At 42.7% G+C, this 57671-nt stretch carries 51 protein-coding genes, 14 tRNA genes, 3 rRNA genes and 2 pseudogenes (2 of these 70 running past the window's edge); 62 read left to right on the forward strand and 8 right to left on the reverse strand.

Features of this window, described 5'->3' with window-relative positions; all coding sequences use genetic code 11:
- The 5 genes from ACYX4O_RS01310 to ACYX4O_RS01330 form a co-directional block, all read left to right on the forward strand.
- Nucleotides 1-60, forward strand: the final stretch of a protein-coding gene (locus ACYX4O_RS01310) for a MarR family winged helix-turn-helix transcriptional regulator (protein WP_476353921.1). Its footprint begins 399 nt before the window's first position; the window shows 60 of its 459 coding nt (coding positions 400-459); its start codon lies off the left edge, out of view; the stop codon is at nucleotides 58-60.
- A 387-nt stretch (nucleotides 61-447) separates the two neighbouring features.
- Nucleotides 448-1074 carry an SDR family oxidoreductase gene (locus ACYX4O_RS01315; RefSeq protein ID WP_476353923.1) on the forward strand — a complete coding sequence of 209 codons (627 nt, stop codon included), beginning with the start codon at nucleotides 448-450 and terminating at the stop codon, nucleotides 1072-1074.
- A gap of 246 nt (nucleotides 1075-1320) precedes the next feature.
- Nucleotides 1321-1605, forward strand: a complete 285-nt coding sequence (locus ACYX4O_RS01320) for a glutaredoxin family protein (protein WP_476353925.1) — start codon at nucleotides 1321-1323, stop codon at nucleotides 1603-1605.
- 133 nt (nucleotides 1606-1738) lie between these two features.
- A complete protein-coding gene (locus ACYX4O_RS01325) occupies nucleotides 1739-2143 on the forward strand; it encodes a YppG family protein (RefSeq protein WP_476353927.1) in 405 nt (134 codons plus the stop codon).
- A 126-nt stretch (nucleotides 2144-2269) separates the two neighbouring features.
- A complete protein-coding gene (locus tag ACYX4O_RS01330) occupies nucleotides 2270-3547 on the forward strand; it encodes an MFS transporter (protein ID WP_476353928.1) in 1278 nt (425 codons plus the stop codon).
- Nucleotides 3548-3652: 105 nt separating this feature from the next.
- Here ACYX4O_RS01330 and ACYX4O_RS01335 read toward each other — a convergent pair whose 3' ends face one another.
- Both ACYX4O_RS01335 and ACYX4O_RS01340 read right to left on the reverse strand, forming a co-directional pair.
- Nucleotides 3653-4507 (reverse strand): DegV family protein, encoded by an 855-nt coding sequence (locus tag ACYX4O_RS01335; protein ID WP_476353930.1) that lies wholly within the window; start codon nucleotides 4505-4507, stop codon nucleotides 3653-3655.
- Nucleotides 4508-4566: 59 nt separating this feature from the next.
- The gene (locus ACYX4O_RS01340; RefSeq protein WP_476353932.1) at nucleotides 4567-5475 is read right to left on the reverse strand and encodes a DMT family transporter; all 909 of its coding nucleotides are present in this window, start codon (nucleotides 5473-5475) and stop codon (nucleotides 4567-4569) included.
- A 226-nt stretch (nucleotides 5476-5701) separates the two neighbouring features.
- Here ACYX4O_RS01340 and cshA point away from each other — a divergent pair, with 226 nt between their 5' ends.
- The 4 genes from cshA (at nucleotide 5702) to ACYX4O_RS01360 (ending at nucleotide 10812) form a co-directional block, all read left to right on the forward strand.
- Nucleotides 5702-7222 (forward strand): degradosome RNA helicase CshA, encoded by a 1521-nt coding sequence (gene cshA / locus ACYX4O_RS01345; RefSeq protein ID WP_036786637.1) that lies wholly within the window; start codon nucleotides 5702-5704, stop codon nucleotides 7220-7222.
- Between the two features lie 221 nt (nucleotides 7223-7443).
- Nucleotides 7444-8394: an AAA family ATPase gene (locus ACYX4O_RS01350; protein WP_476353934.1), complete on the forward strand. Its 951-nt coding sequence runs from the start codon at nucleotides 7444-7446 to the stop codon at nucleotides 8392-8394.
- Entirely contained in the window at nucleotides 8394-9614 is a 1221-nt protein-coding gene (locus ACYX4O_RS01355; protein ID WP_476353936.1) for a DUF58 domain-containing protein, read from the forward strand. Before ACYX4O_RS01350 ends, ACYX4O_RS01355 begins: the two co-directional genes overlap by 1 nt.
- Entirely contained in the window at nucleotides 9601-10812 is a 1212-nt protein-coding gene (locus ACYX4O_RS01360) for a DUF4129 domain-containing protein (protein WP_476353938.1), read from the forward strand. Before ACYX4O_RS01355 ends, ACYX4O_RS01360 begins: the two co-directional genes overlap by 14 nt.
- Before the next feature lie 77 nt (nucleotides 10813-10889).
- Here the strand turns inward: ACYX4O_RS01360 and ACYX4O_RS01365 are convergent, their stop codons facing one another.
- Nucleotides 10890-11654 (reverse strand): rhomboid family intramembrane serine protease, encoded by a 765-nt coding sequence (locus ACYX4O_RS01365; RefSeq protein WP_476353940.1) that lies wholly within the window; start codon nucleotides 11652-11654, stop codon nucleotides 10890-10892.
- A 138-nt stretch (nucleotides 11655-11792) separates the two neighbouring features.
- Between ACYX4O_RS01365 and acpS the strand changes: the two genes are divergently transcribed.
- From acpS to ACYX4O_RS01440, 15 genes are all read left to right on the forward strand, one after another.
- Nucleotides 11793-12149 carry a holo-ACP synthase gene (acpS, locus tag ACYX4O_RS01370; RefSeq protein WP_476353942.1) on the forward strand — a complete coding sequence of 119 codons (357 nt, stop codon included), beginning with the start codon at nucleotides 11793-11795 and terminating at the stop codon, nucleotides 12147-12149.
- A gap of 75 nt (nucleotides 12150-12224) precedes the next feature.
- The gene (locus tag ACYX4O_RS01375; RefSeq protein ID WP_476353944.1) at nucleotides 12225-13748 is read left to right on the forward strand and encodes an NAD(P)H-hydrate dehydratase; all 1524 of its coding nucleotides are present in this window, start codon (nucleotides 12225-12227) and stop codon (nucleotides 13746-13748) included.
- Nucleotides 13749-13798: 50 nt separating this feature from the next.
- On the forward strand, nucleotides 13799-14824 hold the full coding sequence (locus tag ACYX4O_RS01380; protein ID WP_476353945.1) for a LolA family protein: 1026 nt from the start codon (nucleotides 13799-13801) through the stop codon (nucleotides 14822-14824).
- A gap of 155 nt (nucleotides 14825-14979) precedes the next feature.
- The gene (alr, locus tag ACYX4O_RS01385) at nucleotides 14980-16161 is read left to right on the forward strand and encodes an alanine racemase (protein ID WP_476353947.1); all 1182 of its coding nucleotides are present in this window, start codon (nucleotides 14980-14982) and stop codon (nucleotides 16159-16161) included.
- A 216-nt stretch (nucleotides 16162-16377) separates the two neighbouring features.
- Nucleotides 16378-16587, forward strand: coding sequence for an antitoxin (locus ACYX4O_RS01390; RefSeq protein ID WP_255688859.1), 210 nt, complete (start codon nucleotides 16378-16380; stop codon nucleotides 16585-16587).
- A 4-nt stretch (nucleotides 16588-16591) separates the two neighbouring features.
- Nucleotides 16592-16942: a type II toxin-antitoxin system PemK/MazF family toxin gene (locus ACYX4O_RS01395; RefSeq protein ID WP_476353949.1), complete on the forward strand. Its 351-nt coding sequence runs from the start codon at nucleotides 16592-16594 to the stop codon at nucleotides 16940-16942.
- 232 nt (nucleotides 16943-17174) lie between these two features.
- A complete protein-coding gene (locus ACYX4O_RS01400) occupies nucleotides 17175-18044 on the forward strand; it encodes an RsbT co-antagonist protein RsbRA (protein WP_188655954.1) in 870 nt (289 codons plus the stop codon).
- 5 nt (nucleotides 18045-18049) lie between these two features.
- Nucleotides 18050-18406 carry an STAS domain-containing protein gene (locus ACYX4O_RS01405; protein ID WP_255688851.1) on the forward strand — a complete coding sequence of 119 codons (357 nt, stop codon included), beginning with the start codon at nucleotides 18050-18052 and terminating at the stop codon, nucleotides 18404-18406.
- Nucleotides 18407-18410: 4 nt separating this feature from the next.
- On the forward strand, nucleotides 18411-18812 hold the full coding sequence (locus tag ACYX4O_RS01410; RefSeq protein ID WP_036786615.1) for an anti-sigma regulatory factor: 402 nt from the start codon (nucleotides 18411-18413) through the stop codon (nucleotides 18810-18812).
- 14 nt (nucleotides 18813-18826) lie between these two features.
- A complete protein-coding gene (locus ACYX4O_RS01415) occupies nucleotides 18827-19837 on the forward strand; it encodes a PP2C family protein-serine/threonine phosphatase (protein WP_476353952.1) in 1011 nt (336 codons plus the stop codon).
- A 66-nt stretch (nucleotides 19838-19903) separates the two neighbouring features.
- The gene (locus ACYX4O_RS01420) at nucleotides 19904-20239 is read left to right on the forward strand and encodes an STAS domain-containing protein (RefSeq protein ID WP_476353954.1); all 336 of its coding nucleotides are present in this window, start codon (nucleotides 19904-19906) and stop codon (nucleotides 20237-20239) included.
- Nucleotides 20239-20718 (forward strand): anti-sigma B factor RsbW, encoded by a 480-nt coding sequence (rsbW, locus tag ACYX4O_RS01425; RefSeq protein WP_476353955.1) that lies wholly within the window; start codon nucleotides 20239-20241, stop codon nucleotides 20716-20718. Before ACYX4O_RS01420 ends, rsbW begins: the two co-directional genes overlap by 1 nt.
- Entirely contained in the window at nucleotides 20690-21481 is a 792-nt protein-coding gene (gene sigB, locus ACYX4O_RS01430; RefSeq protein WP_476353957.1) for an RNA polymerase sigma factor SigB, read from the forward strand. Before rsbW ends, sigB begins: the two co-directional genes overlap by 29 nt.
- Nucleotides 21478-22071 carry a SpoIIE family protein phosphatase gene (locus ACYX4O_RS01435; protein ID WP_476353959.1) on the forward strand — a complete coding sequence of 198 codons (594 nt, stop codon included), beginning with the start codon at nucleotides 21478-21480 and terminating at the stop codon, nucleotides 22069-22071. Before sigB ends, ACYX4O_RS01435 begins: the two co-directional genes overlap by 4 nt.
- Before the next feature lie 135 nt (nucleotides 22072-22206).
- Nucleotides 22207-24369, forward strand: a complete 2163-nt coding sequence (locus tag ACYX4O_RS01440; RefSeq protein ID WP_476353961.1) for a Tex family protein — start codon at nucleotides 22207-22209, stop codon at nucleotides 24367-24369.
- A gap of 16 nt (nucleotides 24370-24385) precedes the next feature.
- Here ACYX4O_RS01440 and cmpA read toward each other — a convergent pair whose 3' ends face one another.
- Nucleotides 24386-24499 (reverse strand): cortex morphogenetic protein CmpA, encoded by a 114-nt coding sequence (gene cmpA / locus ACYX4O_RS01445; protein ID WP_231419656.1) that lies wholly within the window; start codon nucleotides 24497-24499, stop codon nucleotides 24386-24388.
- Between the two features lie 117 nt (nucleotides 24500-24616).
- On the opposite strand from cmpA, the gene ACYX4O_RS01450 reads away from it, so the two are divergent.
- The 22 genes from ACYX4O_RS01450 to tsaD all read left to right on the forward strand — a co-directional run bounded on the left by ACYX4O_RS01450 (nucleotide 24617) and on the right by tsaD (nucleotide 35030).
- Nucleotides 24617-25063 carry a SprT family protein gene (locus ACYX4O_RS01450; protein WP_476353963.1) on the forward strand — a complete coding sequence of 149 codons (447 nt, stop codon included), beginning with the start codon at nucleotides 24617-24619 and terminating at the stop codon, nucleotides 25061-25063.
- A gap of 280 nt (nucleotides 25064-25343) precedes the next feature.
- Nucleotides 25344-25418, forward strand: a tRNA-Asn gene (locus tag ACYX4O_RS01455).
- A 2-nt stretch (nucleotides 25419-25420) separates the two neighbouring features.
- Nucleotides 25421-25511: transfer RNA gene (locus tag ACYX4O_RS01460), tRNA-Ser, on the forward strand.
- 10 nt (nucleotides 25512-25521) lie between these two features.
- A tRNA-Glu gene (locus ACYX4O_RS01465) sits at nucleotides 25522-25596 on the forward strand.
- Nucleotides 25597-25606: 10 nt separating this feature from the next.
- Nucleotides 25607-25683, forward strand: a tRNA-Asp gene (locus ACYX4O_RS01470).
- 7 nt (nucleotides 25684-25690) lie between these two features.
- Nucleotides 25691-25765: transfer RNA gene (locus ACYX4O_RS01475), tRNA-Gln, on the forward strand.
- A 10-nt stretch (nucleotides 25766-25775) separates the two neighbouring features.
- Nucleotides 25776-25851: transfer RNA gene (locus tag ACYX4O_RS01480), tRNA-Lys, on the forward strand.
- A gap of 17 nt (nucleotides 25852-25868) precedes the next feature.
- A tRNA-Leu gene (locus tag ACYX4O_RS01485) sits at nucleotides 25869-25953 on the forward strand.
- Between the two features lie 53 nt (nucleotides 25954-26006).
- Nucleotides 26007-26093 (forward strand) — tRNA-Leu (locus tag ACYX4O_RS01490).
- A gap of 88 nt (nucleotides 26094-26181) precedes the next feature.
- Nucleotides 26182-26258: transfer RNA gene (locus ACYX4O_RS01495), tRNA-Arg, on the forward strand.
- 11 nt (nucleotides 26259-26269) lie between these two features.
- Nucleotides 26270-26346, forward strand: a tRNA-Pro gene (locus ACYX4O_RS01500).
- A 16-nt stretch (nucleotides 26347-26362) separates the two neighbouring features.
- Nucleotides 26363-26436, forward strand: a tRNA-Gly gene (locus ACYX4O_RS01505).
- 10 nt (nucleotides 26437-26446) lie between these two features.
- Nucleotides 26447-26523, forward strand: a tRNA-Ile gene (locus ACYX4O_RS01510).
- A gap of 110 nt (nucleotides 26524-26633) precedes the next feature.
- Nucleotides 26634-28196: ribosomal RNA gene (locus ACYX4O_RS01515) — 16S ribosomal RNA — on the forward strand.
- Nucleotides 28197-28477: 281 nt separating this feature from the next.
- A 23S ribosomal RNA gene (locus tag ACYX4O_RS01520) occupies nucleotides 28478-31392 on the forward strand.
- A gap of 197 nt (nucleotides 31393-31589) precedes the next feature.
- Nucleotides 31590-31705, forward strand: a 5S ribosomal RNA gene (gene rrf, locus ACYX4O_RS01525).
- The 16S, 23S and 5S rRNA genes sit together here with 14 tRNA genes alongside, the layout of an rRNA operon.
- Nucleotides 31706-31869: 164 nt before the next feature.
- A tRNA-Met gene (locus ACYX4O_RS01530) sits at nucleotides 31870-31946 on the forward strand.
- Between the two features lie 146 nt (nucleotides 31947-32092).
- Nucleotides 32093-32169: transfer RNA gene (locus ACYX4O_RS01535), tRNA-Asp, on the forward strand.
- 222 nt (nucleotides 32170-32391) lie between these two features.
- Complete coding sequence (tsaE, locus tag ACYX4O_RS01540; protein WP_476353965.1) at nucleotides 32392-32850, forward strand: tRNA (adenosine(37)-N6)-threonylcarbamoyltransferase complex ATPase subunit type 1 TsaE; 459 nt, start codon at nucleotides 32392-32394, stop codon at nucleotides 32848-32850.
- A complete protein-coding gene (tsaB, locus tag ACYX4O_RS01545) occupies nucleotides 32847-33557 on the forward strand; it encodes a tRNA (adenosine(37)-N6)-threonylcarbamoyltransferase complex dimerization subunit type 1 TsaB (RefSeq protein ID WP_476353967.1) in 711 nt (236 codons plus the stop codon). The genes tsaE and tsaB overlap by 4 nt, the downstream gene beginning before the upstream one ends.
- 16 nt (nucleotides 33558-33573) lie before the next feature.
- A complete protein-coding gene (rimI, locus tag ACYX4O_RS01550; RefSeq protein WP_476356973.1) occupies nucleotides 33574-33996 on the forward strand; it encodes a ribosomal protein S18-alanine N-acetyltransferase in 423 nt (140 codons plus the stop codon).
- Nucleotides 33996-35030 carry a tRNA (adenosine(37)-N6)-threonylcarbamoyltransferase complex transferase subunit TsaD gene (tsaD, locus tag ACYX4O_RS01555; protein ID WP_476353969.1) on the forward strand — a complete coding sequence of 345 codons (1035 nt, stop codon included), beginning with the start codon at nucleotides 33996-33998 and terminating at the stop codon, nucleotides 35028-35030. The genes rimI and tsaD overlap by 1 nt, the downstream gene beginning before the upstream one ends.
- Nucleotides 35031-35365: 335 nt before the next feature.
- Here the strand turns inward: tsaD and ACYX4O_RS01560 are convergent, their stop codons facing one another.
- The gene (locus ACYX4O_RS01560; protein WP_476353971.1) at nucleotides 35366-37300 is read right to left on the reverse strand and encodes an ABC transporter ATP-binding protein; all 1935 of its coding nucleotides are present in this window, start codon (nucleotides 37298-37300) and stop codon (nucleotides 35366-35368) included.
- Between the two features lie 326 nt (nucleotides 37301-37626).
- Here ACYX4O_RS01560 and ACYX4O_RS01565 point away from each other — a divergent pair, with 326 nt between their 5' ends.
- Both ACYX4O_RS01565 and ACYX4O_RS01570 read left to right on the forward strand, forming a co-directional pair.
- Nucleotides 37627-38304, forward strand: a complete 678-nt coding sequence (locus ACYX4O_RS01565) for a redox-sensing transcriptional repressor Rex (protein WP_476353973.1) — start codon at nucleotides 37627-37629, stop codon at nucleotides 38302-38304.
- 105 nt (nucleotides 38305-38409) lie between these two features.
- The gene (locus ACYX4O_RS01570) at nucleotides 38410-39822 is read left to right on the forward strand and encodes an MDR family MFS transporter (RefSeq protein ID WP_476353974.1); all 1413 of its coding nucleotides are present in this window, start codon (nucleotides 38410-38412) and stop codon (nucleotides 39820-39822) included.
- Nucleotides 39823-39871: 49 nt separating this feature from the next.
- Here ACYX4O_RS01570 and ACYX4O_RS01575 read toward each other — a convergent pair whose 3' ends face one another.
- Complete coding sequence (locus tag ACYX4O_RS01575) at nucleotides 39872-40072, reverse strand: YdiK family protein (protein ID WP_198135881.1); 201 nt, start codon at nucleotides 40070-40072, stop codon at nucleotides 39872-39874.
- Between the two features lie 7 nt (nucleotides 40073-40079).
- On the reverse strand, nucleotides 40080-40778 hold the full coding sequence (locus tag ACYX4O_RS01580) for a lysostaphin resistance A-like protein (RefSeq protein WP_476353976.1): 699 nt from the start codon (nucleotides 40776-40778) through the stop codon (nucleotides 40080-40082).
- Nucleotides 40779-41058: 280 nt separating this feature from the next.
- Between ACYX4O_RS01580 and groES the strand changes: the two genes are divergently transcribed.
- The 11 genes and pseudogenes from groES to ACYX4O_RS01635 all read left to right on the forward strand — a co-directional run.
- Entirely contained in the window at nucleotides 41059-41343 is a 285-nt protein-coding gene (groES, locus tag ACYX4O_RS01585) for a co-chaperone GroES (RefSeq protein ID WP_188655510.1), read from the forward strand.
- 60 nt (nucleotides 41344-41403) lie between these two features.
- Nucleotides 41404-43038 carry a chaperonin GroEL gene (gene groL / locus ACYX4O_RS01590; RefSeq protein WP_476353978.1) on the forward strand — a complete coding sequence of 545 codons (1635 nt, stop codon included), beginning with the start codon at nucleotides 41404-41406 and terminating at the stop codon, nucleotides 43036-43038.
- A gap of 253 nt (nucleotides 43039-43291) precedes the next feature.
- Nucleotides 43292-43756: pseudogene (locus tag ACYX4O_RS01595) on the forward strand (RHS repeat-associated core domain-containing protein); the annotation flags it as partial.
- 138 nt (nucleotides 43757-43894) lie between these two features.
- Nucleotides 43895-44404 (forward strand): NucA/NucB deoxyribonuclease domain-containing protein, encoded by a 510-nt coding sequence (locus tag ACYX4O_RS01600; protein WP_476356975.1) that lies wholly within the window; start codon nucleotides 43895-43897, stop codon nucleotides 44402-44404.
- A 14-nt stretch (nucleotides 44405-44418) separates the two neighbouring features.
- Complete coding sequence (comJ, locus tag ACYX4O_RS01605) at nucleotides 44419-44892, forward strand: competence protein ComJ (protein WP_207528926.1); 474 nt, start codon at nucleotides 44419-44421, stop codon at nucleotides 44890-44892.
- Between the two features lie 1158 nt (nucleotides 44893-46050).
- Nucleotides 46051-47265: a Bcr/CflA family efflux MFS transporter gene (locus ACYX4O_RS01610; protein ID WP_476356977.1), complete on the forward strand. Its 1215-nt coding sequence runs from the start codon at nucleotides 46051-46053 to the stop codon at nucleotides 47263-47265.
- A 297-nt stretch (nucleotides 47266-47562) separates the two neighbouring features.
- Nucleotides 47563-49308, forward strand: coding sequence for a PrpR N-terminal domain-containing protein (locus tag ACYX4O_RS01615; RefSeq protein WP_476353981.1), 1746 nt, complete (start codon nucleotides 47563-47565; stop codon nucleotides 49306-49308).
- Nucleotides 49309-49492: 184 nt separating this feature from the next.
- A complete protein-coding gene (locus ACYX4O_RS01620; protein ID WP_476353983.1) occupies nucleotides 49493-50494 on the forward strand; it encodes a 2-keto-3-deoxygluconate permease in 1002 nt (333 codons plus the stop codon).
- A gap of 27 nt (nucleotides 50495-50521) precedes the next feature.
- The gene (locus tag ACYX4O_RS01625) at nucleotides 50522-51829 is read left to right on the forward strand and encodes a four-carbon acid sugar kinase family protein (protein WP_476353984.1); all 1308 of its coding nucleotides are present in this window, start codon (nucleotides 50522-50524) and stop codon (nucleotides 51827-51829) included.
- Nucleotides 51819-52823, forward strand: a complete 1005-nt coding sequence (pdxA, locus tag ACYX4O_RS01630; protein ID WP_476353986.1) for a 4-hydroxythreonine-4-phosphate dehydrogenase PdxA — start codon at nucleotides 51819-51821, stop codon at nucleotides 52821-52823. Before ACYX4O_RS01625 ends, pdxA begins: the two co-directional genes overlap by 11 nt.
- A gap of 319 nt (nucleotides 52824-53142) precedes the next feature.
- A pseudogene (locus ACYX4O_RS01635) lies at nucleotides 53143-53436 on the forward strand (MFS transporter); the annotation flags it as partial.
- 293 nt (nucleotides 53437-53729) lie between these two features.
- On the opposite strand, the gene ACYX4O_RS01640 reads toward ACYX4O_RS01635, so the two are convergent.
- Nucleotides 53730-54029 (reverse strand): TIGR04104 family putative zinc finger protein, encoded by a 300-nt coding sequence (locus ACYX4O_RS01640; protein WP_476353988.1) that lies wholly within the window; start codon nucleotides 54027-54029, stop codon nucleotides 53730-53732.
- Nucleotides 54030-54308: 279 nt separating this feature from the next.
- Between ACYX4O_RS01640 and ACYX4O_RS01645 the strand changes: the two genes are divergently transcribed.
- From ACYX4O_RS01645 to ACYX4O_RS01655, 3 genes are all read left to right on the forward strand, one after another.
- Nucleotides 54309-56240 carry a fructose-1,6-bisphosphatase gene (locus ACYX4O_RS01645; RefSeq protein WP_476353990.1) on the forward strand — a complete coding sequence of 644 codons (1932 nt, stop codon included), beginning with the start codon at nucleotides 54309-54311 and terminating at the stop codon, nucleotides 56238-56240.
- 137 nt (nucleotides 56241-56377) lie between these two features.
- Nucleotides 56378-56731, forward strand: coding sequence for a DUF488 domain-containing protein (locus tag ACYX4O_RS01650; protein WP_476353992.1), 354 nt, complete (start codon nucleotides 56378-56380; stop codon nucleotides 56729-56731).
- Nucleotides 56732-57022: 291 nt separating this feature from the next.
- Nucleotides 57023-57671 carry the 5' portion of a MurR/RpiR family transcriptional regulator gene (locus ACYX4O_RS01655; protein WP_476353994.1) on the forward strand. The gene runs 218 nt beyond the window's last position, so only the first 649 of its 867 coding nucleotides appear in the window; its start codon is at nucleotides 57023-57025; the stop codon falls past the right edge of the window.

The raw sequence follows: 57671 nt of genomic DNA on the forward strand, positions 1-57671 counted from the left end.
GAAAAGAAACAACTGATCCCTATGCTGAAGCAATTAGGGAAATATGCTGATGAATTATAAGTATTTTATGAGAGCCTGTCCCCTCTGGGGATAGGCTTTTTTGTGTTTGGATGAGTGGATGGGGGCAGCTGAAAGTTGGGTTGCGGCTCGAGTTGATGGGGGAACGGCTCAAGTTCAGAGTGCGCGCCTCAAGTGAAGCAGCTAACGGCTCGAGTTGGGAGTGTGGCCAGGCCGAATGGCTCAAGTTGAGGTAGAACGGCTCAAAAGCAGGCTGAACCGGCTTAAGCTAGGCGGAATTCGGCTCAAGTTGGGAGCGGTGCCAGGCCGAGTGGCTCAAGTCCAGAGCACCGCCCCTGCCCCAAGCCCCTCCGAAAGCATCACCTTGTTTAGGATCTAGAAAGCATGGGAAATATGACTAAAGACTTTGCATAAGGAGGATGATCTTAAATGAAAGTACTTGTAATTGGAGCAAATGGTCAAGTTGGTAAACATGTCGTTGATAAATTGAATTACTATAACCATGAACCAGTTGCGATGGTTCGTGACAAAGATCAAGTTCCTTATTTTGAAGAGCGTAATGTCCAAACGGTTTTAGGGGACTTAGAGAAAGATTTCTCTCATGCATATGACGGAGTGGATGCTGTAATCTTTGCAGCAGGCTCAGGTCCTAATACGGGCGCTGATAAGACGATCATGATTGATCAGGAAGGTGCAATAAAGGCTATGAACCTTGCTGAAAGTAAGGGCGTTTCCAGATTTGTCATGTTGAGTTCGATCGCTGCGGACCGACCAGAAGTAGGTCCTGAAGAACTGAAACACTACTTGTATGCGAAAGGACGTGCAGATGAGTACATTCGTACAACTTCCTTGAATTACACAATTGTACGCCCAGGTGGGCTGACAAACGAACAAGGAACAGGAAAAGTTCAGATGAGCGAGCATTTAGAAATGGGATACATTCCTCGTGAAGATGTAGGGAACGTATTAGCCTATGTCCTAACAGAGGATAGCGTCATCGGAAAGAGCTTTGATTTACTAAGTGGCGAAACCGACATTAAACAATTATTTGCGTAGAGATGCGCGTATTCTAAAATAAAGTAGTCTATCTCTCCTAAAGATAGGCTACTTCTTTCTTTAGTATATGGGTACATAGAACCTTTATCGTCGCGAGTTGAAATAAAAAAATAATATTTTCGACATAAAGTTGCAAAAATGATGTTTATTCTCAATCTATACGGGTAAATTCAAATAGAATCTAACGGACGCCAAGTTTTTGGAAATATATGTTGTCTTTAAGGGACTAACGACAGGGGGCTCATCATGGCGAACCAACAAGTAGTAGTATATACAAGTGACGGATGCCATCATTGTGAGAATGTAAAGAGTTTTATGGAAGAGTGGGATATTCCGTATACGGAAAAGAATATCTCAGTCGATAAGGAACATTATAAACAAATGCGAGCGAAACGTGTATATGGAACACCGGCTACTTACGTTGGTGATGAATTGGTTTTAGGGTACCAAAAGCGAAAGTTGAAGAAATTATTGAACATTGATGAGGTTACTTCTTATTTTAGACAAGGGGCTGTAGGCCTTAATGAATAAACGATGAATGTAAAAGAAGGGGGGGACCTCTTCTTTTTTATATTGAAAAAAGAGTCCATTTCATATCACACTTCCTTCTCTTTAACATAGGCTATGAGTGGATAAAGAAGAATGTATAGGAGGTGTGCAGGTCATGAGGCGAGGACATCAACATCCTAATGATCAAAGATTCCCAAACGCTCCCCATGGTCCTTTTCCAATGGAAATGCCTTGGGAGCAGCAGTATTATCCAGGTCAACCTTCCGTCTCACAAGGCTCTCCATATCAGGCACCCCAAGGGTATCAAAATCCATATGAACAATTTGCTAAACCTCCTCAACCGAACCAGTGGGACCCATATTACTCCCTGCAACAACAATCCCCGTTATATGGGCAGCAACAGAAGCCGCCTGGTATGATGCAGTATTTTCAAGATAAGAACGGACAGCTTGATCTAGATAAGATGCTATCTACCATGGGGCAAATGGCGAATACGGCGAATCAGTTTAGCCCCCTTATGAAAGGGATCGGTTCATTCATTAAAGGTTTTAAAGTGTAAAAGGCCTCCAAGCCTATCGGGAGGCTTTTTTGTGTTGTTCTACAGAGGTTATGTTTTGCATCGCTTTATGGAAACCCTTACCATGAGGGTGGGTGTAAATGATTATGGATGGAAGGGTGAGGCATCATGAGTGCGCAAAATCAGACAGGACAAGCACCTGTAGAAACCCCGTTTTATTATGGTTGGGTCATTGTATTTATTGCAGGGTTAAGTGTCTTCTTTTCAGGTCCAGGACAGACTTATTCGGTTTCAATATTTATTGAGAGCTACATAGCTGATTTTGATTACTCTCGTTCATTTGTTTCTGGACTTTATTCTACTGCCACCTTGATCGCCGGATTAACGCTCTTCATGGTAGGGAGATTTGTGGATCGTGTGGGGCAACGCGTGATGATGACGGTGGTGGGTCTTCTTTTGGCGATCGCTTGTTTCTGGAACAGCGTGATGGTAGGGGCCATTATGATGTTCATTGGCTTCTTTATGCTCCGTTTGTTTGGGCAAGGGTCTATGACACTGATTCCGAATACACTTGTACCTCAGTGGTTTATTGGAAAAAGGGGAAGGGCATTGAGTTTTATGGCTATTGGTGGTTTCTTAAGTTCTGCCTTACTGCCACCACTAAACACATGGCTTATTAATGATTTTGGCTGGCGTACAACTTGGACGATTTGGGGCGTAGCTTTGGCGGTCATTTTTGTGCCTCTTGCGATTTTCTTAGTTAGGAATCAACCGAAGGATATAGGGGAGATTCCTGATGGCACACCAAAGCATAAAGACCTCGAGCAAAATCCGAACGTTGAGGTGAATGAGGAAAACTGGACTCTTAAAGAGGCGATGAAAACGAGGGCTTTCTGGCTCATTTTGTTCTGTGTGAGTGTCCCCGCGCTTGTGAATACGGGCGTTACGTTCCATTTAGTTTCGATTGTTCAAGGAAAAGGATTATCCGATGAGATTGCTGCAATCGTCCTTACGCTGATGGCTGTGATAGGCTTCCCGGTTACGTTTGTGGTCGGTTACCTAGTAGACCGGGTTTCCGTGCATTATGTGTTAGCGATCACGTTTGCTGGGCATATCATTGCTTTATTTATATTATTGCAGGTCAGTTCTACAACGGGAGTCATTCTTTACGGAATCATATGGGGATTTGTGAACGGTTTTGAGCGCATCGTGTTAAGTATTGTATGGCCGAACTATTTTGGTCGAGAGCATTTAGGTAGTATAAAGGGGTTAGCTCAAACGATTATGGTTTTAGGTTCTGCTTTTGGTCCTCTTCCATTTGGGCTTTATTTTGATTGGTTTGGGGGATATGAAGGAATCTTGTGGATCATGATTTTATTCCCACTGATTGCAATGATTTTCTCTTTGCTTTCTCCAAAACCAAGCTATCAGGCTTATCATGGGTAAGTAGCTGTATACGAAAGGCGCAGAGCTATAGGCTCTGCGCCTCTTTGTGGAGATGACAGTTCTCTTGTAACGGGGTCTTACTTTATTAAGGTTTCGATCGTTCATTTAATCTTTAAAGAAGGAGATCACAAAGCCGCCTTCACCTGCATGGGTTGCGATAAGAGGACCCATTTCTACAAGTACAGATTCTTTAAAGGAATAGCGATCCTTCATCTCTTGTAGTAGTTGCTTTGCCTTGTCTTCTGCAGTGCTGTAAGACATTGCGATGACTTTATCCTCAAAGTTTTTAGAGTACTCTCCGATTTGGTCAACAAAACGACGGACAGCTTTCTTGTTCCCTCTCACTTTTTCAGTCACTTCGATTGTTCCTTCAGGACTGCCATGCATTAAGATCTTAATATTAAGTGTCTTTGCAATCGCGCCTTTAAAACGACTTAAACGACCACTTTTCATCAAGTTCTCAACCGTGCGGAGTAAAATAAGAGTCGCTAACTTACTCACGCGTTCATGCATATGCTCTGTTAATTCTTCGATTGTGTAGCCCTCTTCAATTCGTTTTCCGGCTTCATCGACTAAAAGCGTCATACCTGAAGTTGCAGAACGTGAATTGAGTACTTCTATCTTGCGCTCTGGCTCTTCTTCTAAAAGCATCTCTTTTGCTAAGAGAGCATTCTCATACGTTGTACTTAACTCTTTTGATAATGAAATCATAAGAATTGGTTTATCTGGGTCTACAGCTTTATATGCTTCATAAAAAGCATAGGGGCTTGGTGCTGATGTACGAGGGAGCTCTTCAGCTTGTCTCATTTTGTTGTAGAATGTAGCAGTGTCGATGTCTACGCCGCCTAGGAACTCTTCGTCTCCAAAATGGATGTTAAGAGGGATAAAATGAACGTTATAACGATCCAGTAAGTCCTTTGGAAGATCTGCTCCTCCATCTGTCATGAGTTGAATATTCATGCGTTCACCTGCTTTTAAAAATTTTTCTGATGAGATTATTTTATATGATATATGGTTATTTATATGTCTTCCTTAATAGAAATCTGCTTGGATTTCCTAGAGGTACTATATATAAATAAGCTTAATCCAACGATGACGATCATGCCTCCTAGCCATTGCGTCCACGATATGGTCTCACCGAGAATGACGTAAGCTAGGATGGAGGCCCCTACGGGTTCAAATACGATACTCATTGAAATAGTTGATGTGCTTAACCATTTTAGTGACCAGTTAAATAAAGTATGGCCCAGAAATGTTGGGATGATCGCTAAGGCTAAGAAAATCATCCAATATTGACTTGGATACCCGAAAAATGGATTCTGTAAAATGACATTATAAAAAATTAATGTAATGGTACTGATTCCATAGACAACAAACGTGTAGGTCATTAGAGAAAGGCGCTTTCTTACGGTTTGTCCGAGTAAGAAGTATCCCGTGACCATAATTGCCCCGAGCAGTGCTAATATATCACCTAATAAGGCTAACCCACTAATCTGAAAGTCGCCCCAACTGATGACAACGCTACCTGTAATTGCAATTAGCATACTAAGGATAGCGCCAACTGTAAACCTTTCTTTAAAGAACAGAAAGGTGCCAATAAAAGCAAATATTGGTTGTAATGTCACCAATACGACAGAACTTGCAACAGAGGTATAGTTTAAAGATTCAAACCATAGGATAAAATGAAAAGCAAGGAAGACACCAGCTGCTATAGATAAGATCCAGTCTCGTTTGGTGATGGATTTAAATTCTTTGCGATGCTTGGTTAACACAAAGGGAGCCATAAGAAGTACGGCGAATAGTAAGCGATATTGAGCGATTATAGACGCTGGAGCTGTCGCAGCTAATTTAACAAAGACGGCGGCAGTAGATACGGAGAGGACTCCGATGACGATGGCGAGATAGGGGTTAAATGGTGGTTTGTTCAATTGTATCCCCCTCCATCCAAGTTCGTTAGCGTTTATCTTATTTTACCATTGATCAAAAGGTAAGGATACTTTAAACTTGCATGAATTGCCGGATTGAAAACAGTGTGGTAGAATAGAGTATAAATCAACTCGTACCGAAAGCCCTCTTCCAGCTGTGAGGATGGCTTTTTTTACGTGCTTCTCTTTGGCATAACTAGAGAGAACAAAAAAGGAGTAGAAAAACGAAGTGACAAATTTTTATTCATTAGGTTTATCCAAATCAGTTTTAAAATCCGTTCAAGAGATGGGTTTTGAGGAAGCTACACCAGTCCAAGAGCAGACAATTCCTCTTGCGATGGATGGAAGAGACGTGATCGGACAAGCGCAAACAGGTACTGGTAAGACTGCAGCCTTCGGTATTCCGATGATCGAGAAGATCGACGAGAATATGAAGAAGATTCAAGGTCTAGTTATTGCGCCTACTCGCGAGCTAGCTATGCAGGTAGCGACAGAGTTAAATAAGTACGGACAATATAAAGGTGTAAAAGTACTTCCTGTTTACGGTGGTACCGATATGGGACGTCAGATTCGTTCCCTTAAGCAACAACCTCAAATTGTTGTAGCAACACCAGGTCGCCTATTAGACCACATTCGTCGTAAAACAATTCAGCTATCCAATATTCACACAGCTGTATTAGACGAAGCAGACGAAATGCTTAACATGGGCTTCATTGAAGATATCAAAGATATTCTTAAAGCTGTTCCAATGCAGCGTCAAACATTACTGTTCTCAGCTACAATGCCAAAAGAGATTCATGAAATTGCAACGAGCATGATGAAGAAGCCTGAAACAGTTAAGCTTAAAGCGAAACAAATGACAGTTGAGAAGATCGATCAGTACTTCATCGAAGTAAACGATGGTAAGAAATTCGATACGTTAACACGTCTTCTTGATATTCACACGCCTGACTTAGCGATCGTATTCGCTCGTACGAAGAAGCGTGTTGATGAAGTTACAGAAGGATTAAGTGCTCGCGGTTTCCGTGCTGAAGGAATTCATGGTGACCTGACACAAGGTAAGCGTATGAGCGTTCTGAAGAAATTCAAACGTGGTGGAGTTGAAGTATTAGTAGCAACAGACGTTGCAGCTCGTGGCCTAGATATCTCAGGTGTTACACACGTATACAACTTCGATATCCCTCAAGATCCTGAAAGCTATGTACACCGTATTGGACGTACAGGTCGTGCTGGTAAGGAAGGGTACGCAGTTTCCTTCATCACACCAAGAGAAATGGCTCACCTTAACCTAATTGAGAAGACTACAGGTCGTAAGATTGATCGTCTTCCAATTCCATCAAATGATCAAGCTCTTAAAGGTCAACAGAACATCGCGATTGAGAAACTTGTTCAATCCATTGAATCTGATAACCTTGAGTCTTATGAGAGCACAGCAGCTGAATTACTAGAACAGCATGATTCTGTATCTGTAATTGCAGCAGCGCTTAAAATGCTAACGAAAGAGCGTAAAGACGTACCTGTACAATTAAGCTACCTTGCGCCAGTTAGTACGAAGCAAGCTCACAAAGATAAACAAAAACGTGGCGGTGGCGGTAAACGCTATAACCGTAACGGTGGCGGACCAAAAGGTAAAGGCGGATACAACCGTAATGGCAAATCTGGCGGTGGTTATAACAAATCCCGTTCACAAGGCCAGAACAAAGGCAACCGTAACCGTAAATACCAAAACTCAAACCGCAATAATTCCTAAGATCTCTAAAATCCCCGCTCATTTGAGCGGGGATTTTTTTGCATGTCTGCTTTAGTTAGATAAAGCGTGCCAGACACGCACCAGTGCTGTAAAGGATTGCAGGGTGTCAGACACGCTTCATTTCGCTAAAGGGGTGCAGAGGGGGCTTTGTTTGGTGGTTGGGTATTTTTGTTATAGTATAGTTATGAGAATTTTCATACTGTTTAGGGGAGAGTGTTATTGTGGTGGAGAGAAGGAAGGTTGATGTTGCGATCGAAGAAATTGGTCGTGTGATATATGGGAAACGTGAAGTTGTTGAGTTGTTGTTGATCGGTATGATTGCGCGCGGGCATGTTCTTTTAGAAAGTGTTCCGGGTTCTGGTAAGACTAAGCTTGCTAAGAGCTTCGCTAAAGTAATGGATGGAACATTTAGCCGGATTCAGTTCACGCCAGATGTCCTGCCTTCAGATGTGACGGGTATTCAATTCTTTAACCCTAAAACGCAAGAGTTTGAGTTGCGAAAGGGCCCGGTTATGACGAATGTGTTGTTAGCGGATGAGATTAACAGAGCGACCCCTAAAACTCAGTCCAGTTTACTAGAAGTAATGGAGGAGCACCAAACAACCATTGATGGGGAAACATTCGCGATTCAAAGTCCTTTTATTGTCATTGCAACCCAGAATCCAGTTGAAAGCAACCACGGAACGTTTCCATTGCCAGAGGCTCAGCTTGATCGATTCTTATTTAAAGTGGATATGGGGTATCCGAGTGAAGAAGAAGAGAGAGACATCATGAGAGCCTATTTGACTGAAGAGCCGCTCGATACACTCGAATCGGCTTTAACACCTGAAGATTTAGTCACTATGCAAGAAGAAGTGAAGGAAGTACATATTGCAGATGTGGTGAATGACTACTTGCTTCGTTTGATTCGTAGTTCCAGAGATCACGTGGATATTGAATTAGGCATTAGTACAAGAGGAGCGCTCGCTTTAATGAGGGCAAGTCAAGCACGGGCTTACCTCCGTGGTCGGTCGTATGTGAGTCCTGAAGATGTGAAGAGTTTAGTTCCATATGTGTTCGAACACCGACTCATCTTATCGATGCAAGCCTCTATTCAAAAGACACCAGCAGATGTAGTGAAAGACCTCTTGAACGCTATTGAGGTGCCGGTTGAATCAGGAGCACGTACATAATGCAGTGGAGGAAAGAACTCGGATCAAGTTTAACGCAAAGTTATGATAAAGTGCTCGCCGTTAGCCTTATCCTCCTGTTTACGAGTTTGGTATTGAACCGCTCAGCAGCTTTTATCATGATTGGAGCGGTTGTGGCTTTCGTTTCATTTAGTTTAATTTATGACCGTCTGATCGGAAAAGGGTTAACGTTTCATAATGAAAAGCACGCTTATAAGATGTTTCCTGGTGATCGGATAGAAGTACCTCTGTCATTCGAAAACCGATCACGCTTGCCGATTATAAATGGACGCTTTCAGTTTAAAGTAGGGCCTGAAGTGCACGGGGAGAAGTACGTTGTAAGTCAGGGGAATGATTGGACTAGATACGAAGTGCCTCTTACCGTTGTTGAGAGAGGTAAAACAGAATGGTATGTCCCATTTGAGGCCAAGCGCCGGGGGGTAACGATACTAAGAGATATTCATTATAGCTTTCCGCATCTCTTAAACTTTCACGAAATCTTCCTGTACTATTTACCCTTTCACCGGCTTGAGTTCATTGTTTATCCGGAACCTTTGCCTGTTTACGGGATGGAGGAGCGTAATCATATGACGCTTGGATCTCAACAAGCGCGGTTATCTCCATTTGAAGATCCGGTTAGCCCAATGGGGACAAGGGATTATACAACTTCGGACCCTTTTCATCGCATTCATTGGAAGGCATCAGCGAGGAAACAAACGTTGCAGACGAAAGTCCTTGAGAAGAATTGGGACCATACGTGGAGTATCGTCATTAATTTAACGGATCCTTCACCAGGTGGGCACTTGAATGTGGCCTCTAATGTTGAAGCGCTTCTTTCTTACGCTGCTTATATGTGTCAGTTGGCCACGAAGAAAGGGTATCCTTTTGAACTTTATATAAATGCTCGAAAAATAGGAACGCCGCCTTTTTATTACTTACCTGAGGGGGATGGAAAGGAACACTTGCAAAAAGCGCTAGAATTCATTGCGCGTATTAAAGCCAGAGAGCTCGTGATACCGTTCTCTGTTGTTCTTCACCGGTTTGATCACCAACTATATAAGCCGAAAACCATCTTTTTAATAGGCAGTCAAACTGAAGAAGTGAAGCGATATGCGCATAAGTGGAGTAGGCAAAAATTTCGGGTGTATGCGGTTCAGGATCAGGGAGACTTTGCAACGCTTCAGGATCCGCTAGAGAAGGAGGGTGTCTATGGCCAATCGTAGAACCTCTGTTGCGAAAACCTATTTATGGATGGGCGAAGCGATGGTATTTTACCTATTGTTAGGGCCCGTTTATTTTCTGTTTTACCCTAGTGAACCACTGCCGTTTTGGAGCTTCTTGCTCGTAGTTGTGGTGTCTAAACTACTGTTATCTGTTGGAATGAAGATCACCACGAGTTCAATCATCATTATTTTCTACGTCCCGCTGACTGCACTTGTAGCATCCTACTTCAGTCCATTTGATCTTATCCTTTCCATTCTGTTAAGTAGTTACTTGGCATGGCGTTTTATCGTTCATGAACGGGACCCTGAGCTTGGCAATGAACAAGCTTTACTCATGGCGTCGCTCATCTTCCTTATTTTAAACGTTCTCTTCTTCAATCAGACGTCTGTTTATTTTATGGCAGCCCTCCAATTAGTGGTTCTTGTTTTCGGGTATCTATTGAGTCATGTCTTGAGTGTTGATGCTCAAGCTAATAAGACTTCGGTATATAGCCGAACCACGACAGTAATGGGGCTGTTTGTAGGAGTAACGTTTGGAATATTTCTCATCTATGATCTTTTCCGAGCCGCATTCACCGGTGGGGGTGCTCTCATTGCGCAAGGTTTAGCTGTGATCGTAAGGGGTATTCTCTTCTTGTTTAGCTGGACTGGTATAGGCGACGAATGGAACGTAAGGGTCAATGAAATCGAACCCGCGGATATGGGGCTAGAGGAAAATGAAATAGGGGAAGAGCAACCTGCTCCTGGCGTCGCTCCGGACCTATCAGATTTGTTGTATTGGGGAGCGCTATTAATTATTGCGGTAATCGGAATTGTTGTGGCTAAACGATTGAGGAATAAAAGGATTGAGCCTGACGAGGATGCCTTTAAAGAGGAGCATGCTGTTAGTTATTCAAATCTGTCGACAGAAAGAAAATCTTCTTGGTCTTCCTCTATTAAACGCTTATTCCGAAGTGCCCCAAATGATGAAGCCAGGAAGCTATTCTATAACTTTGAAGCCTTCGCTACCAAAACTGGAAACGGACGAGCTCCATCTGAAACGATTGAGGAATGGTTTGATCGGCTTGGCGTTCAAGGCGCTGATGCTGATCTTTATCAGAAAGTCCGTTATGGAGACAGGCCACTTACAGAAAAAGAATTAGAGGTTTTTAAAGGAACGATTGACTCTTTAAGGACCAACATTTCGAAAAATAAATAAAAGCACTTGTAACCCTTCGTAACTAAAAAAGGCTCAGAGCCAAATAAGCTCTGAGCCTTTTTAAATAGGGTGAACTTTTAGAAGAATCGTCCGAACAAACCTGCGATAATGAGGATAACAAGCAACCCCCAAATGAATTTAGGCAGAAATCTTCGCCAAGGAATGCGTCTTTTATTCCACCGATTTGGGTCGAATCCAATATCAGAGTCTGATCCTCTTCGTTTAGAACGAGAAAAGCTCATCGTAAACCTCTGAGCCCCAGCAGTTACAATCGGTCCGAGGGCTAACCCCCCAATCAAACCGAAGATGTGCCCGTAAATGTTAATGTTCGGGCGAATGAATGTCATCACGAGTCCAATTACCGTAATGGTTAAAACAATCTGAGCATTGGCTTGGTCGATGAGGTGCTTTTTGGCATAAATCATATAAAGGTAGACGCCAAAGAGTCCAAATATGGCTCCTGATGCTCCGACATGTAGATAGTAGTCGGGGCCAAGTAAAAAGGTACCCACATTTCCGGCAAAGCCAGCCCCAAGGTAGGCTAACAAGAACTTCCCTTTCCCGAGCATCTGTTCAAGGGCAGGACCGAATAACACGAGAGAGAATGAATTGAATATCATGTGCGCTAGTCCGGCATGGAAGAAGATCGGTGTAATAAGTCTCCAATATTCCCCGTCGGCCGTGGCTAAATTATTTCCGTTACCTAAACGCTCTAATTGAACGAAATAGGAGATTTGTAGAAGATCTCCGGTCAGCCAGAGGAAGATGTGAATACCGATTAAGGTAGCGACGATTGGATAGAAGCGAATGAAGTCTTGAAAGGATTCTGTTCGAAAAAACATAATCAGTTCTCCTTACTTTAAAATAAGTTGATATCAGCTTATTTCATTATACAATGAAACCAGTACATTCATGTTACAAACTGCATGAACAAATCCTAAAGGGTTATTATGAATACATATAAGAAAGTGGTGGTATGGATGATTAAAGGAATTGGTGTTGATTTAGTAGAGATCGGACGAATAGAACAAAGTCTTGAGTCCAATCAACGCTTTCTACAACGAATATTAACAGAAAAAGAACAAGAGTTGCTAAAAAATATAACCGCATCGAAAAGACAAGCTGAATTTGTAGCAGGGCGATTTGCAGCTAAGGAAGCTTTTGCTAAAGCAATGGGAACAGGGATTGGAAAGGAGTACTCTTTTTTAGATATATCGGTTCTACGAACGGATCAAGGTGCTCCTGAAATAGATGTGAAGAACTTTCCTTTCAAGATTTGGCTATCCATTGCACATAGCAAAAGCCATGCCATTGCTCAGGTTGTCATAGAAGAATAAAAAAGCTTGTCAGGCTAGTCTGCATAATCGCATACTTTGTCTCATATGATTTTAGTGCGGGTAGGAGGGAACGATTTGCACATTGTCACCGCAAAAGAAATGTACGATACGGACCGTTACGCTATGGAAGAATTGGGGCTTGAAGGTCACATTCTAATGGAGAATGCTGGCCGAGCTGTAGCTACAGAGGTTGAAAAGCAAGTGTCTTCAAAGGATCAGATCCTCATTCTCGTTGGGAGAGGCAATAACGGGGGAGATGGCTTCGTTATTGCTCGTACACTGCTTCAAAGAGGCTACAGTGTAGAGGTGTTGCAGATTCCGAATGATGAAGACATCGAGGGGGATGCGTTATCCCATCGGAAGATTTATGAAGCATTTGGGTATGGCTATCATGCGTTTGAAGATCTGAATTCATTGAGAACCTTTAGTGCTGGGAAAGACGTCATCATCGATGCCTTACTTGGAATCGGCGTAAAGGGACCCCTTCGTCCCCCGTATGACGAGATCGTTCCGTATGTGAATGGGCTGGATGCAAAAGTGATTTCAGTTGACCTTCCGAGCGGGATTCCAGCAGATGAAGGAATATCATTTGAAGAAGCGATTCAATCTGATTATACGATGGTTATTCAGTACCCGAAGATCTCAGCTTTTTTACAACACACGGCTCCTTTTTATGGGGAGTGGAAAGCTGTTGAGATCGGTCTTCCTGATCACCTTCTGCGAAGTCAGCCTGAATCATGTAGTGTATGGACAAAAGAGGATGTAGTAGCAAGTTTACCAGTACGAGAGCCTTTTGCTCATAAGGGCTCACATGGAAGAGGCCTCGTAATCGGTGGGGCTCTTCAAATGCCTGGGTCTGTTACCATGACTTCAAGAGCAGCACTTCGAGCGGGAGCGGGGCTTCTGACAGTAGCGACTGTAAAAGATGTTATTTCTATCCTTGCATCGTCTGTAACGGAAGCTACATTTATTGCACTGGAAGAACAAGCTGGGAAAATCAACTCTGTAGATGGAATTGAATTTGCCTACGACGGAATCGCCATTGGGATGGGGATGGGACGGCATCAAGAAGGGGAGAAGCTTTTAGAAGAAGTGCTCAAACAGGCAGATTCACCTGTCCTCATCGACGCAGATGGATTGTATGCCTTAAAAGCTTATTTGCCTTATCTAACAACCCGTTCGTACCCAACTATTCTCACTCCTCACCCGGGAGAGATGGCTCATTTACTAGGTGTTGAGGTTCCTGAGTTACTACAGAAGCCTTTTCAGTATTCCAGGCAGTTTGCATCTCGTTATGGCGTTTTCATTGTATTGAAAGGGGCTTTCACCCTTGTGACCACTCCAGAAGGAAATCAGTGGATCCATACAACAGGAAATGTTGGATTAGCAAAAGGTGGGAGCGGGGATGTTCTTGCTGGCATGCTGCTCGCAATGGTGATGCAACCGCAATCGATCGAAGAGGCGCTGAACAACGGAGTCTTTCTACATGGATCAACTGCTGACCTATTAACAGAAGACACCCATTCAACGTATGATCTGTTAGCTACGGATCTTATTGACGGTCTTTCAAAAACGTATCGTACCCATCTTTTTGAGTAAGGTGAGTGCGTTCCCTTTGTCCATTCAAATGAGACAAAGGAGTTGTAATTATGAAGAAAAGATATTGGCTCTGGATCGTCGCCTCACTTATGCTCGTGCTATCAGCTTGTGGGGAGAAGTCAAAAGAAGACGTTGTCCAGTCCTTACAGAAGAAGTTAGAAGAAATGAGTGGCTATAAAACAGAAGCGACGATGACATTGAAGACAGGCGAAGAAGAGCAAAAGTATAAAATTGATGTATCGCATAAGAAAAAGGACTATTACCGTGTATTGCTAAATAACGAACAAGATGAGAAAAACAGTCAAATCATATTGAAGAATGAAGACGGCGTGTACGTATTAACGCCTGCGCTAAATAAGAGCTTCAAGTTCCAAAGTGATTGGCCAAACAATAGCAGCCAGCCTTACCTGTATAACTCACTTGTAGCTGATGTAGTAAAAGATCAGGATGCTAGCTTTGAGACAACAGAAACGTATTATGTATTTGAAACGAAGACAAACTATCAAAATAGTAAAAATCTACCTTTCCAAGAAATCTATTTTGATAAGAAGAGTTTAACGCCTGTGATGGTGAAAGTGCTAGACAAAGATCGTAAACCACTCGTAGAAGTTGAATTCTCTTCCTTCGAATTGAATCCAAAGTTCAGTGATGATGCTTTCACGACGGAGAAGAACATGTCAAGCGGAGCTCTTGGAATCCCAGTAATGGCTGATGGAGTAGAAAACGAGCCAACCCCATTTACGGTTCTATATCCAGAAGCGAGCGTTGGAAATGCAGAGCTTGACCAGCAAAAAGAAGTTGAAACAGAAAATGGCAAACGAGTAATCCTGAGCTTTAAAGGAGATAAATCGTATACCCTGATTCAAGAATCATGGACCTCTTATCCAGCTAGTGCGACTGTCCCTGTTGAAGTTTCTGGTGAAATTGTAGACTTAGGATTCACCATGGGGGCACTTTCTGGATCAACACTAGAGTGGAGCCACGAAGGGATGAACTTCTACCTCGCTAGTGAAGATTTAACGAAAGAAGAAATGATTCAGGTTGCTCAATCCGTTCAAGGAAAAGTAGTGAAATAATGTCCCTATATCCACCAGCAGACTCAGATGCTCCATTATATGAGTCTGCTTTTGGTTTGTAAGGAGGTAGCGCCACAGGTCCTACTCCGATTTGACACGCGTAATGGAACATTCAATAATAAAGACTAAACACAAATGCGAGAGGGGCTTTCTTCGTGGCGCAGTATTATAGAGACTCTTGGATAGAGGTTCAGCTTGATGCCATTCAAGGCAATATCCAGAATTTAAAACAACAGTTGCCGAAAAAGACCGAAGTATATGCGGTTGTAAAAGCAAATGCATATGGACATGGGGATGTACAAGTAGCCAAAGCCGCTTTGGAAGGTGGCGCTAGTGGTTTGGCGGTTGCTTTATTAGATGAAGCGGTTCGATTAAGAGAGGTTGGTATCTCAGCCCCTATTCTAGTAATGGGGTGGACTAGGCCCGAAGATGTCACAGTCGCGGCTCGCTATGACATAACGCTTACAGTCTTCCAAGCAGACTGGCTACGTGAAATAAAAGCGATGAACATGGATCAAGTTGTATCTTTTCATATTAAGCTCGATACAGGGATGGGACGTATTGGCATTCGGGATACTCAAGAGTTAGAGGAAGTCCTACAGGAAAGTAAGGGAGATAACCTCTCATTAAAAGGTGTATTTACACACTTTGCAACAGCAGATGAAGAGGAAACGAGTTATGTAGAAGAGCAACAGCGCCGTTTCGACGCGTTAATGGAAACATTTACATCTCTTTGGGATGAGCCTATTGAAGTTCATACCGGTAATAGTGCGTTAAGTATGCGATTCCCAGAAAAGATGAATCACATCGTCCGATTCGGCATAAGTATGTATGGGTTATACCCCTCCAAAGAAGTGAAAGCCATAAGGCCAATTGAGCTGTCCTCATCTTTTTCTCTTCATAGCAAGCTTGTGCACACCAAAAAAGTGCCTGCGGGCGAGTCAATTAGTTACGGAGCAACCTATACCACACCTGAGGAGGAGTGGATCGGAACAATACCTATTGGGTATGCTGACGGCTGGATTCGAAAGCTCCAAGGTATAGAAGTGCTTATAAATGGGAAGCGTATGCCTATTATAGGTCGTATTTGCATGGATCAATGCATGGTGAAGCTAGATCAAGCTTATCCAGTGGGGACTCAGGTGACGCTAATCGGGAAGCAAGGGGAAGAAGAAATTGAGGTTGATGAAATAGCTGACTACCTAGACACAATTAATTATGAAGTTCCATGTATGATGAGTGAGCGTGTTCCAAGAGTCTTTTTGAAAGATAAAGAAATAATTGGTGTTTATAATGGGATAACGTTTTCAAATGAGAAAAGGTATGGACCTCTGTAAAGTCGACGCAGATGTGTGAAATTTGACAGAAAAAAGCGTAAATTAGGTAAAAATCGTCAATGAGCCTTTGCAATGCTTACGATCTGGTGGTATGATTGAGAAAGAAATGAACCGATTAAGGTGCTTAGTTGATGGTGGAGGTGCATTTTAGTGTCCGATAGTTCACAAGAAATTGTAGTGAAATTACCACAGCATTTATTAAAAGAGCTAGATGGTATGGTACAACTCGAAAATGGTGATCGGAGCGATTTTATTTACCAGGCAACGAAAATGTATTTGCGGGAGCGTAAAAAACGTCATATTCGTGAGTCGATGCGTCAGGGCTACATGGAAATGGCAAAGATCAATCTAAACATTGCTTCAGAAGCTTTTCAAGCTGAAGAGGAGGCAGAAACTACCTGCGAACGCTTAGTGAGCGGGGTGTAAAGATTTGATCGTAAAAAGAGGCGACGTTTACTTCGCTGACCTTTCCCCGGTCGTTGGCTCAGAACAAGGAGGCGTCCGCCTAGTCCTCATTCTTCAAAATGATATTGGTAATCGCTTCAGCCCCACTGTTATTGTGGCGGCTATTACTGCGCAAATACAAAAAGCAAAATTACCCACACATGTAGAAATTGATGCTGAACGATATGGATTTGAGCGGGATTCAGTCATATTGTTAGAGCAGATCCGAACAATTGATAAGCAAAGGCTTACAGACAAAATAACCCATTTAGATGAAGCTATGATGAGCAGGGTTGATGAAGCATTACAAATCAGTTTAGGGCTCATTGACTTTTAAAAATAAGCTACTCGAAATCGAGTAGCTTATTTTATTATCTGTAAAAAATCTTATTGAGGATAGAGCGTTCAGAGTAGCCCTATTCAACTGTTGGTGTTACAGTAATATGGATAAACGCTTTTTGAAAATAATGATGAACGACCAAGTATAGTTGTTTGCATAGCTTATACAAAAGTGTGACAATGGATGTAATTATGACTTAAATGGAACAGGAATCATAGGGGGTCCCGAGATGGAAGCGAATTTGAAGGAAATAGTACTTAACAATAGTAATGACATTGTTAAAATGTGGCTTGAAGAGGTAGAGAAGCATCGGAAACACGACTACACTTCCTCAATCTCAGATGAGTTGTTTGAGAGTACGAATCGAGAGTTTGTAAACGTTATCTTTACAAGCCTTGAGAAACAAGGGGCCACAAACGATATTGAAGGATTTGCAGAGCGGCTCATTAATCTAGGATGGCCGTTAAGTTATTTAACTGATGGAATGCAGGCCTTTAGGCGTGTAACCATTAACTATATTTTAGGACAATCCACTAAAGTTGATACACAGTACTTCTCTGAGGTATTGGGCAAAGTGGATGAGTGGGTCGACCCCGTTATTAACCAACTCGTTAACGAATACTCTGGTAGTTGGGAAAACATTGTCTCCCTACAAAAAGTTGCTCTTCAAGAATTATCAGCTCCGCTAATCCCCGTTATGGAAAACATCACAGTCATGCCTCTAATCGGGACGATTGATACAGAACGAGCTAAGTTAATTATGGAAAACTTATTAGACGGTGTCATTAAACACCATGCGGACGTCGTTTTGATTGATATTACGGGTGTTCCTGTTGTAGATACAATGGTTGCCCATCATATAATACAAGCGGCGGAAGCTGTTCGTTTAATTGGATCTACTTGTATATTAGTAGGAATTCGACCTGAGATTGCTCAAACGATTGTGAATCTGGGGATCGACCTGAGCAAGTTCCCGACAAAGAGCTCACTGAAAAAAGGGTTTGAATCAGCATTAGAGTTAACGAATAGACGAATTGAAGATATCCAAAGCAAGAACAATGAAATTGAAGAGTTAGTAGACTCTTTGGATAGGGAGTGATGAACATGAGAATACCCATCTTAAAACTTCACAATTATTTACTAATTTCTATCCAGATCGATTTAGATGATCAAACGGCTATACAGTTTCAAGAGGATCTTCTTAGTAAGATTCATGAAAGTGGTGCAACAGGGGTCGTCATTGATCTGACGTCTGTAGACATTATTGACTCGTTCATTGCAAAAGTGTTGGGCGACGTTGTATCTATGTCTGATTTAATGGGTGCAAAAGTTGTTCTGACAGGTATACAACCTGCAGTTGCAATGACCCTGATTGATTTAGGGATTCACTTGCAAGACGTCCCAACTGCTTTAGATCTTGAACAAGGGTTGATCAAACTTCGACAGGAATTGGAGGAGTGAGTGAATGGACTTTCAATCCTGTGTGAACATTAAAAAGGAATGGGACATTGTAGGTGCCCGGCAACTTGGGCGCGATATTGCCAAAAAGATTGGCTTTGGTACAGTGGATCAGGCTCGTATAGCAACGGCTATCTCTGAGCTTGCCCGTAACATTTATTTATATGCTGGAACAGGTAAGGTTTGTTTTGAAGCAATTGAAGATATTAATGAACGTGGCTTACGAATCGTAGCCATGGACGAAGGCCCTGGAATTCGTGATGTCAGCCAGGTTATGGAAGATGGTTTCTCTACTTCCGGAGGACTTGGTGCAGGGTTGCCAGGAGTTAAACGTTTAATGGATGATTTTGATGTAATATCAAGGCAGGGGGAAGGGACTGAAGTGAGAGTTGTGAAATGGCTCCGCTAAAGGAGGAAATCAAGATGAGTACCTTAAAAATGGATCTTAGTAGCTATAAGGACTTGTTGAAGCAATATATTGAGACTCAAAATGAGCAAGCTCTTTATCGTGCGGAACAATTCAGCAAGCATTCCATCCAACAGAATATATCACCTGATGAAATTGTAGATGTGCACGTACAAGCCTTATCGGAGCTATACCCTGATATCCCTGATAACATTATGAATTCAATGAACTTTCTTTTAGAAACGATGATTTCATATGGACTGGCTTATCAAGAGTATCAAGCATTACGGGAGAAACAGTATGAACTGCAATCAGAGATTTCAGTTGCTGCCAACATGCAAGATACCCTGTTATCTACAACGAAGCCAAACTTAGAGGGATTGGATATAGGCGTAACAAGTCATCCTGCTAAACAAATGAGCGGAGATTATTACCACTTTGTTCAAGATCAAAAAGGATCAGTTGGAATTGCTGTAGCGGATGTTATCGGAAAAGGAATTCCAGCGGCGTTGTGCATGTCCATGATTAAGTACTCAATGGATAGTTTTCCTGATGAACAGATGTACCCAAGCTCCATATTAGAAGGTATGAACCGGGTTGTTGAACGAAATGTGGATCCGAGTATGTTTATTACAATGTTTTATGGCTTATATGATCAAGCCACGAACCATTTTTATTACTCATCCGCAGGCCATGAACCTGGGTTTTACTATTCAGCCAAGGATGATGCATTCTCGGAGATAGAAGCAAAGGGTCTTGTGCTAGGTGTTGATCGTAGTGCAACGTACAAGCAATACGAAACGCTTGTGGAACAAGGGGATATGATTGTTCTATTAACAGATGGCGTGACGGAATGTCGGGCTGGTGAGCGTTTCATCGAAAGAGAAGAGATATCAGATGTTATACACCAATACAAGCATCTCCCCGCTCAGGAGATTACAGAGCAAGTGTATCAACATTTTGAAAGGTTGCAGGATTTCCAGTTAAGGGACGACTTTACAATGGTAATCATAAGACGTGACGTTTAGTTCAAAATAAGAACGGGTAAATTTTTATAGCGTGATATAGAAAAAAGAAACGGAGGCTTAGGAAATATGAATCTTAACATTAATGTAGATGATAATGAAAAATTAAAAACCGTAACTTTAAGCGGTGAAATTGATGCATATACAGCACCAAAATTAAAAGAAACATTGCTCCCTTTGACACAAGTTGAACAGGCTGTCGTGAAGGTAGACCTTGAAGGGGTTTCCTACATGGATAGTACGGGTCTTGGAGTATTTATCAGTGCTCTAAAATCAACAAAAGAGTATGATAGCCAGTTAACATTGGTGAAAATGAACGATCGTGTATACCGTCTATTTGAAATTACAGGGTTAACAGATATTATTGATATTGAAACAGATTCAACGGTACGAGGTGGAATGTAATGACAGAGACATTTGACTTTATTGAAATCAAGATACCTGCCAAAGCTGAATATGTTGGCGTTGTAAGACTAAGTATTTCGGGCATCGCCAATCGTATGGGATTTGCTTATGACGATATTGAAGATCTTAAAGTGGGGATCTCTGAAGCGATTACGAACGCAGTGAAGCATGCCTACCACGAAACGGGCGAAGGTGAGATTACGCTTGGTTTTGGAGTGTATGAGGACCGATTAGAAATTATGGTAGCGGATCATGGTGGTAGCTTTGATCTGAAGAAGGTTAAAGAAGATACAGGCCCTTACCAAGAAGACGACTCAATTGAAGAATTGAGAGAAGGCGGCTTTGGACTCTTCTTAATCGATGCACTAATGGATAAAGTGGAAATCAATAATAAATATGGCGTTATCGTTCTAATGACGAAATATCTTCATGAAAATGAGGTGGGGTTTAATGACGACCAAATCTCAACCACACAATAGACGTGATGGTGAGGTTTACGAATGGATCAAACACTTACAGGAAACCCCTGAAGATGAAGTTGTACAAGAGAAGATTGTACTTCAATATGAGGATCTCGTTCAATCCATCGCGAAAAAGTACTCTAAAAACAGTTCCATTCACGAAGATCTAGTTCAAGTCGGAATGTTAGGGCTCCTTGCTGCAATCCGCAGATATGACCCTTCGTTTGGAAAATCATTCGAATCATTCGCCATCCCAACGATTATTGGCGAGATTAAGCGATTCATCAGAGACAAGACGTGGAGTGTGCACGTCCCGCGTCGTATCAAGGAGCTTGGTCCTAAGATTAAAAAAGCCGCAGAAGAACTTACAACAGATCTCCAGCGTTCTCCTTCTGTAGTTGAAATTGCTGATTATATTGGCGTTTCAGAAGAAGAAGTACTTGAAACAATGGAGATGGGTAAGAGTTATAAGGCACTATCTGTGGATCGAAAAATTGAAGCAGATTCAGATGGTAGTACGGTTACAATTTTAGATCTGATTGGGAACTCTGAGAAAGGCTTTGACCAGATTGACCAACAAATGCTACTCGAAAAAGTACTTCCAATTCTGACGGAAAGAGAACAAGAAATTCTAAGGTGTACCTACTTTGATAATATGAGTCAAAAAGACACCGGAGAACAGTTAGGCATTTCGCAAATGCACGTATCAAGATTGCAGCGACGCGCTCTTCGTAAGTTGAAAGAAGCCTTGCAGACAGATGAGTCGGAGTCTTACTATTGACGAAAGAACCGAAAGTCGATTTAAAGGTATTTCAACAGCCTAAAAAAGGGAACTATTATTGCGGTGATAGTTACTTCTATCAGCAGACAGAGGATGGGTTCATTTGCGCATTAGCAGATGGGCTCGGTAGCGGTGAGTATGCTCGTGAATCGTCCAAAGCTGTTATGGAAGTCATCGAAGAAAATGTTAATGGGTCAATTGATTCCATTATTAAGAAGGCTAATGATACTTTAAGAGATAAGCGCGGTGCTGTACTTGGTATACTGAGAATGGATTTCTCGGAAGGGACTTATTCCTTTACCTCAATTGGAAATATAGGTATTGTCGTTGTCCCTGCCCATGGGAAGAAGCAACGGAATATACCTGTAGCAGGTTATTTGTCGGGCTATCCAAGGCCTTATAATGTTAAACGAGACTCGTTGCATGAGGGTATGCTTTTCTTTATGTTTTCTGATGGAGTAAATGAACGAACATTAACCTCAAACACATTCGTATCCAAGAACCTAGAACTAATTATGGATTCATTCAAACAACAACAACCAGTAAAATACGATGATGATACAACTTTTATTGCGATGAAATATGGTTGAAAACCTTGTCCTTACCAAATTGTAAGAGGGCAAGGTTTTTTTGTGCATAGAAAGCTCTTTCAGGGTGAAATAGGAAATAGCGATTGAGTTTGGTAAAATAGATGAATAGGGTCAAAAGGAATAGGAGGAACTTATATGAACGATGAAGCTCAAATTATACAGTGGGTGGCACAAGAAACCTCAATAAAATCTTCTTTAATACAAGAAGTCATCTCGCTTCTTAACGAAGGGAACACGGTCCCTTTCATTGCCAGGTATCGAAAAGAGCAAACGAACGGATTAGACGAAGTACAGATCAATACCATTCAAGAAAAGTGGGAATACGGACAGAATCTATCGAAAAGGAAAGAAGAGGTTGTTCGTTTAATTGAAGAGCAAGGGAAATTGACAGAGGAGCTTCGTTCAGAAATCCTTCAAGCTCAACAGTTACAGAAGGTGGAAGACCTTTATAGGCCATATAAGCAGAAGCGTCGAACAAAAGCGACTGTTGCAAAAGAAAAAGGGCTGGAGCCATTGGCGCTTGCAATCTGGAACCACGAGAACCTTCATTTATCAAATGAGGCAGAGCGATATTTTTCAGAAGAACACGAATTACATACGATTGATGATGTGCTTGCAGGAGTGAATGATATCATTGCTGAATGGATTTCAGATGAACCTTCCTACAGGGACTACATCAGAACCAAAACATTTGAAAAAGGTACAATTGCGTCTGTCGATAAGGATAAAGAATTGGATGAGAAAAGTATCTTTGAAATGTACTATGATTATTCAGAACCTGTACGATCCATCGCATCACACCGTGTTCTTGCTCTTAACCGTGGTGAGAAAGAGGGAGTGCTTAAAGTTGGGATTGAGCCTCCTGTAGAGCTCGTGTTGGATTACTTGCACAGGAAGCTCGTTCCGAAACAAGCGGATGAGATCAACCAATTGTGGAAGGATGCAATTGAAGATTCTTATAAAAGGTTGATTCAACCTTCTGTAGAAAGAGAAGTGCGCACATCTCTTTCTGAAAGAGCAGAAGAACAAGCGATTGATGTCTTTTCAAAGAACTTAAAGAACTTATTGCTTCAGCCTCCGTTAAAGGGGCGTGCGGTGCTTGGAGTTGATCCAGCGTATCGAACTGGTTGTAAACTATCGGTTGTAGATGAAACGGGGAAAGTACAAGCCATTAAAGTCGTCTACCCGACACCTCCTAAAAACGATAAAAAAGGCGCAGAGAAAGTCATTCTTCAGCTGATGAAGGAATACCCAATCGAGCTAGTTGCGATCGGCAATGGGACAGCTTCTAGAGAAACGGAACAAATTATCGCTGATATGATTCAGAACAATGAATTAGACATTGCATACATGATCGTAAATGAAGCAGGAGCAAGTGTATATTCAGCTTCCAAGTTAGCCCGTGAAGAGTTTCCTGATTTACAAGTAGAAGAGCGGAGTGCTGTATCTATTGCCCGCCGCGTGCAAGACCCACTAGCTGAATTAGTAAAGATTGATCCTAAGAGTATTGGTGTAGGGCAGTACCAACATGACGTAACGCAGAAGAAATTAAATCAATCATTAACGTTCGTTGTAGAGACAACGGTAAACCAGGTTGGTGTGAATGCCAATACGGCTTCTCCTTCTTTACTTCAATATGTATCAGGCCTTAGCAAAACGGTTGCAAATAATATTGTGAAGACAAGAGAAGAGCAAGGGAAGTTTACAAATCGCAATCAGCTAAAGAAAATCCCTCGCCTTGGAGCTAAAACATATGAACAGAGTATAGGTTTCTTAAGGTTACCTGATGGGGATGAACCGTTAGACCGTACACCTATTCACCCTGAGAGTTATAAAGCTACGAAAGAATTGCTGAAGAAGATGGGATGTTCTGTAGAAGACCTTGGAACAGATAAACTAAATGACCAGGTTAAGAACCTAAATGTAAACGAGGCTGCTAGTCAACTAGAGATTGGTGTTCCTACACTCCAAGATATACTAGAAGCTTTAGTTCAGCCTGGCCGTGACCCTCGTGATGACTTACCAACTCCTTTATTAAAGAAAGACGTTCTTTCAATGGAGGATTTAAGACAAGGCATGGAGCTACAAGGTACAGTGCGTAATGTCGTAGACTTTGGCGTATTTGTAGACATTGGAGTAAAACAAGATGGTTTGGTGCATATCTCTAAACTTGCTAAACGCTTTGTTAAACATCCATTAGATGTTGTGGCAGTTGGAGATGTCGTAACGGTTTGGGTTGAAGATGTAGATAAGAAAAAAGAACGGATTGCTCTATCTATGCTAGGACCAGCTGAATAATAGAAGGAAGCACTGCTTACGAGCAGTGTTTTTTTCTATAGAAATACCAACACTGATTAAGCATCTTGATTTGATAAGAATTCTTTTCCTGGTATGCTTTCATCAGTTGTCGCTGTAACCAACTAGGCATAAAGAGCACCACCTTTCTGTTAATATGTAAAAAGCGATGTTGTCATTGAGAAAGGTATAAAGCGTTACTTTCATGTTATGCATACAAACGCCTATATGTGATAAAGGAGGGGAAACTATGGAAAATAAAGCGTTATGGAGATGGGTAGATCAGATCTCAAGAGAATGGTTTGGGAAGCCATATGAAGATGAGGTAATGATGAACAACCGTCTACGTACAACAGGTGGCCGTTACTTACCAGCTCACAGGAGAATTGAGCTGAATCCTAAATACCTATCAGAGTTAGGTGAAGAAGAATTTAAAGGGATAATCAAACATGAGTTATGCCACTATCACCTTCATATAGAAGGGAAGGGTTATCAACATCGTGACCCAGAATTTAGAGCCTTATTAAAAAGAACGGGGTCTCCGCGATTTTGTAAGGCGTTGCCTTCCCAATATAGAGAGCCTAACCATATCTATCAATGCAAGGAGTGTGGGTATACTTATAAACGACTAAAAAGGGTGAATACAACGAAGTATAGGTGCGGGAAATGCAAAGGGAAGTTAAAAAAGATAGAATAATGTATTGACCTTGGACGAGCCACGTGTTAAATTATTATAGCCGTCATCGATACGGCACTTTAACCGAATAACTGATTTTAATTTTTTTCGGGAATGTTATTGACACTCATTAAAATGTGTTGTAACATATAAAAGTCGCAAAGGAAAACAAAAAAGAACTCATTCAAACCGAATGAAATTCTTTAAAAAAATCCTTGCAAACAAAAACAATATCTGATAAAGTATTTAATTGTCGGCGAAACAAAACAAGCCGAAAAACAAATGCTTCATTAATTCTTATTCCAACGTAGCTCAGTGGTAGAGCTATCGGCTGTTAACCGATCGGTCGCAGGTTCGAATCCTGCCGTTGGAGCCAGTGGAGAAGTACTCAAGTGGCTGAAGAGGCGCCCCTGCTAAGGGTGTAGGTCGCGTAAGCGGCGCGAGGGTTCAAATCCCTCCTTCTCCGCCATTTCTTACCTGGCCCGTTGGTCAAGTGGTTAAGACACCGCCCTTTCACGGCGGTAACACGGGTTCGAATCCCGTACGGGTCACCATTTAGTTTTTGGTCCGGTAGTTCAGTTGGTTAGAATGCCTGCCTGTCACGCAGGAGGTCGCGGGTTCGAGTCCCGTCCGGACCGCCACTTATATTGGCCCATAGCCAAGCGGTAAGGCAACGGTTTTTGGTACCGTCATGCGCTGGTTCGAATCCAGCTGGGCCAGCCATTATTACGAAGAGCCATTAGCTCAGTTGGTAGAGCATCTGACTTTTAATCAGAGGGTCGGAGGTTCGAATCCTCCATGGCTCACCATTGTTTTTTCACACCGTGCGGGTGTGGCGGAATTGGCAGACGCGCTAGACTTAGGATCTAGTGTCTCTCGACGTGGGGGTTCAAGTCCCTCCACCCGCACCATTATTAATGCAAGCGATCTTCGCTAACAAGCGTGTAAAGCTCATAATTGATGAGCGGTCGTGGCGGAATGGCAGACGCGCTAGGTTGAGGGCCTAGTGGGGGTTCACCCCGTGGAGGTTCAAATCCTCTCGACCGCACCATTGAAGTCACAAAGAAATTTAAAAAAAGTTCTTGCATTGATAAAATAGACGTGATATAATAAATCTTGTCGCTTCAAAAAAACAACATGCGCCCGTAGCTCAATTGGATAGAGCGTTTGACTACGGATCAAGAGGTTAGGGGTTCGACTCCTCTCGGGCGCGCCATTTTCTTTCTGCGGGAAGTAGCTCAGCTTGGTAGAGCACATGGTTTGGGACCATGGGGTCGCAGGTTCGAATCCTGTCTTCCCGACCATCGGAAAACTTTATATGCGGGTGTAGTTTAGTGGTAAAACCTCAGCCTTCCAAGCTGATGTCGTGGGTTCGATTCCCATCACCCGCTCCATTATTAATATGGGCCTGTAGCTCAGTTGGTTAGAGCGCACGCCTGATAAGCGTGAGGTCGGTGGTTCAAGTCCACTCAGGCCCACCAGAAGAAACATTTGATCTTTGAAAACTGAACGAAACAACATGTAACGTCAATGTCTTTAAATTATTTTTTAAAGCCAGTAATCATTTATTTGATGCTAGGCAAACTCTAACTTTATGGAGAGTTTGATCTTGGCTCAGGACGAACGCTGGCGGCGTGCCTAATACATGCAAGTCGAGCGCGTGAATCAACATGATCCCTTCGGGGTGATTGTTGTGGATCGAGCGGCGGACGGGTGAGTAACACGTGGGCAACCTACCCATGAGATCGGGATAACTCCGGGAAACCGGAGCTAATACCGAATAACCCAGTGAACTGCATGGTTCACTGGTAAAAGGCGGTTTCGGCCGTCACTCATGGATGGGCCCGCGGCGCATTAGCTAGTTGGTAAGGTAACGGCTTACCAAGGCGACGATGCGTAGCCGACCTGAGAGGGTGATCGGCCACACTGGGACTGAGACACGGCCCAGACTCCTACGGGAGGCAGCAGTAGGGAATCTTCCGCAATGGACGAAAGTCTGACGGAGCAACGCCGCGTGAACGATGAAGGTCTTCGGATCGTAAAGTTCTGTTGTTAGGGAAGAACAAGTGCCAGAGGAAATGCTGGTACCTTGACGGTACCTAACCAGAAAGCCACGGCTAACTACGTGCCAGCAGCCGCGGTAATACGTAGGTGGCAAGCGTTGTCCGGAATTATTGGGCGTAAAGCGCGCGCAGGCGGTTTCTTAAGTCTGATGTGAAAGCCCACAGCTCAACTGTGGAGGGCCATTGGAAACTGGGGAACTTGAGTACAGAAGAGGAGAGTGGAATTCCACGTGTAGCGGTGAAATGCGTAGATATGTGGAGGAACACCAGTGGCGAAGGCGACTCTCTGGTCTGTAACTGACGCTGAGGCGCGAAAGCGTGGGTAGCAAACAGGATTAGATACCCTGGTAGTCCACGCCGTAAACGTTGAGTGCTAGGTGTTAGGGGGTTTCCGCCCCTTAGTGCTGAAGTTAACGCATTAAGCACTCCGCCTGGGGAGTACGGCCGCAAGGCTGAAACTCAAAAGAATTGACGGGGGCCCGCACAAGCGGTGGAGCATGTGGTTTAATTCGAAGCAACGCGAAGAACCTTACCAGGTCTTGACATCTTCCGCTATCCCTAGAGATAGGGAGTTCCCTTCGGGGACGGAATGACAGGTGGTGCATGGTTGTCGTCAGCTCGTGTCGTGAGATGTTGGGTTAAGTCCCGCAACGAGCGCAACCCCTAATCTTAGTTGCCAGCATTCAGTTGGGCACTCTAAGGTGACTGCCGGTGACAAACCGGAGGAAGGCGGGGATGACGTCAAATCATCATGCCCCTTATGACCTGGGCTACACACGTGCTACAATGGATGGTACAGAGGGCCGCGAGACCGCGAGGTCAAGCAAATCTCAAAAAACCATTCTCAGTTCGGATTGCAGGCTGCAACTCGCCTGTATGAAGCCGGAATCGCTAGTAATCGCAGGTCAGCATACTGCGGTGAATACGTTCCCGGGCCTTGTACACACCGCCCGTCACACCACGAGAGTTGGCAACACCCGAAGTCGGTGAGGTAACCTTTTTGGAGCCAGCCGCCGAAGGTGGGGCCAATGATTGGGGTGAAGTCGTAACAAGGTAGCCGTATCGGAAGGTGCGGCTGGATCACCTCCTTTCTAAGGATTATAACGGAAAGCGCAGGCGACTGATTAGGGTCGTACGGATAAGTGAGCTGTTCGGAAGTGGCGTTAGCCACTGCAGAATAGATCGCTTATCTCGCTAGACCCTAGTCGCCGGAGCTAGACACAATTTCGCGTTCATGTTTGTTTCGTTCGGTTTTGGAAGCTCAAATGCTTTCAAACAGTACCTTGAAAACTAGATAAGAATTAGACATCAAACCAACGTTAGATTTAACGTAAGCATCATTATGATGCGTCTTTTCACATTGATTTTAGATAGTTAAGTGAATAAGGGCGCACGGTGGATGCCTTGGCACTAGGAGCCGATGAAGGACGGGACTAACACCGATATGCTTCGGGGAGCCGTAAGTAGGCTATAATCCGGAGATTTCCGAATGGGGGAACCCACTACCCGTAATGGGGTAGGATCCTTAACTGAATACATAGGTTAAGGAAGGTAGACTCGGGGAACTGAAACATCTCAGTACCCGAAGGAAGAGAAAGCAAACGCGATTTCCTGAGTAGCGGCGAGCGAAACGGAATCAGCCCAAACCAGAGAGCTTGCTCTCTGGGGTTGTAGGACACTCCTTTGGAGTTATCAAGAAACAAGATAGATGAATGATCTGGAACGGTCAGCCGAAGAAGGTAACGGCCCTGTAGTCAAAATCTTGTTTCCTCCGGAGTGGATCCTGAGTACGGCGGAACACGAGGAATTCCGTCGGAATCCGGGAGGACCATCTCCCAAGGCTAAATACTCCCTAGTGACCGATAGTGAACCAGTACCGTGAGGGAAAGGTGAAAAGCACCCCGGGAGGGGAGTGAAATAGAACCTGAAACCGTGTGCCTACAAGTAGTTGGAGCCCGTTAATGGGTGACAGCGTACCTTTTGTAGAATGGACCGGCGAGTTACGATCCCATGCAAGGTTAAGATGAAAAATCGGAGCCGCAGCGAAAGCGAGTCTGAATAGGGCGAAATAGTATGTGGTCGTAGACCCGAAACCGTGTGATCTACCCATGTCCAGGGTGAAGGCCAGGTAACACTGGCTGGAGGCCCGAACCCACGCACGTTGAAAAGTGCGGGGATGAGGTGTGGGTAGCGGTGAAATGCCAATCGAACACGGAGATAGCTGGTTCTCTCCGAAATAGCTTTAGGGCTAGCCTCAAGGTAAGAGTCTTGGAGGTAGAGCACTGATTGGACTAGGGGCCCTCATCGGGTTACCGAATTCAGTCAAACTCCGAATGCCAACGACTCATCCTTGGGAGTCAGACTGCGAGTGATAAGGTCCGTAGTCGAGAGGGGAACAGCCCAGACCACCAGCTAAGGTCCCTAAGTTTATGTTAAGTGGAAAAGGATGTGGAGTTGCTCAGACAACCAGGATGTTGGCTTAGAAGCAGCCATCATTTAAAGAGTGCGTAATAGCTCACTGGTCGAGTGACTCTGCGCCGAAAATGTACCGGGGCTAAACATAACACCGAAGCTGTGGATTGTTCTTACGAACAATGGTAGGAGAGCGTTCTAAGTGCAGTGAAGTCAGACCGTAAGGACTGGTGGAGCGCTTAGAAGTGAGAATGCCGGTATGAGTAGCGAAAGAAGAGTGAGAATCTCTTCCACCGTAAGTCTAAGGTTTCCTGAGGAAGGCTCGTCCGCTCAGGGTTAGTCGGGACCTAAGCCGAGGCCGAAAGGCGTAGGCGATGGATAACAGGTTGATATTCCTGTACCACCTCCTTTCCGTTTGAATGACGGGGGGACGCAGTAGGATAGGGAATCCGCTCCACTGGATGTGAGCGGCCAAGCAGTGAGTGAGATGCATAGGCAAATCCGTGCATCAATCACAAGCTGTGATGGGGAGGGAACTATAGTACCGAAGTTCCTGATTTCACACTGCCAAGAAAAGCCTCTAATGAGGAAAGAGGTGCCCGTACCGCAAACCGACACAGGTAGACGAGGAGAGTATCCTAAGGTGATCGGGAGAACTCTTGTTAAGGAACTCGGCAAAATGACCCCGTAACTTCGGGAGAAGGGGTGCTCCTTCATAGGAGGAGCCGCAGTGAAAAGGCCCAATCGACTGTTTAGCAAAAACACAGGTCTCTGCGAAACCGAAAGGTGAAGTATAGGGGCTGACACCTGCCCGGTGCTGGAAGGTTAAGGGGATGAGTTAGCTTAGGCGAAGCTTTGAACCGAAGCCCCAGTAAACGGCGGCCGTAACTATAACGGTCCTAAGGTAGCGAAATTCCTTGTCGGGTAAGTTCCGACCCGCACGAAAGGTGCAACGAATTGGGCACTGTCTCAACAAGAGACCCGGTGAAATTATACTATGCGTGAAGATGCGCATTACCCGCGACAGGACGGAAAGACCCCGTGGAGCTTTACTGTAGCCTGATATTGAATGTTGGTACAGCTTGTACAGGATAGGTGGGAGCCGTCGATACCGGAGCGCTAGCTTCGGTGGAGGCATCCGTGGGATACCACCCTGGCTGTATTGACATTCTAACCCAGGACCGTAATCCGGTCCGGAGACAGTGTCAGGTGGGCAGTTTGACTGGGGCGGTCGCCTCCCAAAAAGTAACGGAGGCGCCCAAAGGTTCCCTCAGAATGGTTGGAAATCATTCGCAGAGTGCAAAGGCACAAGGGAGCTTGACTGCGAGACCTACAAGTCGAGCAGGGACGAAAGTCGGGCTTAGTGATCCGGCGGTACCGCATGGAAGGGCCGTCGCTCAACGGATAAAAGCTACCCCGGGGATAACAGGCTTATCTCCCCCAAGAGTCCACATCGACGGGGAGGTTTGGCACCTCGATGTCGGCTCATCGCATCCTGGGGCTGTAGTCGGTCCCAAGGGTTGGGCTGTTCGCCCATTAAAGCGGTACGCGAGCTGGGTTCAGAACGTCGTGAGACAGTTCGGTCCCTATCCGTCGTGGGCGTTGGAAATTTGAGGAGAGCTGTCCTTAGTACGAGAGGACCGGGATGGACGCACCGCTGGTGCACCAGTTGTTCCGCCAGGAGCACAGCTGGGTAGCTACGTGCGGAAGGGATAAGTGCTGAAAGCATCTAAGCATGAAGCCCACTTCAAGATGAGATTTCCCATCACTTCGAGTGAGTAAGATTCCTTGTAGACGACAAGGTTGATAGGTCGGAGGTGGAAGCGTGGTGACACGTGCAGCTGACCGATACTAATAAATCGAGGACTTATCTATCTAAAGCGCAAACGACCGCTTAGACCCGTACGGATAAGACAGATTTTCGGAAAAGGCGATTAGCCTTTGGAGAAAAGATGACTTATACGCTAGGGTCTGGGAGTTGGAGCTGGAAGCCAGTTCAAGCGCAAAAACGTAAAAGGCACGATGTCTTAATTCTTATCTAGTTTTGAAGGTACTCCTTCAAAAAACAATAGTATGGCGGTTTTGGCGAAGAGGTCACACCTGTTCCCATGCCGAACACAGAAGTTAAGCTCTTCAGCGCCGATGGTAGTCGGGGTTTCACCCCCGCAAGAGTAGGACGCCGCCATGCTTTGTTTATATTATTATCGTCGCGGGGTGGAGCAACGAGCATCGCTTCACTGAAACAACTTCGAGTTGTCCCGACACATTCACTTCCTTGAATGATCTTGCAGAGGAAGGGACAGTCTTTCTGAGACTGGGAGCATGCTCAACATTATGAATACTTATTAACGTCGCGGGGTGGAGCAGTCTGGTAGCTCGTCGGGCTCATAACCCGAAGGTCGCAGGTTCAAATCCTGTCCCCGCAACCAAATTAAATTTGTTCAACGTCGATTTCACTTCGTTGAATTACAAATGACTGTGTACCTTTAGGTGCAACCAAATTAAATTTGTGTTACGTCGAATACACTTCTTCGAATCACAAATTGTTGTGCTTAGATTAATCAAATAAGAAAATGGTCCGGTAGTTCAGTTGGTTAGAATGCCTGCCTGTCACGCAGGAGGTCGCGGGTTCGAGTCCCGTCCGGACCGCCATTTTTGTTTTTGATTACATATGATTGTTTATACAAGCCTTAGGAAAACCTCCTAAGGCTTTTCTAATGCATTTTTTTAGGGGATCTGAGAGATTGCTCTCGCTCTGATCTTGTACTCTTTACTAATATAGATAGGTTTTTTTCTTTTTGCCCCCTTTTTTGCTATGATGGGAATTAGGTAAGAATCGATTCGTTAGATTGTAATAGGAAGTAGGTGTTTCGCATGAATGAAAGCTATACCATTCATACCCGCTCTGCTGAAGAGACGAAAGAAGTAGCTGAACGTTTAGGTGCTCTTTTAGAACCGAATGATCTTCTTACGCTTGAAGGAGACCTTGGCACAGGCAAGACAACTTTTACAAAAGGGCTGGGCAGCGGACTCGGTATCACAAGAACCATTAGCAGCCCCACATTCACGATTGTTAAAGAATATGAAGGGCGTATGCCTCTTTATCACTTAGATGTTTATCGTCTAGAAGATAGTGATGAGGATATCGGGTTTGATGAGTATTTCGAAGGTGAAGGTGTGTGTGTTGTGGAGTGGGCCCAATACATTGAAGACTATCTTCCGAAAGAACGGTTAGATCTTCATCTTTCCTATAATGGGGAAGACCACCGTACGATACAATTAACCCCTCATGGGGAACGATATGAACGATTATGTAAGGAGTTAGTCAAATGATTGTATTAGCTATCGATACGTCGAATCAACCGATGACGATCGCCGTTATGAAAGAAGAACAGCTCTTAGCTGAATATACAACGGATATAAAGAAAAACCATTCGGTACAGCTTATGCCTGCCATTAACCAACTGTTAGCAGATTGTAAGATGACGCCACAAGATCTAGATTTGATTGCCGTTGGCCATGGCCCAGGATCGTTTACCGGCGTTCGAATTGGACTCACGACAGCCAAGACATTAGCTTGGTCATTATCAATCCCTATTGTGGCCGTATCAAGCTTAGAGGTGCTGTCTTACAATGGGATCTTCTTTAATGGTCTTGTTTGCCCGTTCTTTGATGCAAGAAGAGGACAAGTTTATACAGGTCTGTACCAAGCTGAAGGGTTCGAGAAAATGGTTCCTGTTAAAGATGAAGTGAACGTGCTTATGTCAGATTGGCTAGAAGTGCTACGCGCTACAGAGGAATCCGTTTTATTTATTAGTTCTCAAGCTTCTATTCATAAAGAAAAGATCCAAGAAGTATTAGGTGAGAAAGCTGTTTTCTCTTCCTTACCGGTTCATTTGCCAAGTGCAGGAATGCTTGCGAGTATTGCTCTTACGAAGGAACCAACCTCTCTTCATGAACTAACGCCAAACTACCTTCGTCTTGCAGAGGCTGAGGCCAAATGGCTTGAGAGCCAAAAGGGGCATCAGCAAAGTGAGTAAAGCGATCGTTCGCCAAATGAAAGAAGAGGATATAGATCGGGTTCTGCAATTGGAAGAGGCATGCTTTGCTACCCCATGGACCCGAGATGCATTTGAGCACGAGCTTCAAGATAATCCTTATGCGGTTTATTACGTTCTTGAATATGAAGGCGTATTAGTAGGGTATTGTGGATTATGGGTTATTATTGATGAAGCTCATATTACAAATATCGCGATTTTACCTGAGTACCGAGGTATGAAGCTTGGGCAAGCCTTATTTGAAGTGGTGATGGAAAAGGCACGTTTAGTTGGGGCCATTCAACTATCTCTAGAAGTAAGGGTATCGAATATTGTGGCCCAGCGTCTATACCGTAAGTATGGTCTGGTACCAGGCGGAATCCGTAAAAATTACTATACAGATAACCAAGAGGATGCTGTAGTTATGTGGGTGAAATTATAATGGATCAATATATTCTAGGAATTGAAACGAGCTGTGATGAAACAGCTGTTGCGATTGTGAGAAATGGGACAGAACTTATTGCGAATGTCGTTGCTTCTCAAATTGAGAGCCATAAACGCTTTGGAGGCGTTGTTCCGGAAATTGCTTCCCGTCACCATGTGGAACAGGTGACGCTCGTTTTAGAGGAAGCTTTAGAACAAGCTGATATGAATATGGAAGAGATCGATGCCATTGCGGTTACAGAGGGCCCTGGTTTGGTTGGAGCCCTATTAGTAGGGGTAAATGCGGCCAAGGCATTAGCTTTTGCTTATCAAAAGCCTCTAGTGGGCGTACAGCATATAGCCGGGCATATCTATGCGAATCGTCTGATGAAAGAGTTTGAGTTTCCATTGCTTTCTCTGGTCGTTTCGGGAGGACATACAGAGCTTATTCTTATGAAGGAACATGGCTCATTTGAAGTGATTGGAGAAACGAGGGACGATGCAGCGGGGGAAGCCTATGATAAAGTGGCGAGAACACTAAAACTTCCTTATCCAGGTGGCCCTCATATAGACCGACTGGCTCATGAAGGTGAAGTAACAATAGACTTCCCTCGAGCTTGGCTTGAGAATGATTCCTTTGACTTTAGCTTTAGTGGATTGAAGTCTTCAGTTATTAACACTTTACACAACGCCAAGCAAAAAGGGACCGAATTAAAGCAAGAAGATATTGCAGCAAGCTTTCAGGAAAGTGTTGTTGATGTGTTATCCACAAAGGCTTATAAAGCTGCAAAGCAATACGGTGTGAAACAAGTTATAGTAGCAGGCGGAGTAGCTGCTAATAAAGGGTTACGAGCTCGTCTTGAAGAGAAGTTTGGTTCAGATGAAGAACTCGAGCTATTAATTCCACCACTACACTTATGCACAGATAATGCAGCGATGATTGCGGCAGCAGGAACGGTTGCATTCAACCAGGGTCATCGTGCTGGGTGGGATCTGAACGGAAATCCATCCTTATCATTAGAACGTTATGCGAAGCGCTCCGTAACGAAATAATACACAGGTAGAAAGCGAAATCATGTATTGGTTTCGCTTTTTTATGTGGATAAGGAATCTGAAAGTTTGAATGATTCTTCCTAGAGCCCATTTTTCCACAGCTTAAAAATTAATTGTGCACAAAATTTGTAGAATGCTGTCATAGTAAATAATCGTTTGTGCATAAAATCTGTGGATAACATAATGTAATTCTGTGGATACTGTGTATAAATCTGTGAAAAACTGTATTTGTAAGGAAAAATGGTGTGGATATCATTGGGGATAGATACAAAGTTCGACAAAGGTTATGAAAGCGCTAAAAAAAAGAGGGGATATCTTGTGGATATCCCCTCTTTTTAGTCTTCTTCATGAAGTTGTTCCCATTCTTCCATTAAAGATTCGATCTTTGATTGAGATTGTTCATTTGTTTCTGTGAGTTCTAAGGACTTCTCATGATCCTGATAAACCTCTGGTTCACAGAGTAGGGCATCATTTTTTTCGATCACTTCTTCTAATTCTACGATTTCTTGTTCAATTTCTTCAATGCGACGCTTACGCTTTCTGGCTTCACGTTGCTCTGCTTTATTTTGTTCAAATTGATTTTTAGAATCCTTAGCTTCTTTTTGGACAGTAGGGTTTTGCTGTGCTTCGTATTCAGCGATATCCTTCTCTTCTTGCTTCTTCTCTAAATAGTAGTCGTAATCACCGAGATAAAGGTGTGTGTCTGTCCCATCTAACTCCAGGATCTGTGTGGCAATCCGGTTAATAAAGTAGCGGTCGTGGGAAACAAATAAAATAGTACCTGGATAATCCATTAGGGCGGATTCTAGTACTTCTTTGCTATCTAGGTCTAAGTGGTTGGTCGGCTCGTCCAATACAAGGAAATTGGATTTCTCAAGCATTAATTTAGCCAAGGCAACCCTTGCTTTCTCGCCACCACTTAAAGAGTTTACGCTCTTTAAAACGTCATCTCCGGTAAATAGGAAGTTACCCAGTACAGTTCGAACATCTTTCTCATCCATCATCGGATATTCATCCCATAGTTCGTGAAGAACAGTTTTGGAAGAATTTAATTGAGCCTGTTCCTGATCGTAATATCCGATTTGAAGGTTCGTTCCATATTGAATCGTGCCTCCGCTTGGGGAGAGTTTATCAATGATGTTTTTGAGAAGGGTAGTTTTTCCGACGCCATTAGGTCCAACGAGCGCTAAGCGTTCTGTGCGATTTACGTCAAAGGAGACGTTTTCGAATACAGGTTTTTTACTGTCTTCATATTGGAACGAAAGGTCGCGCGCTTTTAGCACGTCGTTTCCACTTCTTCTGGTGATATCAAATGTAAATTTAGCTGACTTTTGATCTCCTTTAGGCTTATCAACCTTTTCCATCTTCTCAAGTTGTTTCTGCTTACTTTGAGCTCGTTTACTTGTAGAAGCGCGAGCCATATTTTTTTGAATGAAGTCTTCCATTCGTTTCATTTCCGATTGCTGTTTCTCAAATTGCTTGAGATCGCGTTCGTAATTGGCGGCTTTTTGATCTAGATACTTGCTGTAGTTACCGTAGAATTTCTCAGAAGAGCGATAAGAGATCTCGTAAACGACATTTACGACTTTATCAAGGAAGTAACGGTCGTGAGAGACGATAACGACAGCTCCTGGGTAGCCTTGGAGATACTGCTCTAACCAGTTAAGTGTATCAATGTCTAAGTGGTTGGTCGGCTCATCAAGTACTAAGATATCTGGTTTAGATAGTAAGAGTTTACCGAGTGCTAGTCTCGTCTTTTGGCCACCACTAAGAGTCGCGATTGGCGTGGTTAAATCAAAGTCTCCGAAGTTTAACCCATTTAGTACCGCTTTAACGTCTGCTTCATAACGATAGCCACCGTCATTCTTGAAGCGAAGCTGTAGTTCATCGTAGTCCTTTAAAAGCTTCTGGTATTGTTCTTCTTTAGCTATAAGGTCAGGGTCGGCCATTTTTTCTTCCATTTGACGGAGTTGTTTCTCCATAGCTTTTAAATGGTCAAAGACGGCGATCATTTCATCCCAGATGCTTTTATCTGATTCGAGTCCAGTGTGCTGCTCTAAATACCCTAATGTAGCCTCTTTTGGCTTGTGGAGCTCGCCTTCCTCATGCGAAAGCTCACCGGCCATAATTTTGAGCAAGGTCGATTTTCCTGCTCCATTACGTCCAACAATGGCAATTCGGTCATTGGTGTGTACTTCTAATTTAATATTCGATAGAATAAGATCAGCGCCGAAGCGTTTTGTAATATTATTCATTTGCATAAGAATCATGGTCGTTCACCTCAATGAGTTAAGTGTATCTTAATAAATACGTGCTAAGCAAGGTTCGTACGTTGAAGTGAACCAACGTTCTTATGAATAGTCTGAGATGTTTGTGAAATGAGAAACATTTCTTTACAATTATGCTGTAAGGACAATCCATCATAAAAGAACAACAAATAGAAACGTAGAATTTCGTTTATAACAGTACGAGGATGATCGTTGTGATCTTCCTGATGTAGTGGTTATAGAAATTGGAAGCGTTAACGGTACCAGGATCATTCCTTTACGAACTTGATCTGGTGTACGGTTACGGTATGAAGTGAGGGGGATTTAAGATGGAGCTAGATCAGGCAAAAATACCACAAGCGACAGCCAAGCGACTGCCCTTATATTATCGTTTTATAAATAACCTGCATAGCCAAGGTAAGCAACGAGTTTCATCGAAAGAATTAAGTGAGGCGGTAAAAGTCGATTCAGCTACAATCCGTAGGGACTTTTCGTACTTTGGGGCTTTAGGTAAAAAAGGGTATGGCTACAACGTGAATTATTTACTTACATTTTTCCGTAAAACCCTTGATCAAGATGAAGTCACGCGCGTTGCTTTAATTGGGGTCGGAAACCTCGGAACAGCTTTCTTACACTATAACTTCACAAAGAACAACAACACGAAGATTGAGATGGCTTTTGATGCGCAGGAAGAGAAGGTCGGTAGTCATATAGGTGGGGTGCCTGTTTACCATATTGATCAATTAGAGGAATACTTATCAGAGGAGATTTCCGTTGCGATCTTAACAGTGCCTGCCAATGAAGCACAAAAAATAGCTGATCGATTAGTAGAGGCTGGAATTCTTGGGGTCTTGAACTTCACCCCAGCTCGAATATCCGTTCCAGAAGGTATACGTGTGCATCACATCGATCTAGCGGTAGAGTTGCAAGCACTGGCATACTTCCTAAAACATTATCCTCTCGATCATGAAGAGAGCACCGAAGAAGAACCAAAAGAGGCTGAATAAGCCTCTTTTTTGTGTGTAGGAATTGGTTTTGGCTAGTGGATTATGTGATATAGTAGAAAACGATTCGAAAAACGAAAGAATTAGAAACGAAAGAAGGGACGCAGCATGAGCAAATTATCGAGTAAGTGGCTTGTCGTTGTATCCGTCTTATTTGGCACATTTACAGTCATCTTAAATAACAGCATGCTAAACCCGACGCTTCCGCGTTTTATGGAAATCTTTGATGCTGATGCTGTAAGTGTAGGCTGGATGCTAACGATTTTTATGGTAGCAATGGGAATGACGATGCCGTTAACAGGCTTTCTCGGAGATCGGTTCGGGAAGAAGAAAGTCTATGTGACGGGACTTGTCATCTTTTTAGTTGGCTCGGTATCGGGCTCTCTTTCACCTACCTTAAGCCTTGTTATTCTCTCAAGGGCCGTGCAGGGAATTGCCGGTGGTTTAATGATGCCAATTGCGATGGCATTAATCTTTAACGCTTTCCCGAAGCACGAGCGTGGCCTTGCCGTCGGCGTATACGGAGTTGCCGCTATGGTCGCCCCCGCAATAGGGCCGACAGTCGGTGGGGTCATCATTCAGTTCTTTGATTGGCCATTCTTGTTCTTATTCAATATTCCATTTGGACTGATTGGGATTATCCTATCTACGAAATATTTAGTCGAAACGGAAAAGAATCCTTCTCTTAAATTCGACACCATTGGCTTTATTCTTGTGACGATTGGTGTCGGAGGAATCTTATTTGCCCTTGGACGTGGGAAGGAACTTGAGACTCTTCTTACAGTCAGCAATATAAGCCTGATTGTAGTTGGTATCTTATCAGTAGTTGCATTTGTATTTGTGGAAAATCGCAAGAAGCAGCCATTACTCAATTTATCTGTCTTTAAAGTTCCGACGTATGCCGTATCTGTTGTTGTCACTGGTGCGGCATCGATTGGTCTATTCTCAGGGATTTTCTTATTGCCGCTCTTGATTCAGAATGTATATGGATTGAATGAGGTTATGACAGGGTTACTCTTCTTACCAGCAGCGGCATTAAGCGGTGTATCGATGTCCATTGGGGGAAGAATTTTGGACAAGAAAGGCCCGAAAGCGGTGATCCCTATTGGATTATTCGTTATGGCTTCTGCCACAACCGCTCTTGGCTTTCTTGAGTTGTCCACTCCTTATTGGGTGATCCTCGCGTTAAACGCAGTACGAGGTGCTGGAATGGGGCTTAGCAATATGCCAGCCACAACAGCCGGTATGAATGCCATATCCGATGAGCTGGTCGCTCAAGGATCCGCGATGAATAACGTTCTTAGACAAATGACGTCATCATTCGGAATTGTTTTCTTCTCGATCTATTATGAAACAAGGCGTGCTGTCATCTCGGCGGGTGAGGCCAATATGACAGAGGCTACGCTTCAGACATTAAATGAAGCCTTTCTCGTATCAGCTGTCGTCATCGTTCTGGCGATTCCGTTTTCCTTTATTATGAAGGGAGCAGGGAGCTCTTCTGAGGAGGAAGAGGGCGCATAGTTTCGGCAGTTCTATAAAAATAAGCGGCTCCCCGTAGTGGGGAAGCCGCTTATTTTTTGTTGCTTTTGTTCATTTTTAGAAACAGCATAAAAAGTCGAATCGCGACGGCGAAATTTACTGTCGCAACGAAAGAGCAAACGAGCGTAATCAAGTTCCAAATTGTCTCTTCTACACTAAGTATGGCGATATACGTAAATAAAATCCCCATAATAAAATAGAGGAATGCCATAAAGAATGGCGAAGTTTTCATAATAGGGTTAACCTCCAAACAGGATTGTCTGTACGTTTTGCTCTAGTTGTTCCACGTCTATTGTCATCTGGGCAATTATGACGAGAGAATTCATAGTTGCGTGTGTGATGATCGGTACGATAATGCGCTTTGTTTTCTCATATAAGTAGGCAAAGACTAAGCCCATCATGGCATATTTCAGTAGGTGCTCTGGTTCCCCGTGTACAATTCCGAAGATACTGCCTGAAACGAGCGCAGATATAAGAAAGTTCGTATATTTACGTAATGTTCCAAATAGAATCTTTCGGAAGATGATTTCCTCTAGGATCGGGGCCACAATGGCAATGATGAGAATGAAGATCGGTGTTGCTTTCGCAAGAGCCGATAAGTTTTGCGTGTTCTCTGAAATGGGGTCAACGCCAAAGACCAGTGACTCAATAACAGTAGCGGCGTACTGACTGAAGAAAGCAAGTAAGATTCCGAGCAGTCCCCACTTGATGTAAGACCCGGTCCCCATATCGTGATCCTGGCGCAGGTCCTTCTGTATATCTGGCTTTAAGAGCCAAGTGATGATAAGAAGGCCGGCAATAAAGGATGAGATCGTCCAAGTAATCAGCCAGGTTTGAGGATTCTCAAGATCCAGTGAAAGGATGAACTGTCCTACTAACCCACCGGATAATTGAACAAGCGTATATGTTAAGATGACATACCAATAGCGTCTTGGCATTTGGCAACGACTCCTTTTGATAATTTATACCTTTATCTTACGTATTGTAACACATTTAAAGAAGTGGAAAGAAACGTTTAAACCGGAAAAGATGAGTCAGAATGTGTTGGGGGAGTGAGCATGTTTTTTTGAGGAAATTTTTATGAAGAAATTAAATGTTTTCGCTTGCAAAATATCGTGAGATTCATTATTATAAGAATTGTGTTAGCACTCAGGAGTTGAGAGTGCTAATAAAATCAAAACAAGCATAGTTTTAAACCATTTGAGGAGGGTGTCTGATTTGTTAAAGCCATTAGGTGATCGTATTGTAATTGAGGTAGTACAACAAGAAGAAAAGACCGCGAGCGGTATTGTTCTTCCTGACTCTGCGAAGGAGAAGCCTCAAGAAGGTAAAGTTGTTGCGGTAGGTTCTGGTCGTTTGGCGGAAAATGGTCAAAAGGTTGCACTTGAGGTAACTACTGACGACCACATCATCTTCTCAAAATTTGCTGGTACTGAAGTGAAGTACGAAGGTAAAGAATACTTAATTTTACGTGAGAATGACATTTTAGCAGTCGTTAACTAATACAATTAATGTTGGACAATTATACAAGCTTACAAGAATCTTTTAGGAGGGTATTTATTCATGGCTAAAGATATTAAGTTTAGTGAAGACGCACGTCGTTCGATGCTTCGCGGTGTAGACCGCCTAGCGGATGCAGTTAAAGTTACACTTGGACCAAAAGGACGTAACGTCGTTCTTGAGAAGAAATTCGGTTCTCCACTTATTACAAATGATGGTGTAACGATCGCGAAAGAAATTGAATTAGAAGATCACTTCGAGAATATGGGCGCGCAGCTTGTATCTGAAGTAGCTTCTAAGACAAACGAAATCGCTGGTGACGGTACAACAACTGCAACGGTTCTAGCACAAGCGATGATCCGTGAAGGTCTTAAGAACGTAGCTTCTGGTGCAAACCCAGTTGGCGTTCGTCGTGGTATCGAGAAAGCGACAGAACTAGCAGTTAAAGAACTTCAGCAAATCTCTAAACCAATTGAAGGTAAAGATTCGATTGCACAGGTTGCAGCGATTTCTTCAGCTGATGAGGAAGTAGGTCAGCTAATCGCTGAAGCTATGGAGCGCGTTGGTAACGACGGTGTTATCACAATTGAAGAATCGAAAGGCTTCAACACTGAGATGGAAGTTGTGGAAGGTATGCAGTTCGACCGCGGATATGCATCTCCTTACATGGTTTCTGACCAAGACAAGATGGAAGCGGTCCTTGAGAATCCTTACATCCTAATCACAGATAAGAAGATCACAAACATCCAGGAAGTTCTTCCTGTCCTTGAGCAAGTGGTACAGCAAAGCCGTCCACTTCTAATGATCTCTGAAGACGTTGAAGGCGAAGCACTTGCAACACTTGTTGTGAACAAACTTCGTGGTACATTCAACGCTGTATCTGTTAAAGCACCTGGATTCGGTGATCGTCGTAAAGCGATGCTTGAAGACATCGCAACCATCACAGGCGGACAGGTGATTACAGAAGATCTAGGTCTAGATCTTAAGAACACTACAATTGACCAATTAGGTCGTGCGAACAAAGTTGTGGTTACGAAAGAGAACACAACGATCGTTGAAGGTGCTGGAAACCCTGAACAAATCTCAGGCCGTGTAAGCCAAATCCGTTCTCAATTAGAAGAATCTACTTCTGAATTCGATAAAGAGAAACTTCAAGAGCGCCTTGCGAAACTAGCTGGCGGTGTAGCAGTCATCAAAGTTGGTGCAGCTACAGAAACAGAGCTTAAAGAGCGTAAACTTCGCATCGAAGACGCCCTAAACTCTACACGCGCAGCGGTAGAAGAAGGCATCGTAGCCGGTGGTGGTACAGCACTTGTGAACATCTACAAGAAAGTAGCTGCACTTGACCTTACTGGTGACGAAGAAACAGGTGCGAAGATCTTACTTCGTGCACTTGAAGAACCCGTACGCCAAATCGCTCACAACGCAGGTCTTGAAGGCTCTGTGATCATCGAGCGTCTTAAAGGCGAAGCCGTTGGAGTTGGTTTCAACGCAGCAACAGGCGAGTGGGTAAACATGGTCGACACAGGTATCGTGGACCCAACAAAAGTAACACGCTCCGCACTACAAAACGCAGCATCTGTAGCGGCTATGTTCCTAACTACAGAAGCGGTTGTAGCCGATCACCCTGAAGAAGATAATTCTGGTGGCGGTATGCCAGATATGGGTGGCATGGGTGGTATGGGCGGCATGATGTAATAACCGCTCAACGCCTTGATAGATAAGGGCTTTGAATGATTTTGCTAACAAAAAGCTAACATTATGATATGAATAGAGACTTCTCATTAGTTATACACATATGAGAAGTCTCTTTTTTTTGTTATCAGATGATATAAAACGTTTGTATGTCGGGCATTTTTTCATGTTGTCATTTAGCAAAATTTTTGGTGAATAGGAAGCGCTAGAACCGTCCCCGCGCTTCTTTAACACCAATCAGCTTGCAGCATATCGTTATGATGATCAAGGAAGAAGGATATACCAAGACATTAATGGAGAAGTTACGCAGTTTGTCTACAATGGAAAGAACAATGAAGTCGTAGCTGAACTTGATGAGAACGATAACCTGCAGAAATATTATACATGGAGTCCGACGGGTCATTTACTCAATATAGAAGTAGATGGACAAACGTATTATCCAATATTTAATGGCCATGGAGATATCACGAAAATTATTGACAGTAATCAAGAGGTAGTGGCAACGTATACTTACGATTCTTTTGGTAATATCATTGATTCTTCAGGCCAGACAGAAATTAGTCCTTATCGTTACGCGGGGTACCGCTATGATGAAGTAACTGGATTATACTATTTAAATGATCGTTACTACCATTCAGAGTTCGGTCAATTCCTAAGTGCAGATCCTCAGGGCGAATTACCGGATTATACGTATGCAAATAACAATCCATTAACCTTCGTCGATCCATCAGGAAACTTTATTTTAGATGTTATCTCTACAGTGGTAGATGCAGTTACGTTTGCGAAAGACCCTTCTGTAGAAAACGGATTAATGTTAGCTTCCAATGCTGTTTCGCTCTTTATCCCTGGGAACATATCCATGGCAGCTAAAGCAGCAAAAGGCTTGAGGAATACATCCAAATCGGCGGATGCCGGTAGGGTAATTGGTAGGATTGATCCATTATCAAGTGGAGGTAAAGACATTTCGGCCTCCACTCCTAAGACGAAGAATCCGGCGAGTAAGAAGAAAGATGTTTCTAGTGGCAGTCCTAGTGTTAAAGGTACTAGTAATGCTGATGTAGAGGTAACTACACCTTCTAATAGATACCCAGAAACAAGTAAGCATATACAAGAAGCACAAAAAGCTGGTCACTTAGACACATTAACCATCGACCGTTCAGGTGCAAAGTCACGAAGAAGAGATAGCTTAAGAGGTCGAGAAAAAGTCCCCGGGAAGGATTTAGATGAATACCCCCCAGCAATGTTTAAAGAGGGCGGTAAGGGTGCAAGTGTGAGACCTGTTAGTCCATCTGATAACAGAGGTGCCGGTGCTTATTTAGGAAATAAGTTAAGAAATTATCCAGATGGAACTAAAGTAAGACTTAAATAATGGAGGATTATATAATGAGTGAGTTTTCTTTTGAGACTGAAATACTTTATAACCAGATTGCATTGTTTCAATATGGAATTATTAACCCCTTTAATGATTGGAGTGAAACTCATGTAAATCAAGGGTTTTCGTGGAGGAGTGGTTCAGTTTCCTTTGGAACGCTTTCTAGTGATAGTGATTGTAAGATTACTGTAAAGCTGACTAATAAAATGGAAATTGATATTGATGAAGATATAATAAGAGCGATAATTGTTCCGTTCAAAGTTGAAAAGGATGGCATAGAGATAGGTTCTGTAATAGAAACAGTAGCAATTGATATACCTGAAGGTACTTATGAAGTCTTGTTTACAGCAAAATATCTAGATGGTACCGAGCACTATACATTTTCATTTATAGAGAGTGAAAATCCCAATGCAAAAGTATTAAAAGCGGACGATGAATTAAAATTACCTGATAGTTTATTAATGGAAGCAAATCCAGCTATATAAAATTTATTGCACGACTAATATTAGTATTAGTTGTTCATTTTAGTACGTGAAGTGACGAATTGAAGTGTCGTAGGGGCGGGTACTCTGATACATCGTTTATGAATTTTTGGAAAAACGATCATTGAAGTTCACTGGCAGTGTAGAGGTCATCGGTTGGAATTGTATTTTGGAGGAAGCACGGGGACGGTTCCTGTGCTTCCTCTAAAGTTCTAACAATATGAGTAATAAAAGAGAGTTCTCAATAGTTGGGCAAGCTATACAGAACCCCTTTTTTCTTTCCTATTCGAATTAGAATGAGGTTTTTAGTTACAAGGTGGAGTTGAAAGTACCACCGGGGACTGGTCCCTTGACACATGATTAGAAGTGCCAGTGAACCCGTCCCCGTGCTACTTTCAATCTAAATTTTGAAAGTAAAAATTCAATATGATTACGTTGTCAATGTGATCTGATAAAATGGGAACGGTTAACCATGACAAGATTATCATCTATTTCATTATTTGTTGTTAATTCACGAGTATTCGGAGGGATTTCTGGTGGAATGACTGGAGCCGCAGCTAGCTGTTTCGATTGATGGGAGTGATTAACTTGAGTGATTTGCTTTTATCAAAAATATTTATTCCTATGTATTTTTTCGTAGCCATGTTGGCAATCATATTGTATCGATATATAGGAAATTCATGGTTAGAATCTATGCTTGTAAGTTCTCCATGTATCATTGTAGGAATTGTTTCTATAAGTCTAAATTTCGGAAGAAAACAAAGATGAGTTTAGGCTACACCCAAAAAGGTACCTGACCCTATTATCATTGGAGTCAGGTAGCTTTTAAACATGAAATATGAGGGGATTTTATTATTTCTATAACTCTAAAGAGCAATATGAGTTTTTAGTGAAGCACCGGGACGGTTCCTGTGCTTCCTCTAAAATTCTAACAATATGTGTGATAAGTGAGAGTTCTCAATAGGTGGATAAACTATTGAGAGCTCTCTTTTTCTTTACAATTAGACATATGTTGAGTTGCAAGTTGGACTTGCTTTTGTAAATAGGAAGCACTCGAACCGTCCCCGCGCTTCTGAATGATAGAAAACCCCGGGGGTAGACTTCCAGTATGAATGAAGGTTAAAATCATAGTTTAACAACCAGAAGAAGAAGGTGTTCATCATTTTACATAATCCAACAGGGAAAGAAAGAATAGGGCTAGCGTTTTTACTAGGAATGCTTGGAGTACTAGGGCCACTTAACATCGATATGTATCTCCCCAGCTTTCCGGGGATTGCGTCCGATTTAGAAACGAGTGCGTCACTCGTGCAGCTCAGCTTAACGACCTGTCTGATCGGACTAGCTGTCGGTCAAATTGTCGTTGGCCCCATCAGTGATTCGCAAGGGAGAAAGAAACCGTTAATCATCTTCCTATCCCTCTTCGCGGTGGCGTCCTTTGCTTGTGCGCTTGCGCCGAATATCTATGTACTCGTCATCGCTCGTTTTATCCAAGGGTTTACGGCTTCTGCTGGTGTCGTCCTTTCCAAGGCGGTCGTACGAGACGTATTTACAGGAAGGGAATTGACGAAGTTCTTCGCCTTACTGATGGTGATCAATGCGACGGCTCCGATGATTGCGCCGATCACAGGTGGGGTGATTTTGCTGTTACCCTTCGCCACATGGGAGACGATCTTCCTCTTCCTAAGTATCGTAGGGTTCGCTATCGTGTTCACCGTAGCAGGCAAATTACCTGAGACGCTTCCGGTAGAGAACAGGATCCCGAGCTCCGTGAAGGAATCGGTTCGGACCATTGGCCGTCTGTTGAAGGACCGATCTTTCATCGGATACGCCTTAACGATCGGGTTTGTCCACGGCGGGAGTTTCGCTTACGTTTCTGGAACGCCATTTGTTTATCAGGGAATCTATGACGTATCTCCTCAGGCGTTCAGTTTCTTGTTCGGAGTGAACGGCCTTGCGATCATTACGGGTAGTTTTCTAGTCGGCCGTCTTGGCGGCATTTTTCACGAGAGAAGCTTGCTGAGAAGTGCTGTACTGATTGCGGTTAGTGCGACGGGGGTTCTATTAGTGATGACGATTCTAGAAGGACCACTGTATTCTATTGTTGTGCCGATCTTCATCTATATGACAGCGATGGGGATGGTGTTGACAAGTACGTTCACTTTAGCGATGGAGCATCAAGGCCACAGAGCAGGGAGTGCCAGTGCTGTGCTCGGCATGCTGCCACTATTGTTTGGCGCGGTTGTTTCGCCACTGGTCGGTCTTGATGAGACGACGGCTGTCCCAATGGGAGCTATTCTATTTACGACGGCATCGATCGGTGCTACGTTTTTCTTCACGTTGACGAAGAAAGACGCAAGAAAAGCATACGCGGGATAAAGCACGGGGACGGTTGCTGTGCTTCCTCTAAAATTCTAACAATATGAGTAATGAAGGAGAGTCCTCAATAGTTGGATAAACTATTAAGGACTCTCTTTTTCTTTACTATTAGACTTATATATTGGATTTTTTAGTTACAAGGTGGAGCCGCTTTGATAAATAGAAAGCACTAGAACCCTGCTCTTGCTTCCTGCGCGCTTCCTGACCAAACAACTATAGATGGACTATATATTGCTAATTTATGTACAATATGAAAAGATATAAATGTTTAATATTGCAACAATGAGGTGAAATAGATTGATTAAAGTCCTTCTTATCGCTCCTTACCAGGGGCTTATTAAAATTGCTGAGAATTATATCGGTGAGCATAATAATCTAAGCATAGATGTGAGTTTTGGAAACCTTGAAGATGGCGTGCAACTCGCAGAACAAGCGGAATTGGACGGGTATGATGTCATCATAAGCCGAGGTGGTACAGCTAATTTAATCGAACAAGCGGTTAATATACCAGTTGTAGACATTAAAGTCAGTGGGTATGATATCCTTCGAATTCTAACTTTACTGAAAGAAACGAGTGGAAAGGTAGCACTAGTAGGTTTTTCAAATATCTCTCGAGGAGCGTCAACAATTTGCGATATTTTAGAGATGGATGTTAAGACCATTACTATTGATAATAGTGAGGAAGTTGTTGATAGGCTGAAACAACTGGAAGTGGAGGGCTATTCGATCGTAATAGGGGATGTGGTAACAGTCCATGAAGCTGAACAATTGGGCCTGCAAGGAATCTTAATCACTTCAGGGAAAGAAGCTGTGCAAGAAGCCTTTGGGGAAGCTGAACGTTTGTATCATCGGATTCAAAAGGCACAGGAACAAGCCATGATCTTTTCTGATTCATTGGAGAAGTTTCCTCACCCATTGGCTATTATGAAGCATGGCGGCCAGTTACTCTTCAAAAATGAAAAATTTAGAGAAGAATGGAATGATACGTTTCTAGAACGCAGGGAACTAGCAACGATGGCTGAAGAAGTCTTAAGGGAAAAGCATAGAAACTGGAAGACAATACAATATAACAATAAGAGATATCTAATTGAAGCGTATCCTACAAGAAATAATGATAGCGTTGTTAGTTTTATTATTTATCAAGATCTTTTATACCAACAGAGTGGAATAGAAGTTCGCGCTGATTTTAATTATAGAGCTTTTAATGGTGAAAGTAAGCAAACCATTCATTTAAAACATAACATTAAGCGTTATGCACATTCACAAAGCCCTATTTGGATTGAAGGAGAAGATGGAACAGGAAGAACGACATATGCTGGCAATCTTCATTTTGAACGATTTAAAAACAGTGCACCCTTGATGTTTATAAACTTATCAACGACCTCTATTAAGCACATACAAACGCTTTTTCAAAGAAATTTAAGCAGTATTCCTAAAGAAGGAACTATTGTATTCAGGCGAGTGGAGGACCTGAGTATTGGAGAACAGGAGGAAGCATTAGCATTATTCAAAGAGTTGTCTGAACACTATCAAATCATTTTAATATCTTCAGCTGGTGTGGAGAAACTCGTTAAAGATGGACGATTAGCTCACTCTCTCTATTATAAATTATCGAGCACTCATATTAATCTTCCGCCGTTAAGAGAGCGGCCGCAAGATATAAAGAGTCTTGTTCATTCGTTTATTGCTCAGAGTCATATTGATTATGGTTCTGAAACAATTGGCATAAAGGAAGAAGCTTTGGACCTTTTAGCAAGTTATGATTGGCCAGGGAATATTGATCAGCTAAAGAAAATCATTTTTAAATTAATGGATACCTCTACCAACTCCTATATAGAGCGGCAGGATGTAGATAACATTTTTAAAGAGGAACCGTCTTCTCCTCATCTTTTGAGTGACTCCATTCAAACGGGAGGAACAATGAAAGAATTAGAGAAACAAATTATTGAAAAGGTTCTCCAAGAAGAAGACAACAATCAATCTAAAGCAGCTAAAAGGTTAGGGATAAATCGAACTACATTATGGCGTAAACTTAATTCTTAAGTTTACGCCTTTTTGTGTTTAAAAATGAAACAAAGTAATGTCTATAAATAAGTGAAAATAAAAAAATGAACATAAATATGTTGCGAAAATAAAATGTAAACGATATCATTAACTTATGAAATCGCTTATATATAAGTTAGTTGTTTAAAAATGAAACAATTATGTTAGTGTGGGGGGAGTAAGGATGCAAATTAAAGCGACTTTAGAAAGAATTCCTGGTGGTATGATGGTCGTTCCGCTAATTTTAGCAGCAATACTGAATACAGTGGCACCTGATCTATTGAGAATTGGTAATTTCACTCAAGCACTTTTCGTAGATGGTGCCGGAACTTTAATTGCTTTGTTCTTATTATGCACCGGTGCTCAAATTAATGTGAGGACAGTGGGTGTCAGTCTGGGGAAAGGCGCTACTCTTTTAACCGTTAAGTGGGTTGTAGGAGCGGTATTTGGGTTGATTGCTTATATGCTTGCTGGAGAAAATGGGTTATGGCTTGGTCTAGCTCCAATTGCTATTATTGCAGCTATGACTAATAGTAATGGTGGACTTTATATAGCTATAGTAGGTCAATATGGTAATAAGACAGATAGGGCAGCGTATTCTCTCCTAGCTCTGAATGATGGACCATTCTTCACGATGGTTGCTCTCTCTATTTTCGGTGCAATGGGGTTTGTTGATGGCTTGTTCTCGCTAACTTCTTTCATAGCTGTTTTACTTCCTATCGTAGTTGGGATGGTTCTTGGTAACCTTGATGAAGATATGCGGGAGTTTTTAGATAAGGGAAGTTCTATGCTGATTCCATTCTTTGCATTTGCGCTAGGAATGGGGATTGACTTCTCGAAGATTATCGAAGGTGGGTTACAAGGAATCCTTCTAGGTGTGGCGACAACATTCATTACCGGCACCGCAGGCTATTTTGTTTTCAAAGCATTTAATTGGAATCCAATAGCTGGGGCAGCTGAAGGGTCAACTGCAGGGAACGCAGTAGCGACACCTGCTGCGATTGCTGCTGCAAATGCAGGGTTTGCCAGCATGGTAGATGTTGCTACCGTACAAGTGGCAGCATCCACAGTTACAACTGCCATTCTTCTGCCGATATTTATTGGATTTTTGGTAAAACGCTTAGAAAGAAAAGGGGTAAAATTACCCGACGATTATCAAACATCGGAAAGTCAAATTACAACTTAGGTAGTATGAGAAATGGGGATATTTAAGATGAAGTTTCGTTTTGGGATGATTGCAGATGACCTAACGGGTGCGAATGATAGTGGGATTCAACTGAAAGAGAAAGGGCTTAACACATCTGTTTACTTTGAAATCCCAGAAGAGCACCATTCAATAGATGAAGCGATTGTAATTGATACAAATTCACGTTCTTTAGCTCAGGAAGATGCATACGACGTAACCAAAAGGGCTGCAACATTTCTTGCTGGAAAAGGGTATCAGCATATTTATAAGAAGATGGATTCGACTTTAAGAGGATATGTTGGCAGTGAATTAAAAGCTATGGATGAAGTGTTTAATCCGGATTTTGTTATCGTAGCTCCTGCTTTCCCTGCATACGGAAGGGTGACTCATAAAGGGATACATTATATGAAGGGGAATCCGATCAATGAGACGGAACTAGCAAATGATCCAATACACCCAATCACTGAAGCTCACATCCCAACAATCCTCGAAAAAGAAACAGATCAAAAAGTAACAGTGATTGATGAGGTATTATTGAGCCAAAATGAGGATGACTGGTTAGAGACATTGAATGGATTTATAAAGGCCGATATAAAATATCTTGTTTGTGATGCTTCCACAGAAGAAGAACTTAAGGAAATGGCTAAGAAGATTTATGAGTCAGGCTACCAGGTGATCTGGAGCGGATCAGCTGGCCTGGCGGAGGTATTGCCTTCTGTTCTAGGTGTGGAAGGGTCCTCCTCTTATGACGAAGCAAAAAACATGAACAAAGGTCCGGTATTGGGTGTTTGCGGAAGTTTATCCCAAACAACCCAGGAGCAAGTAAATTATGCTATTCATCAGGAAGGGGTCCAATCGATTAAGATAGATACAGAAAGAATATTTTGTGATGACTGGGAAGATTATGCTCATTTCTATATCGATAAAGCTATCGGTCATCTAAATGATGGTATGGATGTCATTCTTTATGTTCCTTCTGATAATCGTGTTCGCATGCAAGTGAAAAATCGAGCTTCAGAGCTAGGACTTAATTCATTCCAGATAGGAGAAAGAATCTCCAAAACACTGAGCCGACTAACCAAAGAAGTGTTAAATCTTACCTCTGTTTCTTCCCTTGTGCTTACAGGTGGAGATACCGCTAAAGATGTAGCCAAAAAATTAGGGGCAACAGGTATCAGGTTACGGTATGAGTTAGAAGCCGGAGTCCCTGTAGGAGAATTAATAGGAGATCTTCCATCTGTTACTGTTATTACGAAGGCGGGTGCGTTTGGCGAAGTCTCTACTATATATCATGGAATGCAGAGTTTGAAAGGAGTTGTAAAGAATGAGCAATAAACCTATTATAGGCATAACGATGGGAGATGCCGCTGGTGTGGGCCCTGAAATTATTGTCAAAAGCTTAGAGAATACAGAGTTAAAAGAACAGTCGATTCCGGTAGTAATTGGCGACTTGAAAATTCTCAACCGAGCAGCTGAACTGTTAAATTCCTCTATATCTTTTCAAAAAGTGACTAAAGACGAAGAGTTTATTGAATTAGAAGACCAGAATACAGTTTACTGCGTTGATCTTGATCTCTTGCCTCATGACTTATCGTACGGGGAAGTTTCAAGTCGTGCGGGGCATGGATCCTTTGAATTTTTACGAACGGCGATTGAACTAGCAAATAATAAGAAAATTGATGCCATTTGTACAGCTCCTCTTAATAAAGAAGCCTTACACAAGGGTGGCCACATCTACCCGGGACACACGGAAATACTTGCAGAGCTTACAAACACTACCGATTTTTCTATGATGTTGTCTTCTCCTAAATTGAAAGTCATTCATGTTACAACACACCTTGGGTTAAGAGACGCCATTGATCGTATAGAACCAGGGCGGGTATATAGAGTGATTAAAATGGCCCATGAAACGCTTAGTAATTCGGGAATCGATAATCCTAAAATCGCAGTATGTGGTATTAATCCTCACGCTGGCGAAAATGGGTTATTTGGTTATGGAGAAGAAGAAGAAAAAGTGATTCCAGGAGTAGAATTAGCTCAAAGTGAAGGAATGAATGTGCAAGGTCCTCTTCCTGCAGACACCTTGTTCTTCCGTGCGGTACGCGGGGATTTCGATATTGTTGTAGCCATGTACCATGACCAAGGGCACGGTCCGATTAAAGTGCTCGGATTAGAGGCGGGCGTTAATATTACAGTTGGACTACCAATAATTAGAACGAGTGTTGATCATGGCACGGCGTTTGATATTGCTGGTAAAGGAATAGCTGATGAAAAGAGTATGTTAGAAGCATTGAGGCAAGCAATTGAACTTGCCCCAGTAAAATACTGAAACAATTCATAAGGAAGTGCGGAGGCTGTTCCTGCTTTTCTTCTAAATCTCTAAATGATATGAGTACTAGAAGAGGGTTCACAAAGTTGGGTAAACTTTTGTGAACCCTCTTTTACGTTGGAGGAAGCACGGGGGTCGATTCCTTTGCTTCCTCTAAAATTCTAACAATATGAGTAATAAAAGAGAGTTTTCAATAGTCTATCCAACTATTGAAAATTCTCTTTTTCTTTACTATTAGACTTATATATTGGATTTTTAGTTACAAGGTGGAGTCGCTTTTGTAAATCGGAAGCATCCGAACCGTCCCTGCGCTTCATAAGGACCACTGTATTCCATTGTCGTGCCGATCTTCATCTATATGACAGCGATGGGGATGGTGTTGACCAGTACGTTCACTTTAGCAATGGAGCATCAAGGTCACCGAGCAGGGAGTGCCAGTGCTGTGCTCGGCATGCTGCCACTATTGTTTGGCGCGGTTGTTTCGCCACTGGTCGGTCTTGATGAGACGACGGCTGTCCCAATGGGAGCTATTCTATTCACGACGGCATCGATCGGTGCTACGTTTTTCTTTACATTGACGAAGAAAGACGCGAGAAAAGCATACGCGGGATAATAGGAAGGCTCTGCCGTCCGGTTGGATGGAGCGGGGCTTTTATAATGGATGGAAGCACGGAGACGATTCCCATGCTTCCTTTTTTCTTGCCTTATTCAAATATATGAGTGATAGTATTAGCTTCTCAATATTTGAATAAATGTTTGGGAATTCTCTCTACGGCTCTTCTTGGGTATGAATATAGCAACCTTTTCGTATGTGGCATCCTTTTCATATAGTCATGAAGCGTGAGCGTTTGTAAATAGGAAGCGCTAGAACCGTCCCCGTGCTTCCCCTGCGCTTCCGAGATTACTTCACCAAAGAGGCTCTTGCTCCGTAGATAATTCAAGTGTATGAGGGTACATTGCGATAACAATTAACTGTGGTATAAGGAAAATAGTGAGAGATAGCAAGACCGACAAATTCAGTAAGATAACAACGGGTAATAGTAATATAGGGATCATGCTATAAAGGGAAGTCTTCCACATACTAGATTGAGTTTGGTACTGCTTCTCACCACAGAATTTACAAGTAACCCCTCTTTGAAATTGGAATCCCATCTTCAGGGATGTGCTCCATGACCATTCATTTCCGCAATTATTACATATCGGCATATACTTGTACTCCTTATCGAAATTTTCTTTCTCACTATACATACGATTGAATATGGAATAAGTTTCAAGTTCTTGTTCCTTAACATTTGCTAGGGAGCGGTTGTTCTCTGGTAAATAAAAAGCCCTAGCCCCTCCCTGCGCATCTAAGGAAATAAGTGATATGAAACTATAACGATCGAATCTATCAGGAAACGTGACACCTGGTTTATAATAGAATCAATTAACGAAATTTTTGGTGATTAATCGAAATCGAACAGCATTGAAGGGGGATTGGGTACTTTGGATACGAAACTACTAGATTTATTAGCTCAACGGTATGATAGTGAGGAAGAAATCGTAACAGCGATTACGAACCGAGAAGCGATTTTACATCTACCAAAGGGGACAGAGCATTTTGTTAGTGACTTGCACGGGGAATACCACGCCTTTCAGCATGTGTTACGAAATGGTGCTGGGAAGGTGAAAGAAAAGATCACGGATATGTTCGGGGATGAGTTGTCGGATCAAGAAATGAATGAATTTGCCTCATTGGTGTATTATCCGGAAGATAAAGTGAAGTTAATTAAGGTTCGTATGAACAATGCACAAGAGTTGAATCAATGGTACACCGACATCATCGACTATATGATTCGACTGCTTCCTTATGTTTCTTCTAAGTACACACGTACGAAATTACATAATGCATTGCCAAAACAATTTGCTTTTATCATTGAAGAGCTATTGTATAAAACGGGGGATCATTTCAATAAGGAACAATACTATACGAAAATGGTTCAACAGATAATTTCTCTTGGACAAGCGGAGAAGTTGATCGTTGGCCTTGCGTATACGATTCAAAGACTCGTTGTGGACCACCTTCATGTTGTAGGGGATATCTATGATCGTGGTCCTGAGCCGGATAAGATTATGGATACACTCATCGATAATCATTCCGTAGATATTCAGTGGGGAAATCACGATGTACTGTGGATTGGTGCTTTTGCTGGGTCAAAGGTGTGCCTTGCTAATATTATTCGTATTTGTGCCCGGTACGCGAACCTGGATATTATTGAAGACGCGTACGGCATCAATCTTAGACCATTAGTTAATCTTGCGGAGAAATATTACGAAGATAATCCGGCTTTTAGACCTAAGCTACAACATGACGAAGAAATGTCTGATTTTGAACAAATCCAAATTGCAAAAATCCATCAAGCTATTGCGATCATTCAATTTAAACTAGAGAGCCCGATTATTAAGAGGCGACCCGATTTTCAAATGGAAGACAGGCTTTTGCTTGAGAAGGTTGATTATGATTCGGATGAGATTACGCTCCGTGGGGAGAAGTATCCTCTTGAGAATACGTGTTTTGCAACCGTTGATTCAAAACAGCCTGCAACGTTGTTAGAGGAAGAGATCGAAGTGATTGATAAGCTTCTGTTTTCTGTCCAGCATTCAGAAAAGTTGGCAAGACATATGAACTTCCTCATGAAAAAAGGCAGTCTGTATTTGAAGTATAACGGCAATTTACTCATTCATGGCTGCATTCCGTTAAATGAAGAAGGGAATATGGCTGAAATGAAAGTAGCGGATCACACCTATGCAGGTCGTGAATTACTAGATGTTTTTGAGTCGCATGTAAGGCATGCTTTCGCCCATGTTGAAGAAACAGACGATCTGGCAACCGATATTATATGGTATTTGTGGGCTGGGAAATATTCTTCCCTCTTTGGAAAGAAAGAAATGACCACGTTTGAGAGGTATTTTATTAAGGACAAACAAACGCATAAGGAGATCAAGAATCCTTACTATTACTTACGTGAGAAGCAAGAAGTTTGCCGTGACATTTTAACAGACTTCGGGTTAGACCCGGATCAGGGACATATCATTAATGGGCATACTCCTGTTAAGGAAATTGAAGGGGAAAATCCTGTGAAGGCAGATGGGAAAATGATTGTCATTGATGGTGGGTTCTCAAAGGCTTATCAGTCCACGACAGGGATCGCCGGTTACACGTTACTGTTCAATTCATATGGCATGCAGATTGTTGCTCATAAACAATTCACCTCAAAAGAAGATGTCTTAGAAAATGGGACAGATGTATTGTCTGTACGAAGGTTAGTCGATAAAGAACTAGAGCGGAAAAAGGTGCTCGAAACGAATGTTGGGGAAGAATTACAGCAGGAAATTTCGATTTTAAAGAGTCTTTTGGAGTATCGTTATATGAGTTAATGTTCTTAACGTTTGCTAGGACTATGGTGACGGGCACACATTAGTAAGCGTGAACATCGCTCCTCTATACCAGCTGTTCGTTTAAGGGTAAGGGATAATGGTATCTATTATCAAAACTTAAAGCAGAGGTGATGGGTATGTCTGTAGTATTGAGAAGAATCTATGAAGAAGACAAAATCTTAGGTGGCCACCGGGTGCTTATCGATCGAGTATGGCCGAGAGGAATATCTAAAGAAGATGCACAGTTGGATGAATGGCTCAAGGAGATCGCACCTAGTTCTTCTTTACGTAAATGGTTTGATCATGATCCAGATAAGTTTGAATTATTTAAGGAAACCTACCAAAGAGAAATTAAAGAGAGCTCTGAGGCAAGCTATAAGCTGAAAGCGTTAAAAGAAATTGCCTCCGATGGAAGGGTCGTTTTACTGTATGGTGCTAAAGATAAAGAACACAATCACGCAGTAGTTTTGAAAGACATGATCGAGAAATAAAGAAATCGGGCGGAGTTTGTTTTCCTGCTAAATGTTCAACATTAGGAGTCATAGGAGAGGGATCTCAATAGGTGGACAACCTGTTGAGATCCTTTTTTTGATCAGGTGGCGAACGAGCATTTCCTGCATCCCGTTACGAATAGGAAGCGCCAGAACCGTCCCCGCGCTTGTGCTTATTTCTAAATTTGAAATTTTATTTCAGAAATTGTGATAGTATCGATTTAATATTTCAATAGCGTTATACTTCTTGTAAGCGCTTAAACATTCCAATCTCAATTGAGGTGTAGCATTTTGAATGGAGTTTTATACAGAGTCAGAGAGTCCATTGGAACGGTAAAGCAAACAGAGAAAGTCGTAGCCCAGTATATATTACAACATCCTGAAGAAATTGTATCGATGTCGGTGCAGCAAGTTGCAGCGAATTGTTATTCGAGTCCTGCAGCTGTGCTGAGGTATTGTAAGTCGATCGGATACGAAGGGTTCAAGGATTTTAAGCTGAAATTAGCCGGTGATTTGTCGATCATTAGCTTACATGATTTAGAGAAAGAGCCGTTAGAACCAGGAGCTTCTCTAGAGAATATTATGTCGGTTATTACAAACAACAATATTCAATCGCTGTATGAGAGCTTACAGTTACTTGATAAAGAAGAGCTGACTAAAGCGTGCCGGTTTTTGATCGATGCAGAAAAAATTGATTTATACGGAGTAGGCTCTAGTTATCTTATTGCCTCAGATGCTGTGCAAAAATTTATGCGAATTAACAAGGTATGCACAGCCTATAGTGATTTTCATATGCAGCGGGTATCGGCTGTGAACCTGGGAGCGAACGATGTAGCAGTGGCCATCTCCTACTCAGGTGAAACGAAGCAGGTTATTGACTGTATTAAAGTAGCTAAAAGTCAAGGAGCAAAGGTGATTGCGATTACGAAATACGCTGACA

The sequence above is a fragment of the Pontibacillus sp. ABV4_188 genome, assembly GCF_056311905.1.

Coding starts and splice junctions, on each gene's coding strand:
- ACYX4O_RS01365 (WP_476353940.1), bottom strand. CDS start 11,654: ATGTTTTTTCGAACAGAATCCTTTCAAGACTTCATTCGCTTCTATCCA.
- ACYX4O_RS01600 (WP_476356975.1), top strand. CDS start 43,895: ATGGCAGCTAAAGCAGCAAAAGGCTTGAGGAATACATCCAAATCGGCG.
- ACYX4O_RS01315 (WP_476353923.1), top strand. CDS start 448: ATGAAAGTACTTGTAATTGGAGCAAATGGTCAAGTTGGTAAACATGTC.
- ACYX4O_RS01420 (WP_476353954.1), top strand. CDS start 19,904: ATGAATCTTAACATTAATGTAGATGATAATGAAAAATTAAAAACCGTA.
- ACYX4O_RS01580 (WP_476353976.1), bottom strand. CDS start 40,778: ATGCCAAGACGCTATTGGTATGTCATCTTAACATATACGCTTGTTCAA.
- ACYX4O_RS01405 (WP_255688851.1), top strand. CDS start 18,050: ATGAGAATACCCATCTTAAAACTTCACAATTATTTACTAATTTCTATC.
- ACYX4O_RS01575 (WP_198135881.1), bottom strand. CDS start 40,072: ATGAAAACTTCGCCATTCTTTATGGCATTCCTCTATTTTATTATGGGG.
- ACYX4O_RS01410 (WP_036786615.1), top strand. CDS start 18,411: ATGGACTTTCAATCCTGTGTGAACATTAAAAAGGAATGGGACATTGTA.
- ACYX4O_RS01380 (WP_476353945.1), top strand. CDS start 13,799: ATGAAGAAAAGATATTGGCTCTGGATCGTCGCCTCACTTATGCTCGTG.
- ACYX4O_RS01450 (WP_476353963.1), top strand. CDS start 24,617: ATGGAAAATAAAGCGTTATGGAGATGGGTAGATCAGATCTCAAGAGAA.
- ACYX4O_RS01640 (WP_476353988.1), bottom strand. CDS start 54,029: ATGCCGATATGTAATAATTGCGGAAATGAATGGTCATGGAGCACATCC.
- ACYX4O_RS01570 (WP_476353974.1), top strand. CDS start 38,410: ATGAGCAAATTATCGAGTAAGTGGCTTGTCGTTGTATCCGTCTTATTT.
- tsaE (WP_476353965.1), top strand. CDS start 32,392: ATGAATGAAAGCTATACCATTCATACCCGCTCTGCTGAAGAGACGAAA.
- ACYX4O_RS01560 (WP_476353971.1), bottom strand. CDS start 37,300: ATGATTCTTATGCAAATGAATAATATTACAAAACGCTTCGGCGCTGAT.
- pdxA (WP_476353986.1), top strand. CDS start 51,819: ATGAGCAATAAACCTATTATAGGCATAACGATGGGAGATGCCGCTGGT.
- ACYX4O_RS01415 (WP_476353952.1), top strand. CDS start 18,827: ATGAGTACCTTAAAAATGGATCTTAGTAGCTATAAGGACTTGTTGAAG.
- rimI (WP_476356973.1), top strand. CDS start 33,574: ATGAAAGAAGAGGATATAGATCGGGTTCTGCAATTGGAAGAGGCATGC.
- ACYX4O_RS01390 (WP_255688859.1), top strand. CDS start 16,378: ATGGTACAACTCGAAAATGGTGATCGGAGCGATTTTATTTACCAGGCA.
- ACYX4O_RS01440 (WP_476353961.1), top strand. CDS start 22,207: ATGAACGATGAAGCTCAAATTATACAGTGGGTGGCACAAGAAACCTCA.
- ACYX4O_RS01400 (WP_188655954.1), top strand. CDS start 17,175: ATGGAAGCGAATTTGAAGGAAATAGTACTTAACAATAGTAATGACATT.
- ACYX4O_RS01320 (WP_476353925.1), top strand. CDS start 1,321: ATGGCGAACCAACAAGTAGTAGTATATACAAGTGACGGATGCCATCAT.
- rsbW (WP_476353955.1), top strand. CDS start 20,239: ATGACAGAGACATTTGACTTTATTGAAATCAAGATACCTGCCAAAGCT.
- sigB (WP_476353957.1), top strand. CDS start 20,690: ATGACGACCAAATCTCAACCACACAATAGACGTGATGGTGAGGTTTAC.
- ACYX4O_RS01620 (WP_476353983.1), top strand. CDS start 49,493: ATGCAAATTAAAGCGACTTTAGAAAGAATTCCTGGTGGTATGATGGTC.
- groL (WP_476353978.1), top strand. CDS start 41,404: ATGGCTAAAGATATTAAGTTTAGTGAAGACGCACGTCGTTCGATGCTT.
- ACYX4O_RS01355 (WP_476353936.1), top strand. CDS start 8,394: ATGCAGTGGAGGAAAGAACTCGGATCAAGTTTAACGCAAAGTTATGAT.
- tsaB (WP_476353967.1), top strand. CDS start 32,847: ATGATTGTATTAGCTATCGATACGTCGAATCAACCGATGACGATCGCC.
- cmpA (WP_231419656.1), bottom strand. CDS start 24,499: ATGCCTAGTTGGTTACAGCGACAACTGATGAAAGCATACCAGGAAAAG.
- ACYX4O_RS01330 (WP_476353928.1), top strand. CDS start 2,270: ATGAGTGCGCAAAATCAGACAGGACAAGCACCTGTAGAAACCCCGTTT.
- ACYX4O_RS01325 (WP_476353927.1), top strand. CDS start 1,739: ATGAGGCGAGGACATCAACATCCTAATGATCAAAGATTCCCAAACGCT.
- acpS (WP_476353942.1), top strand. CDS start 11,793: ATGATTAAAGGAATTGGTGTTGATTTAGTAGAGATCGGACGAATAGAA.
- ACYX4O_RS01360 (WP_476353938.1), top strand. CDS start 9,601: ATGGCCAATCGTAGAACCTCTGTTGCGAAAACCTATTTATGGATGGGC.
- ACYX4O_RS01650 (WP_476353992.1), top strand. CDS start 56,378: ATGTCTGTAGTATTGAGAAGAATCTATGAAGAAGACAAAATCTTAGGT.
- ACYX4O_RS01565 (WP_476353973.1), top strand. CDS start 37,627: ATGGAGCTAGATCAGGCAAAAATACCACAAGCGACAGCCAAGCGACTG.
- tsaD (WP_476353969.1), top strand. CDS start 33,996: ATGGATCAATATATTCTAGGAATTGAAACGAGCTGTGATGAAACAGCT.
- ACYX4O_RS01625 (WP_476353984.1), top strand. CDS start 50,522: ATGAAGTTTCGTTTTGGGATGATTGCAGATGACCTAACGGGTGCGAAT.
- comJ (WP_207528926.1), top strand. CDS start 44,419: ATGAGTGAGTTTTCTTTTGAGACTGAAATACTTTATAACCAGATTGCA.
- ACYX4O_RS01335 (WP_476353930.1), bottom strand. CDS start 4,507: ATGAATATTCAACTCATGACAGATGGAGGAGCAGATCTTCCAAAGGAC.